This is a genomic window from Kribbella solani (genome assembly GCF_014205295.1).
Lineage (GTDB): Bacteria > Actinomycetota > Actinomycetes > Propionibacteriales > Kribbellaceae > Kribbella > Kribbella solani.
The window spans coordinates 3,325,718-3,383,388 of record NZ_JACHNF010000001.1; the positions used below are offsets into that span (position 1 = coordinate 3,325,718).

51 protein-coding genes and 2 tRNA genes (1 of these 53 cut by a window edge) are annotated in these 57,671 nt (G+C 67.6%); 16 read left to right on the forward strand and 37 right to left on the reverse strand.

The window, feature by feature from the left end; all coding sequences use genetic code 11:
- The 9 genes from HDA44_RS14915 to HDA44_RS14955 form a co-directional block, all read right to left on the reverse strand.
- Nucleotides 1-353: the 5' end (the start) of a hypothetical protein gene (locus HDA44_RS14915; protein WP_184834790.1), read on the reverse strand. Its footprint begins 370 nt before the window's first position; 353 of the gene's 723 nt are visible here — the first part of the coding sequence; it begins with the start codon at nt 351-353; its stop codon lies beyond the left edge, outside the window.
- 79 nt (nt 354-432) lie between these two features.
- On the reverse strand, nt 433-1,599 hold the full coding sequence (rodA, locus tag HDA44_RS14920) for a rod shape-determining protein RodA (RefSeq protein WP_184834792.1): 1,167 nt from the start codon (nt 1,597-1,599) through the stop codon (nt 433-435).
- A 10-nt stretch (nt 1,600-1,609) separates the two neighbouring features.
- The gene (mrdA, locus tag HDA44_RS14925) at nt 1,610-3,661 is read right to left on the reverse strand and encodes a penicillin-binding protein 2 (protein WP_184834800.1); all 2,052 of its coding nucleotides are present in this window, start codon (nt 3,659-3,661) and stop codon (nt 1,610-1,612) included.
- Nucleotides 3,658-4,188, reverse strand: a complete 531-nt coding sequence (mreD, locus tag HDA44_RS14930) for a rod shape-determining protein MreD (RefSeq protein WP_184834801.1) — start codon at nt 4,186-4,188, stop codon at nt 3,658-3,660. The genes mrdA and mreD overlap by 4 nt, the downstream gene beginning before the upstream one ends.
- Nucleotides 4,189-4,192: 4 nt before the next feature.
- Nucleotides 4,193-5,128, reverse strand: a complete 936-nt coding sequence (gene mreC, locus HDA44_RS14935) for a rod shape-determining protein MreC (protein ID WP_184834803.1) — start codon at nt 5,126-5,128, stop codon at nt 4,193-4,195.
- Between the two features lie 10 nt (nt 5,129-5,138).
- The gene (gene mreB / locus HDA44_RS14940) at nt 5,139-6,167 is read right to left on the reverse strand and encodes a rod shape-determining protein (RefSeq protein WP_272948512.1); all 1,029 of its coding nucleotides are present in this window, start codon (nt 6,165-6,167) and stop codon (nt 5,139-5,141) included.
- Nucleotides 6,168-6,310: 143 nt separating this feature from the next.
- Nucleotides 6,311-6,721 carry a nucleoside-diphosphate kinase gene (ndk, locus tag HDA44_RS14945; protein WP_184834805.1) on the reverse strand — a complete coding sequence of 137 codons (411 nt, stop codon included), beginning with the start codon at nt 6,719-6,721 and terminating at the stop codon, nt 6,311-6,313.
- A 3-nt stretch (nt 6,722-6,724) separates the two neighbouring features.
- Nucleotides 6,725-7,087, reverse strand: a complete 363-nt coding sequence (locus HDA44_RS14950) for a DUF4233 domain-containing protein (RefSeq protein ID WP_184834807.1) — start codon at nt 7,085-7,087, stop codon at nt 6,725-6,727.
- The gene (locus HDA44_RS14955) at nt 7,084-8,583 is read right to left on the reverse strand and encodes a bifunctional folylpolyglutamate synthase/dihydrofolate synthase (RefSeq protein ID WP_184834809.1); all 1,500 of its coding nucleotides are present in this window, start codon (nt 8,581-8,583) and stop codon (nt 7,084-7,086) included. The genes HDA44_RS14950 and HDA44_RS14955 overlap by 4 nt, the downstream gene beginning before the upstream one ends.
- A gap of 74 nt (nt 8,584-8,657) precedes the next feature.
- On the opposite strand from HDA44_RS14955, the gene valS reads away from it, so the two are divergent.
- The gene (gene valS, locus HDA44_RS14960; protein WP_184834811.1) at nt 8,658-11,222 is read left to right on the forward strand and encodes a valine--tRNA ligase; all 2,565 of its coding nucleotides are present in this window, start codon (nt 8,658-8,660) and stop codon (nt 11,220-11,222) included.
- Between the two features lie 161 nt (nt 11,223-11,383).
- Nucleotides 11,384-12,175 (forward strand): hypothetical protein, encoded by a 792-nt coding sequence (locus tag HDA44_RS14965; protein WP_238352453.1) that lies wholly within the window; start codon nt 11,384-11,386, stop codon nt 12,173-12,175.
- A gap of 44 nt (nt 12,176-12,219) precedes the next feature.
- On the opposite strand, the gene HDA44_RS38545 is transcribed toward HDA44_RS14965, so the two are convergent.
- From HDA44_RS38545 to HDA44_RS14990, 5 genes are all read right to left on the reverse strand, one after another.
- Nucleotides 12,220-13,146, reverse strand: coding sequence for an AEC family transporter (locus HDA44_RS38545; protein ID WP_184834812.1), 927 nt, complete (start codon nt 13,144-13,146; stop codon nt 12,220-12,222).
- Nucleotides 13,147-13,268: 122 nt separating this feature from the next.
- Complete coding sequence (locus HDA44_RS14975; RefSeq protein WP_184834814.1) at nt 13,269-13,823, reverse strand: COG4315 family predicted lipoprotein; 555 nt, start codon at nt 13,821-13,823, stop codon at nt 13,269-13,271.
- 47 nt (nt 13,824-13,870) lie between these two features.
- On the reverse strand, nt 13,871-15,124 hold the full coding sequence (locus tag HDA44_RS14980) for a hypothetical protein (protein WP_184834816.1): 1,254 nt from the start codon (nt 15,122-15,124) through the stop codon (nt 13,871-13,873).
- A 2-nt stretch (nt 15,125-15,126) separates the two neighbouring features.
- Nucleotides 15,127-16,668 carry an alkaline phosphatase D family protein gene (locus tag HDA44_RS14985; RefSeq protein ID WP_184834818.1) on the reverse strand — a complete coding sequence of 514 codons (1,542 nt, stop codon included), beginning with the start codon at nt 16,666-16,668 and terminating at the stop codon, nt 15,127-15,129.
- 116 nt (nt 16,669-16,784) lie between these two features.
- Nucleotides 16,785-17,156 (reverse strand): DUF1304 family protein, encoded by a 372-nt coding sequence (locus HDA44_RS14990; RefSeq protein WP_184834820.1) that lies wholly within the window; start codon nt 17,154-17,156, stop codon nt 16,785-16,787.
- A gap of 148 nt (nt 17,157-17,304) precedes the next feature.
- On the opposite strand from HDA44_RS14990, the gene HDA44_RS14995 reads away from it, so the two are divergent.
- Nucleotides 17,305-18,354 (forward strand): helix-turn-helix transcriptional regulator, encoded by a 1,050-nt coding sequence (locus tag HDA44_RS14995; protein ID WP_184834822.1) that lies wholly within the window; start codon nt 17,305-17,307, stop codon nt 18,352-18,354.
- Nucleotides 18,355-18,410: 56 nt separating this feature from the next.
- On the opposite strand, the gene HDA44_RS15000 is transcribed toward HDA44_RS14995, so the two are convergent.
- A complete protein-coding gene (locus HDA44_RS15000) occupies nt 18,411-19,310 on the reverse strand; it encodes an AraC family transcriptional regulator (RefSeq protein ID WP_184834824.1) in 900 nt (299 codons plus the stop codon).
- 124 nt (nt 19,311-19,434) lie between these two features.
- Between HDA44_RS15000 and HDA44_RS15005 the strand changes: the two genes are divergently transcribed.
- On the forward strand, nt 19,435-20,286 hold the full coding sequence (locus tag HDA44_RS15005) for an NAD(P)H-binding protein (RefSeq protein WP_184834825.1): 852 nt from the start codon (nt 19,435-19,437) through the stop codon (nt 20,284-20,286).
- Nucleotides 20,287-20,371: 85 nt separating this feature from the next.
- Here the strand turns inward: HDA44_RS15005 and HDA44_RS15010 are convergent, their stop codons facing one another.
- From HDA44_RS15010 to HDA44_RS15020, 4 genes are read right to left on the reverse strand one after another with little or no spacing between them, the layout of a single operon-like run.
- Entirely contained in the window at nt 20,372-21,187 is an 816-nt protein-coding gene (locus HDA44_RS15010; protein WP_337906012.1) for a fumarylacetoacetate hydrolase family protein, read from the reverse strand.
- A complete protein-coding gene (locus HDA44_RS37235) occupies nt 21,184-22,701 on the reverse strand; it encodes a hypothetical protein (RefSeq protein ID WP_238352454.1) in 1,518 nt (505 codons plus the stop codon). Before HDA44_RS37235 ends, HDA44_RS15010 begins: the two co-directional genes overlap by 4 nt.
- 42 nt (nt 22,702-22,743) lie before the next feature.
- Nucleotides 22,744-23,556 carry a carbohydrate ABC transporter permease gene (locus HDA44_RS15015; RefSeq protein WP_184834829.1) on the reverse strand — a complete coding sequence of 271 codons (813 nt, stop codon included), beginning with the start codon at nt 23,554-23,556 and terminating at the stop codon, nt 22,744-22,746.
- A complete protein-coding gene (locus tag HDA44_RS15020) occupies nt 23,556-24,437 on the reverse strand; it encodes a carbohydrate ABC transporter permease (RefSeq protein WP_184834831.1) in 882 nt (293 codons plus the stop codon). The genes HDA44_RS15015 and HDA44_RS15020 overlap by 1 nt, the downstream gene beginning before the upstream one ends.
- Nucleotides 24,438-24,615: 178 nt before the next feature.
- On the opposite strand from HDA44_RS15020, the gene HDA44_RS15025 reads away from it, so the two are divergent.
- Genes HDA44_RS15025 through HDA44_RS15055 form a run of 7 tightly spaced genes read left to right on the forward strand, consistent with a single transcriptional unit; the run spans nt 24,616 to nt 33,409 of the window.
- Nucleotides 24,616-25,905 (forward strand): ABC transporter substrate-binding protein, encoded by a 1,290-nt coding sequence (locus HDA44_RS15025; protein ID WP_184834833.1) that lies wholly within the window; start codon nt 24,616-24,618, stop codon nt 25,903-25,905.
- Nucleotides 25,906-25,937: 32 nt separating this feature from the next.
- Entirely contained in the window at nt 25,938-26,993 is a 1,056-nt protein-coding gene (locus HDA44_RS15030; protein WP_202887378.1) for a Gfo/Idh/MocA family oxidoreductase, read from the forward strand.
- A complete protein-coding gene (locus HDA44_RS15035) occupies nt 26,990-29,188 on the forward strand; it encodes a heparinase II/III family protein (RefSeq protein WP_184834835.1) in 2,199 nt (732 codons plus the stop codon). Before HDA44_RS15030 ends, HDA44_RS15035 begins: the two co-directional genes overlap by 4 nt.
- Nucleotides 29,181-29,939: an amidohydrolase family protein gene (locus HDA44_RS15040; protein WP_184834836.1), complete on the forward strand. Its 759-nt coding sequence runs from the start codon at nt 29,181-29,183 to the stop codon at nt 29,937-29,939. The genes HDA44_RS15035 and HDA44_RS15040 overlap by 8 nt, the downstream gene beginning before the upstream one ends.
- On the forward strand, nt 29,936-30,736 hold the full coding sequence (locus HDA44_RS15045; RefSeq protein ID WP_184834838.1) for an amidohydrolase family protein: 801 nt from the start codon (nt 29,936-29,938) through the stop codon (nt 30,734-30,736). The genes HDA44_RS15040 and HDA44_RS15045 overlap by 4 nt, the downstream gene beginning before the upstream one ends.
- Complete coding sequence (locus tag HDA44_RS15050) at nt 30,729-32,099, forward strand: hypothetical protein (protein ID WP_184834840.1); 1,371 nt, start codon at nt 30,729-30,731, stop codon at nt 32,097-32,099. The genes HDA44_RS15045 and HDA44_RS15050 overlap by 8 nt, the downstream gene beginning before the upstream one ends.
- 14 nt (nt 32,100-32,113) lie before the next feature.
- Nucleotides 32,114-33,409: an aminotransferase class III-fold pyridoxal phosphate-dependent enzyme gene (locus HDA44_RS15055; protein ID WP_184834842.1), complete on the forward strand. Its 1,296-nt coding sequence runs from the start codon at nt 32,114-32,116 to the stop codon at nt 33,407-33,409.
- Here the strand turns inward: HDA44_RS15055 and HDA44_RS15060 are convergent.
- From HDA44_RS15060 to HDA44_RS15085, 6 genes are all read right to left on the reverse strand, one after another.
- Nucleotides 33,372-35,015, reverse strand: coding sequence for an alpha/beta hydrolase (locus HDA44_RS15060; RefSeq protein WP_184834844.1), 1,644 nt, complete (start codon nt 35,013-35,015; stop codon nt 33,372-33,374). The genes HDA44_RS15055 and HDA44_RS15060 overlap by 38 nt on opposite strands.
- Before the next feature lie 103 nt (nt 35,016-35,118).
- Entirely contained in the window at nt 35,119-36,414 is a 1,296-nt protein-coding gene (gene clpX, locus HDA44_RS15065; RefSeq protein WP_184834846.1) for an ATP-dependent Clp protease ATP-binding subunit ClpX, read from the reverse strand.
- Nucleotides 36,415-36,572: 158 nt separating this feature from the next.
- The gene (locus tag HDA44_RS15070) at nt 36,573-37,184 is read right to left on the reverse strand and encodes an ATP-dependent Clp protease proteolytic subunit (protein ID WP_184834848.1); all 612 of its coding nucleotides are present in this window, start codon (nt 37,182-37,184) and stop codon (nt 36,573-36,575) included.
- Nucleotides 37,185-37,213: 29 nt separating this feature from the next.
- Nucleotides 37,214-37,837 carry a ClpP family protease gene (locus HDA44_RS15075; RefSeq protein WP_184834850.1) on the reverse strand — a complete coding sequence of 208 codons (624 nt, stop codon included), beginning with the start codon at nt 37,835-37,837 and terminating at the stop codon, nt 37,214-37,216.
- 380 nt (nt 37,838-38,217) lie between these two features.
- Nucleotides 38,218-39,615 carry a trigger factor gene (gene tig, locus HDA44_RS15080; RefSeq protein WP_184834852.1) on the reverse strand — a complete coding sequence of 466 codons (1,398 nt, stop codon included), beginning with the start codon at nt 39,613-39,615 and terminating at the stop codon, nt 38,218-38,220.
- Between the two features lie 77 nt (nt 39,616-39,692).
- A tRNA-Pro gene (locus tag HDA44_RS15085) sits at nt 39,693-39,765 on the reverse strand.
- Between the two features lie 109 nt (nt 39,766-39,874).
- Here HDA44_RS15085 and HDA44_RS15090 point away from each other — a divergent pair.
- Nucleotides 39,875-39,948 (forward strand) — tRNA-Gly (locus HDA44_RS15090).
- Between the two features lie 86 nt (nt 39,949-40,034).
- Here the strand turns inward: HDA44_RS15090 and HDA44_RS15095 are convergent.
- The 5 genes from HDA44_RS15095 to HDA44_RS15115 form a co-directional block, all read right to left on the reverse strand.
- Nucleotides 40,035-40,418, reverse strand: coding sequence for a VOC family protein (locus HDA44_RS15095; RefSeq protein ID WP_184834854.1), 384 nt, complete (start codon nt 40,416-40,418; stop codon nt 40,035-40,037).
- A 124-nt stretch (nt 40,419-40,542) separates the two neighbouring features.
- The gene (locus HDA44_RS15100) at nt 40,543-42,069 is read right to left on the reverse strand and encodes a nitric oxide synthase oxygenase (protein WP_238352456.1); all 1,527 of its coding nucleotides are present in this window, start codon (nt 42,067-42,069) and stop codon (nt 40,543-40,545) included.
- A 27-nt stretch (nt 42,070-42,096) separates the two neighbouring features.
- Entirely contained in the window at nt 42,097-42,747 is a 651-nt protein-coding gene (locus HDA44_RS15105) for a DivIVA domain-containing protein (protein ID WP_184834856.1), read from the reverse strand.
- Complete coding sequence (locus HDA44_RS15110; RefSeq protein WP_184834858.1) at nt 42,744-43,919, reverse strand: globin domain-containing protein; 1,176 nt, start codon at nt 43,917-43,919, stop codon at nt 42,744-42,746. The genes HDA44_RS15105 and HDA44_RS15110 overlap by 4 nt, the downstream gene beginning before the upstream one ends.
- Before the next feature lie 231 nt (nt 43,920-44,150).
- A complete protein-coding gene (locus HDA44_RS15115; protein WP_184834860.1) occupies nt 44,151-45,902 on the reverse strand; it encodes a hypothetical protein in 1,752 nt (583 codons plus the stop codon).
- A 264-nt stretch (nt 45,903-46,166) separates the two neighbouring features.
- Here HDA44_RS15115 and HDA44_RS15120 point away from each other — a divergent pair, with 264 nt between their 5' ends.
- The 4 genes from HDA44_RS15120 (at nt 46,167) to HDA44_RS15135 (ending at nt 52,532) form a co-directional block, all read left to right on the forward strand.
- Nucleotides 46,167-47,444, forward strand: a complete 1,278-nt coding sequence (locus tag HDA44_RS15120) for an MFS transporter (RefSeq protein ID WP_184834862.1) — start codon at nt 46,167-46,169, stop codon at nt 47,442-47,444.
- A 320-nt stretch (nt 47,445-47,764) separates the two neighbouring features.
- Nucleotides 47,765-49,429, forward strand: coding sequence for an ABC transporter ATP-binding protein (locus tag HDA44_RS15125; protein WP_238353054.1), 1,665 nt, complete (start codon nt 47,765-47,767; stop codon nt 49,427-49,429).
- Nucleotides 49,426-51,300 (forward strand): ABC transporter ATP-binding protein, encoded by a 1,875-nt coding sequence (locus tag HDA44_RS15130; protein ID WP_184834866.1) that lies wholly within the window; start codon nt 49,426-49,428, stop codon nt 51,298-51,300. The genes HDA44_RS15125 and HDA44_RS15130 overlap by 4 nt, the downstream gene beginning before the upstream one ends.
- Nucleotides 51,301-51,380: 80 nt before the next feature.
- Nucleotides 51,381-52,532, forward strand: a complete 1,152-nt coding sequence (locus HDA44_RS15135; RefSeq protein ID WP_184834868.1) for an AAA family ATPase — start codon at nt 51,381-51,383, stop codon at nt 52,530-52,532.
- Here HDA44_RS15135 and HDA44_RS15140 read toward each other — a convergent pair.
- From HDA44_RS15140 to HDA44_RS15170, 7 genes are all read right to left on the reverse strand, one after another.
- Nucleotides 52,529-53,365, reverse strand: a complete 837-nt coding sequence (locus tag HDA44_RS15140) for a hypothetical protein (RefSeq protein ID WP_184834870.1) — start codon at nt 53,363-53,365, stop codon at nt 52,529-52,531. The genes HDA44_RS15135 and HDA44_RS15140 overlap by 4 nt on opposite strands.
- Nucleotides 53,365-54,087: a CDP-alcohol phosphatidyltransferase family protein gene (locus HDA44_RS15145; protein ID WP_184834872.1), complete on the reverse strand. Its 723-nt coding sequence runs from the start codon at nt 54,085-54,087 to the stop codon at nt 53,365-53,367. The genes HDA44_RS15140 and HDA44_RS15145 overlap by 1 nt, the downstream gene beginning before the upstream one ends.
- 195 nt (nt 54,088-54,282) lie before the next feature.
- Nucleotides 54,283-54,723: a nitroreductase family deazaflavin-dependent oxidoreductase gene (locus HDA44_RS15150; RefSeq protein ID WP_184834874.1), complete on the reverse strand. Its 441-nt coding sequence runs from the start codon at nt 54,721-54,723 to the stop codon at nt 54,283-54,285.
- 42 nt (nt 54,724-54,765) lie between these two features.
- The gene (locus HDA44_RS15155) at nt 54,766-55,200 is read right to left on the reverse strand and encodes an SRPBCC domain-containing protein (RefSeq protein WP_184834876.1); all 435 of its coding nucleotides are present in this window, start codon (nt 55,198-55,200) and stop codon (nt 54,766-54,768) included.
- Nucleotides 55,201-55,224: 24 nt separating this feature from the next.
- Nucleotides 55,225-55,686 (reverse strand): hypothetical protein, encoded by a 462-nt coding sequence (locus HDA44_RS15160; RefSeq protein ID WP_319039314.1) that lies wholly within the window; start codon nt 55,684-55,686, stop codon nt 55,225-55,227.
- Nucleotides 55,687-55,697: 11 nt separating this feature from the next.
- Nucleotides 55,698-56,453 (reverse strand): class F sortase, encoded by a 756-nt coding sequence (locus HDA44_RS15165; RefSeq protein WP_337906016.1) that lies wholly within the window; start codon nt 56,451-56,453, stop codon nt 55,698-55,700.
- 157 nt (nt 56,454-56,610) lie between these two features.
- The gene (locus HDA44_RS15170; protein WP_184834878.1) at nt 56,611-57,633 is read right to left on the reverse strand and encodes a hypothetical protein; all 1,023 of its coding nucleotides are present in this window, start codon (nt 57,631-57,633) and stop codon (nt 56,611-56,613) included.
- Between the last annotated feature and the right edge of the window lie 38 nt (nt 57,634-57,671).

Below are 57,671 nucleotides of genomic sequence, written 5' to 3' on the forward strand. Positions count from 1 at the left end.
CCGGTGAACGTACGAGCGGCAGTGGCCTTCGAGCCGGGCGCCTTGGTGGCGTTCAGGTACTTCACCAACTTCGCGCAGCGGTCATTCGACGACGAGAACGGCTTCGTACCGTCGACCGGCTCGTCCTTGTCCACGGAGAACCCACTCGGCAGATCGGCCAGCTCGAGCAGCGCCTTCGTCAGCTGCGCCTCGGTCCGGGTCACCGGCACACCCGGATCGTCAGGCGTACTCGGGGCCGGGGTGGGAGTCGACGACGTACTCGGCGTGCCGGTGCTCTTCTTGTCCTCACTGCCACAACCGGCGAGCGACAACCCGAGAACAGCAGCAAGCGCGAAGGAAACGATCCTGATCATGCGGACCTTCCGGAAGAGGCTCAAGGCGGCGAGCAGGGTGCAGCGTACCCGACCGGTCAGGTCGTCATCCGGGGCTGGGTCAGTAGCTGTGCGAGCGGAGGTGGATGTTCTCCAACAGGCCGACCGCGAGCAGGCAGGCGAACATCGACGAACCGCCGTACGACACGAACGGCAGCGGCAGGCCGGTGACCGGCATGATGCCGAGCGTCATCCCGATGTTCTCGAACGCCTGGAACGCGAACCAGCAGACGATCCCGGTCGCGACCAGCCGGCCGAACGCGTCCCGCGCGGTCACCGCGATCCGCAGCCCGCGGAACAGGATCACCGCGAACAGCGCGATGATCGCGCCGGCGCCGATCAGCCCGAGCTCCTCCCCCGCGACCGTGAACACGAAGTCGGTGTGCTGTTCGGGGACGAACGCGTTCTGCGTCTGGCCACCGTGGAACAGCCCCTGCCCGAACACGCCGCCGTTGCCGATCGCGATCCGGGCCTGGTTCACGTTGTACCCGATGCCCTGCGGGTCCGTGGACGGATGCAGGAAGGCGGTGAAGCGTTCGAGCTGGTACGTCTTCAGGACGTGCAGCTCGATCGCGATCGCCGCGACCAGCACGCCCGCGGTGAGCAGGCCGAGCATCCACCGTTTCGGTACTCCGGAGACCGCGATGATCCCGAACACGATCGAGCCGAGCACCATCACCGTACCGAGGTCCGGCTGCAGCATCACCAGGATCACCGGGATCGCGGCGACCCCGATCGCCTGCGCGACGTCGACGGTCCGGGCGTTCTCGTTCCGGTCGGTCTCGCCCTTCTCGGCGATCAGCAGCGCCATCCCGACGATCACCGCCAGCTTGGCGAACTCACTCGGCTGGATCGACATGCCGGGCAGCTGAATCCAGGACCGGGACCCGTTGATGGTCGAACCGACCCCGGGGACCAGAACCAGGATCAGGCCGACGATCGAGCCCGCGTACAGCACCGGCGCCAGGATCCGGACCCGGCGATGGTCGGTGATCGCGGCGCCGACCGCGAGGACCAGCCCGATCGCGAAGTTCAGCGCGTGCCGGGCCAGGAACGCGTACTGGTTGCCGCCGGTGAGCGTGGTCCGGTTGTGGGTCGAGGACCAGATCAGCATCGCGCCGAGGAACGACAGCGCCACCACGCACAGCACGAGGACCCAGTCCACGTGCCAGACCGTCGACCGGCGGTCCATCCGCGGCCTGGTCCGGATCGGGGTCAGCAACGCCATGCCCGGCTCCTCACTGCCCCGGCTGCTTACCGGGCGGTGGCGTGGGCTTGATGTTGTACAGCGTCTCGTAGATCTTGCGGACCGCGTCACCGCCGGCGCCCGAACCCGTACCTGCCTGGCTGATCATCATCACGACCGCGTACCGGTCGCTGTACGACGCGAGCCACGACGTGGTCTGCTTCCCGTACACCTCGGCCGTACCGGTCTTGGCGCGGATCGGGATCTGGGCCAGCGGGAAGCCCTGGAACTTCCACGCCGCCGTACCGGTCAGGGTGGTCTGCTTCAGGGCACTGTCGATGTAGCGCAGGGTGTTGGCCGGGACCGGCAGCTTCGCCTTCGCGGTCGGCTTGATCTGGTGCGACTTGCCGTTCGCGCCGATCCACGACTGGACCACGCGCGGCTCGTACAAGGTGCCGCCGTTCGACAGCGCCGAGTACACCGCCGCGAGCTGCAGCGGCGTGACGATGGTGTCGCCCTGGCCGATCGCGAAGTTCACCGCGTCACCGGCGCGGTACTTGTACCCGTCGACGCAGAACTCGCGGGAGAACTGCTTCAGGAACGCCGACGTCCCCGCGGGTGGGTTGCTCGCCAGCTTGCAGTAGTAGTCCTTCTGCGAGTCGTAGTAGGTCTTCTTCCACTTCCGGTCCGCGATCCGGCCGCTCGCCTCACCGGGCAGATCGACACCGGTCGGCGTGCCCAGACCGAACTTCTGCGCCATCTCGACCAGCGGATCGCGGGTACTGATGTCGCTGGAGTTGCCGCCCTCCTTGAGCCAGAGCGCGTACGCGATCCGGTAGAAGAACGTGTCGCAGGACAGCGCCAGCGCCTGGTCGAAGCCGATCATCCCGTACGACGCGGACTCGTAGTTCTTGAACCGGCGGTTGCCGACCTCGAAGTACGACGAGCAGTCCAGCCGGGTCTTCGGGCTGTACCCGGCGCCCATCGCGGCCGCGGTGGTGATCGGCTTGAACGTCGACCCCGGCGCGAGTTGGGCCTGCAGCGCGCGGGAGACCAGCGGCGTACCGGACTTGGCCGAGTAGAGCGCGTCCAGCTCGCGCTGGCTGATCCCGCCGACCCAGACCCCCGGGTCGTACGTCGGGTAGCTGGCCATCGCGACCACTCGGCCGGTCTTGGTGTCCATCACCACCGCGGCGCCGGAGTCGGCGACGTACTTGCGGTGGGTCACCGGGTCGGTCTGTTTCCGCGCGGTCATGATCGCGTTCTTCAGCTGGGCCTCGACCGACGCCTGGATGCGGGCGTCGATCGTGCTCACCAACGTCGCGCCCGGAACCGGCGCGGTCTGCTTCTGGATACCGGTCGTGTACCCGACCGCGTCGACGATCACGTCCTTCTGACCCGGTGTCCCGCGCAGGAGCTTGTCGTACGACCGCTCGATGCCGGCCCGGCCGACCAGATCGGACCGGTGCGGCACCGAGTCCTGCCCGGCCTTGTCCATCTCGTCGAGCTCTTCGGTGGTGATCGGCGACAGGTACCCGAGGATGTGCGCCGCGTTCACCTTGTAGGGCTCCGGATACGCCCGCAGGGTCTGCGAGTCGGCGGAGATGCCCGGGAAGTCCTCGCGGCGCTCCATCACCTCGATCGCGACCTGCTCGCTGACGTCCTTCGCGACCGGGATCGGCTGGTACGGCGTACCGTTCCAGCAGGCCGGTGGTTTGGACGCGCCCGGCTCACCGCAGAGCATCGTCCGCGCCTTCAGGTCGGCCGGCTTCTGCCCCAGCACCTTCGCCAGCCGAGCAAGTACGACGTTCTGCTGGGTTTGCGGGAGTTTCGCCAGCACCGAACGGTCCACGGTGATCAGCAGCGAGACCCGGTTGCCGACCAGCGTGCGGCCCTGCGAGTCCACGATCGTGCCGCGTGGCGCGGGAATCAGCACCTGCCGGATGTGCTGCGCGGTCGCCGCCTGGCTGTAGTCGGCACTCGACATCACCTGCATGTACCAGAGCCGGGCGAACAGCGTGCAGAGCAGCGAGAAGACCAGAACCCCGATCACCATCAACCGCAACCGCGCCTTGAGCGGCGCCTCGAAGCCGTCCCAGTTCACGGCGCGACCCGTCGCTCACGCGCGGGTTGGACGCGGCCCATGATCCACATCACCAGCGGGATCACCACGATCGCACCGACCACGTCGTACCCGGCGGAAATGCCCAGGCGGACGCCGAACTGACCCCAGTCGACCGACGGATCGTGCAAGAGCGATCCGGTCGCGCTGTACAGGAAAAAGGAGATCGCCGTCCCGAGCACGACCGTCAGCGCGACGCCGAGCGGACCGACCGGGCCGCTCGAGTTCTGCCGGCGGATCAGGCCGGCGACGTATCCGGCGATCGCCAGCGACAACGCCCAGCGACCGGCGGTGTGATCGGCCGGCGGGACGATGTCGAGCAGCAGACCGCCCGCGAACCCGGCGATCGCGCCCCACTCCGGCCCGCGCGACAGTGCCAGCGCGATCACCACGATCAGCGTCAGGTCGCACGTCACCCCGGCGACGGCGATGTTCGACAGTACGGACGTCTGCACGGTCACGGCGACCATCAGGAAAAGGGCCGCCAGCCCGATGCGTAGTGCGATCACGTGGTCAGTTCCCCTTTCCCAGTTGAGTACGCGGTGGCCGGGCCGGTGGTCCGGTCACCACGCCGACGGTGTCGATCCGGGTCGGATCGACAAACGGCTTGATGGTCGCGGTGGAGCCTAGGGCGCCTTCGTTCGGCGTCACCGAGGTGACGACGCCGATCGGGACACCCGGTACGTACGGCGCGTTGCCGGTGGAACCCCAGGTGACGATCCGGTCGCCGACCTTCGGCCGCGCCTTCGGGTCGACCAGCTTGTAGTCGAGGGTGCCGGCCACGTCCCCACGCCCGGAGACGAAGCCCAGCGCCATCGTCGCGTTCAGCCGGCCGCCCACGGTCGAGTTGCGGTCGCCGATCAGCAGCACGGTCGCGGTCCCCTGGGTGGTCCGCACCACCCGGCCGACCAGCCCGGTCCCGTTCAGCACCGTCATGTCCGGCCGCACGCCATCGGCCGTACCGGCGTCGATCGTGACCGTGTGGTTGAAGGTCTGCGCCCCGCCGACCCCGATCACCCGGGCCGGCGTCATCGTGAACGCCGGCGCCACCTTGAGCAGCCGGTCCAGCTCCTGCGCCCGGCTGCGGGCGTAGTCGGAGGTGTTCAGCTGCCTGGTCAGATCTTCGTTGGCACTTTTCAGTTTTTCATTCTCTGCCTTCAACCTATCCACTTCGGCGAATCGGTCGCGGAGGTTGTCCACAGGCTGCCGGGCCTCGCTCGCGGTCGACTCCAGCGGGCCGAACACACCGGCCGCGGCCGAGCGCAACGGCTCCACCGGCGAACCGGTCGAGCGGCGGGCGTCCAGCACGATCAGGGTGAAACAGGCAAGGATCACCAGCACCAGTACGGTCCGGCGACGGCGGATCTCCCGGGGCAGGCCGGCCGAGCGCAGCGGCGTACCCGCCGACCGGATCGCGCTCCGGGCCGGGGTACCGAGGTCTTTGAGCATCGGTGGAGCCTCAGCGCCGGTTGTCGGTGACCAGGATGCGGTTCAGGGTCTCGATGTTGTCGACGCACTTGCCGGCCCCGAGCACGACCGCGTCCAGCGGGTTCTCCGCGACGTGGATCGGGATCCCGGTCTCGTGCCGCAGCCGCTCGTCCATCCCCTTCAGCAGCGCGCCACCACCGGTCAGCACGATGCCCCGGTCGACGATGTCACCCGCGAGCTCCGGCGGGGTCTTGTCCAGCGTCGCCTTGACCGCGTCCACGATCGCCGTGATTGGCTCCTCGATCGCCTGCCGCATGTCCGCCGACGACACCTTCACCGTCCGCGGCAGCCCGGAGACCATGTCCCGGCCGCGGATCTCGCTGTCCGGCCCGTCGGTGGTCGGGAACGCCGACCCGATCGTCATCTTGATCTGCTCCGAGGTGGCCTCGCCGAGCAGCAGCGAGAACTCCTTCTTGCAGTAGTTCACGATCGCCTTGTCGATGGCGTCGCCGGCCACCCGGATCGACTGGCTGGTGACGATGCCGCCGAACGAGATCACCGCCACCTCGGTGGTTCCACCGCCGATGTCGACGACCATGTTGCCGGTGGCGTCCCGGACCTCGAGGTTCGAGCCGAGCGCGGCCGCCATCGGTTCCTCGATGATGTACACCTTGCGCGCGCCGGCCATGTACCCGGCGTCCCGGACCGCGCGCTGCTCGACCGCGGTGATTCCCGACGGTACGCAGACCACGATCCGCGGCTTGGCGAAGTACCGCCGCCGGTGCACGCGCTGGATGAAGTACCGCAGCATCTGCTCGGCGGCGTCGAAGTCGGCGATCACGCCGTCCTTCAGCGGCCGGATCGCGGTGATGTTCCCCGGCGTCCGGCCGATCATCTTCTTCGCCTCGTGCCCGAACGCCACTGCCTCGCGCGGCTCGTCCGTACGGGTCGCGACCACCGACGGCTCGTTCAGCACGACGCCCCGGCCACGGACGTACACCAGGGTGTTCGCCGTCCCGAGATCGACCGCCATGTCGCGGCCGAGCATGCTGTTCGCCACCGCGGCACCTCCCACTCGGTCCCCGACCAGGCTAAGCGCGACCCACCCTCAGCCCGTGGACCGACACGACCCGTCCGCCCAGCACGTATCGTATCCGCCTCTTCACCTGCAGTCCGCACTGCCCTGCGCGGATCCGCCGTGGATCAGGGGAGGTCGGGGAACCAGAGCTTGATCTCCCGGGAGGCCGATTCCTCGGAGTCGGAGCCGTGCACGAGGTTTTCGCGGTTGGAGAGGGAGAGGTCGCCGCGGATGGTGCCGGGGGCGGCCTTGCGGCCGTCGGTGGCGCCGTTCAGGGCGCGGATGACCTCGATCGCCTCGTCGCCCTCGAGCACCATCGCGACCAGCGGACCGCTGGTGACGAAGTCGCGCAGCGGCGGGTAGAAACCCTTGTCGACGTGCTCGGCGTAGTGCTGATCGGCCAGGTCGGCGTCGATCGTGCGCAGGTCCATGGCGACGATCCGGAGGCCCTTGGCCTCGAACCGGCCCAGCACCTCACCGACCAGGCCGCGGCGGACCGTGTCGGGCTTCAGCAGGACCAGAGTGCGCTGCGACATCTGTCAACTCTCTCTAGAAGTAGTCGGGGCGGATGAGCCTAGCTGCTCGTTGGCCTTCTTGGCCGCTTCGATCCGGCGGCCGAGGACGATCGCGGCCACCCAGAAGGCGGCGAAGGCGATACCGAGGACGAACATCACCGGTACGACGAAGCCGAGGCCGACCGCGCCGACCTGGACGATCGAGCCGAGCACGTACCCGGCCTGGAACCGCAGCAGGCCGGCCGAGATCAGCGCCAGCAGGAAGAGCCCGAGGCAGACCGGTACGGCGACCGCGGGGCGGATGTTCGCGACCGAGATCATCACCGGCGTGACCAGCGCGAGCACGATCGACTCGAACGCGAGCACGATCGAAGCAAGCGACCTCACCGCGACTCGCCCTTCAGCTCATTGTCCGGCAGCTCATCGTCCGGCAGCTCTCCGCCCACGCCGTCGCCCAGCACCTGTCCGGGCAGGTCGTCGGCAGCCAGGTGGTCAGCGGTCAGGTGGTCGCCGGGGAGCCGGTCGGCCGGTTCGTTCTTCGGCTTGCGGACGAGGAGGGCGCGGGCCTCGCCGGCGGTGATCACCGAGCCGGTGATCAGCACCCCGCCGGAGCCGAGCGCGACCGCGTTCTCCTCCGCCAGCCGGATCGCGTCGTCGATAGCGTCGATCAGCTGCGGCCGGACCAGCACCCGGTCCTCGCCGAACACCTCGGCGGCCAGTTCACCCAGCTCCTCGGCCGGCATCGAGCGCTCGACGAAACTGTTCCGCGTACACACCACGGTTTCCATGATCGGCTCGTACGCCTCCAGGACCCCGTACACGTCCTTGTCCTTCATGCAGCCGAGGACGCCGATCAGCGGCTGGAACTGGAAGACCTCCGAGACCGTGGCCGCGGTCGCCTCCGCGCCGTGCGGGTTGTGCGCGGCGTCGACGACGATGGTCGGGCTCTGCCGGACGACCTCCATCCGGCCCGGGCTGGTGACCTGCTCGAACCCGGTCTGCAGCAGCTCGGTGGTGACCCGGCCCTCAGTCTCCGGGCTGGCGCCGAACAGTGCCTCGACGGCGGCAACCGCGGTGGCCGCGTTGTGCGCCTGGTACTCACCGTGCAGCGGCACGAACAGCTCGTCGTACTCGCCGCCGAGGCCCTTGATCGAGATCAGCTGCCCGCCGACCGCGAGCGTACGACTGACCACGCCGAACTCGATGCCCTCGCGCGCGACCTGGGCGCCCACCTCGACGGACCGGCGCAGCAGTACCTCGAAGACGTCGACGCTCTGCTGGGACATCACCGCCGTACCACCGGGCTTGATGATGCCGGACTTCTCGCCCGCGATCGTGACCGGATCGGCGCCGAGCAGATGCGCGTGGTCGACCGCGACCGGGGTGATCACCGACACGGTCCCGTCGGCCACGTTGGTGGCGTCCCAGCTCCCGCCGAGGCCGACTTCGATCACCGCGACGTCCACCGGCGCGTCGGCGAACACCGCGAACGCCATCGCGGTGATCACCTCGAAGAACGTCAGCGGGTGGTCCTGCTCGGCGTCCACGACCTCCAGGTACGGCGCGAGCTCCTCGTACGCCTCGACGAACCGTTCTTCGCTGATCGGTTCGCCGTCGAGCGTGATCCGCTCCCGGACCGACTCCAGATGCGGGCTGGTGAACCGGCCGGTCCGCAGGCCGGCCGCGCGCAACAGGCTGTCGATCATCCGGGCGGTCGACGTCTTGCCGTTCGTGCCGGTCAGGTGGACCACCGGGTACGCCCGCTGCGGGTCGCCGAGCAGTTCCACCAGCCGCCGGACGCGTTCCAGGGACGGTTCGATCTTGTGCTCCGGCCAGCGCTGCTGAAGCCGTGCCGATACCTCGGCATAGGAGAGGTCGCTCATCAGGAGGCCCAGTCTAGGAGGGGCCTGTGGATAACCGGTCGGAGCACCCCTTGACAACCACTAACATTGTGCGCATGAGCCAGACGTCCCGTGTTCCAGACAAGCCCAGCCTCGACGGTCTCGAGGAGAAGTGGGCTGCCGTATGGAAGGAGCAGCAGACCTACGCCTTCGACCGCACCGCGGAGCGGGCCGACGTGTTCTCCATCGACACGCCGCCACCGACGGTCTCCGGTTCGCTGCACGTCGGGCACATCTTCAGCTACACCCACACCGACCTGGTCGCCCGCTTCCAGCGGATGCGCGGCAAGAAGGTCTTCTACCCGATCGGCTGGGACGACAACGGCCTGCCGACCGAGCGCCGGGTGCAGAACTACTACGGCGTCAAGTGCGACCCCTCACTGCCGTACGACCCGGACTTCACGCCCCCGGCGAAGCCGGACCCGAAGAAGCAGGTCCCGATCTCCCGGCAGAACTTCGTCGACCTGTGTGGTGAGCTGACGCACATCGACGAGCAGGCGTTCGAGGCAATGTGGCGCCAGGTCGGGCTGAGCGTCGACTGGTCGTACCTCTACACCACGATCTCCGAAGACTCGCGGCGTACGTCGCAGCGCGCCTTCCTGCGCAACTTCGCCCGCGGCGAGGCGTACCTGTCCGAGGCGCCGACGATGTGGGACGTCACTTTCCAGACCGCGGTCGCGCAGGCCGAGCTGGAACCGCGGCCGTACCCGGGCGCGTACCACCGGATCTCCTTCCACGGCGCCGACGGCCCGATCTACATCGAGACCACCCGGCCGGAGCTGATCCCGGCATGCGTCGCGCTGATCGCGCACCCGGACGACGACCGCTACAAACCCCTGCTCGGTACGACGGTGAAGTCGCCGCTCTTCGGTGTCGAGGTGCCGGTGCTCGCGCACCCGGCCGCCGAGATGGACAAGGGCGCCGGGATCGCGATGTGCTGCACCTTCGGTGACCAGACCGACATCCAGTGGTGGCGTGAGCTGCAGCTCCCGGTCCGGACCGTGATCGGCCGCGACGGCCGGCTGCTCCGCGACACCCCGGCCTGGCTCGAGGGTTCCGAGCTGTACGCCGAGCTGGCCGGCAAGACCGTGTTCAGCGCCCGCGAGCTGATCGTCGGCAAGCTGCGCGAGAGCGGCGACCTGGACGGCGAGCCGAAGAAGACCGACCGGATGGCGAACTTCTTCGAGAAGGGCGACAAGCCGCTCGAGATCGTCTCCACCCGGCAGTGGTACATCACCAACGGTGGTCGCGACGCCGCGCTCAAGCAGGAGTTCATCGAGCGCGGCAACGAGCTGGCCTGGGTCCCGGAGCACATGAAGCACCGCTACCTGAACTGGGTCGAGGGCCTGAACGGTGACTGGCTGATCTCCCGCCAGCGCTTCTTCGGCGTCCCGTTCCCGGTCTGGTACCCGATCGACGCCGACGGCGAGGTCGACTACGACCACCCGCTGATGCCGGCCGAGGCCGAGCTGCCGATCGACCCGACCTCGCAGGCCCCGCAGGGGTACGACGAGTCCCGGCGCGGCAAGCCGGGTGGGTTCGAGGCCGATCCCGACGTGATGGACACCTGGGCGACGTCCTCGCTGTCACCGCACATCGTCTGTGGCTGGGAGCGCGACGACGACCTGTTCCGGCGGACGTTCCCGATGGACCTGAACACCCACGCGCACGAAATCATCCGTACCTGGCTGTTCTCCCGCGTCGTCCGCGCGCACTTCGAGAACGGCACCCTGCCGTGGGCGCGGTCGATGATCTCCGGTTTCGTCGTCGACCCGGACCGGAAGAAGATGTCCAAGTCCAAGGGCAACGCGGTAGTGCCGTCGGAGATCCTCGACAAGTTCGGGTCCGACGCGGTCCGCTGGCGCGCGGCGATGGCCCGGCCGGGGCTGGACTCGCCGTTCGACGAGTCGCAGATGAAGGTCGGCCGGCGGCTCGCGATCAAGGTCCTGAACGCGTCGAAGTTCGTGCTCGGCTTCGGCGCGACCGAGGAGAACCCGGCGGCGGTCGTCGAGGCCGACCCGGCCGCGGTCACCGAAGCGGTCGACCTGGCGATGCTGCAGCGGCTGCGGACGGTCGTCACCGACGCCACCGCGGCCTTCGAGCGGTATGACTACACCGGCGCGCTGGAGATCGCGGAGCGGTTCTTCTGGACCTTCTGCGACGACTACGTCGAGCTCGTCAAGGAGCGGGCGTACGGCGGTCAGGGCGAGACCGGCGCGGCGTCGGCCAAGGCGGCGCTCGCGGTCGCGTTGTCGGTGCAGCTGCGGCTGCTCGCGCCGTACCTGCCGTTCGCGACCGAGGAGGTCTGGTCGTGGTGGCAGGAGGGTTCGATCCACCTGACGTCCTGGCCGATGGTCGAGGCGGACCTCGCGGTCGCCGAGCAGGAGCCCGCGGTGCTGGACGCCGTGTCGGAGGTCCTGGCCGGCATCCGCGGCGCGAAGTCCGAGGCCCAGGTGTCGATGAAGACCGAGGTCAGCAAGGTCGAGGTCTCCGGACCCGCCGCCCGGCTGACCCTGGCCGAACGCGCCGAGCCTGACCTGCGCGCCGCCGGCCGGATCACCGGCGAGATCATCTGGCACGCCGACGACTCCGACACGGTCAAGGTCGTCGCCACGCTCTGAGGTTCCTGGTTGTTGCCGGTGCCCGTCTCTCCCGCTGGGGAGGCGGGCACCGGTGCGTACCGGGGGTTCGACTACCCTGCGACACCAGCTTGCCCAGATGTGGAAGCATCGGGATCACCGATGAGCCGCACCCCGCGACCGTACGTCCGAGGAGCCACCCGATGACCGACCCCACCACCCCCACGGACCCCAAGCCCGAAACCACCGCTGAGACCACCGCTGACACCACGGAGATCCCGGCTGTCCCGGCGGAGACCCCGAAGGCGGAAACCACCAAGGTCGCGGATCCCAAGGTCGCGGGCGATCCCAAGGCGGCGGATCCCGAGGTGGCGGGCGATCCCAAGGCGGCGGATCCCGAGGTGGCGGGCGATCCCAAGGCGGCGGGGTCCGAGGTGGCGGGCGATGTCAAGGTGGACGGGAAGAAGAAGCGCCGGGGGTTGCGTGGGGCCTGGGTGACGGTCGGTGGGGCGGTGGTTCTGCTGCTGGCGCTGTCGGTGGTCGGGTACGTGTGGGGGCTCGGGCCACTCAGCACCTTGAACGCCAAACGCGGAATCAACCCACCGGCGAAGCTCGACGGCCTGGACCGGATCACCGACAAGGAGATCCGCGACCAGCTCCAGCTCGATCAGACCAAGGAAGCGCTCAGCCGGATCAACAACGGCAAACAAGCAACGGTCGAGGCGTACGGAACCATCGACGGCAACCGGATGTTCGTCATCATCGCCCTGCGCGGCAAGGTCGACATCGACAAGACCGTCGCGGATTCCGGCGCCACCCCGGACAAGATCAAGAAGGTCGGCAAGTCCACCTGCGTCGAGTCCACCGGCAACCTCCCGACCCAGTGCTATCGGGGCTCCAACACCCTCACCGTCATCGCCCAGTCCGCCAACGAAGGTGTAACCGTCGACCAGGTAGAACCCGTAGCCGAAGAAGCCTTCAAAGCCATGCGCTGACCCAAACCAACCCCACCCAAGAACCAGCTGAGGGCAGGCCTGGGTCAGGCGAGTAGGCCGGCTATGAGGGTCATGGTGGGGATGGAGAGGAGGGTGCTGAGGAGGACCGCGCTGCGGGCGAGGGTTTGGCTGGCTCGGTATTGGACTGCGTAGACGTAGACGTTCTGGGCCGTGGGGAGGGCCGCCAGGAGGGTGGGGGCCAGTAGGGCGGGGCCGTGGAGGTCCAGGAGCCAGCGGGCGGTGGCGTACGCGATCAGTGGTTGGGCGAGGGTTTTCAGGGTTACCGCGAGTACTACGTCTCGGCGGAGAGTGATCGAGTTCTTGGTGCCTGCGCTGAGGCTCAGGCCGTAGGCGATCAGGGCGACCGGGACAGCGGCGGCGGCGACCAGGTCGATGGGGCGCATCAGTAGGTCCGGCGGGTGGATGCCCAGGAGTGACACCAGTAGACCGAGTAGGGACGCGACGGTCAGCGGGTTGCGTAGTGGGCGGGTTATGACCGTACGAAGCGAGACGCGGCGGCCGCTGCCCTGGCGATCACCGTCCAGTACGGCGAACGCGATCGGTGCCATCACCAGCACCTGGAACAGCACGATCGGTGCCACCAAAGCGCCGTCGCCCAGTACGTACGCCGCGACTGGTACGCCCAGGTTGCCGGCGTTCACGTACGACGACGCGAGTACGCCGATCGTCGCCTCGGAGCGGGTGCGCCGCCAGATCAGGACAGCGACCAGCAGGAACAGCACCTGCACCGCGAACAGACTGACCAGGTTGGTGACCAGCACGACCGAGAAGATCGCCCGCAGGTCCGCCCGGGCGACCGTGGTGAACATCAGCGCCGGTGTCGCCACGTAGAACGCCAACCGGGACAGCACGAGCTCGTCCTGGGAGCGCAGTACGCCGAGGAGGCCGACGACGTACCCGAGCACGGCCACTGCGACTAGTGCGCCGAAAGCACCGACGACGGCGGACACCTCAGCTACTCAGCGGCTCGGACACGCTCCGATGGTACGGGTAAACGCTGTCCCAGGCGCCGGAGTGCTCATTCACCGGATGGTGACGTGCGGCACCTCAGCCCAACCGCGGGCGGCAGCTGTCAGTAGCCGTTGCCGCCGCCGGTGCTGCTCGGTGCGGACGACGGGCTGGACGACGGGTTGGATGACGGGCCTGACGAAGGCGCGGCGGCTGCGGTGGCGGTCGCGGCGTGCCAAGTGAAGGACATGCCGCCGAACGAGTCCTTGGCGTTGTTTCCCTTGCTCTGGCTTGGGCCGTTGTCCAGCTTGAAGGTGTACAGCGGCTTGCCCTGGTAGGTGAGTTGTTCCTGACCGGTGTCGGACCGTTTCATCAGCCCCAAACCGCTGACCGCCTTGGTCTCGGCGGAGGTACCGGTCGCCGGCACCCAGACACTGACGCAGTCGCCCGTGCACTTGATCATGCCGCCGGTCTCCTGCTGCGCGAAGTACAGCGTGTTCCCGGACGGATCGACCAGGGCTTGGCCGACGCCGCTCACATCATGCACGGAGACCATGCCACCGGCCGCCGGCGGCGAAGTAGTTCCATTGCTACTAGTTGCAGGGGAACTACTCCCGCACGCCGTCAGCGCGCCCAGCGCGGTTACCGTTGCTCCAAGCAACAAGACTGTGGTTTTCATCTGAGATCACCTCTCAGCCACAGATACGCACGATCACCCGAAAGGGTTCACCAGCTGTTGTTGGAGATCCCGGTACCGAGCATGACCTGGTCGTACGTGTTGCCGTCGTTGTCGTCGGTGTACGCCACCGCGACCTCGGCGTACGCGGAAACGGCGACTGTCATTTGCTCCTGCCGTCCCGTCGTCACCGAGCTGAGCTTCTGCGCGGACAGCCGACCGGTATCCGTACCGGCCGCACCGAAGCCACGCACCCACACGTCCGGATCGGCGCCCTGCACGGTCCAGCCGACGACTGTCTGTGCCTGATCGTCAATACCGACGGACGGCGCACTTCCGCCAGGGGCAACCTCCGTGTCCGCGTACCGCGCAGCACCCGTGGAAGTGAAGCTACGCGTCCAGACACCGGCAGTACCGGTGTGGTCCGACTCCCACGCAACAGCAAAGTCACCGTTGAAGTCAGCCGCCACCGCAGCGTGCTGTTGCTGACCAGCAGCCGTCGCGTTGGCCGACCGCCGGGACAGCGTGGCCGCGCCGTTGGTACGACCAAGCCGGACCAGTCCGACCTGGTAGAACCCGTTGCCGTCACTGTCGTCGTCCCACACCACAACCGCGTCACCGGAAGCAGACACCGCAACGTCCGGGTTGTGGTTCTGTCCAGTGGTCGCCGAAGCCGTGACTTCCCAGGCACGAGTCGTCGGACCGGTGTACCCAGCCGCTTTGACTGTCGGCTGCGCACCGGTCTGGATGTCCTCCCAGACCACAGTGAACGCGACCGCGGCACCGGACGGCGCACCGTCGGGGTCCACAGCAACCCGCGGGTTGATCTGCTGCCCGGTAGCGCTGCTGTTCGCATTGCCCGACGCAGTGACCGTGCCGGCCGTACTTACCACCCGATAGGGGATGTTGTAGTACCCGTTGCCGTCCGGATCGTCCTGCCAAACCACTACCGCGTTGCCCTTGTCATCCAGCCCGACGTCCGGAAGCAGATGCCTCCAGTTGGTGACACCGGTTCCACCACCGGCGGACAGCTTCGTCTCGTACACAGCAGCGCCGTTGTGGAACAGCCGTAGGTAGATCTCACTGTGTACGTTGTCCGTCGCGTTGTCGGTATCGCGGTCGTCCTCCCAGACCACAGCGACGTACCCGTTGCGGTTGGTGGCGATCGCCGGCGTGTCCTGGTCACCAGTGGACACGCTGTTCGCAGTGACCCACGTCGGCGTCGCGACATGCGCGTCGGCAGTGGTAGCAGTGAAGGCCAGCGCAGTGGCTGCCAGCGCGGTGATAGCCAAGGTCTTCTTCATCATCACACCGCCTGCAGCCCGGGGTGGCCCTCTTGGACGACGAACGACTTCACCGTCGCGGCAGCGGCACCGTGCTCGGATACCTTTGCCACGTTACGGAAATCGGCCCGCAGCTCGGTCGGACTCAGCGTCGCGCGTACGTAGCCGCGCCGGTTGTTGTAGAACTGCAGCCACGGGTTCGTACCGACATCAGGCACCGTAGTAGCGCCGTCGCCGTCACCACTGGACGTGACCGAGCTGGTCACCAGTTCGGTGCCGATCGTCGCTGAGTTGGCGTTGTTGTAGTCGGCCTTCAGATCGCTTGCCCAAGCACGGTGCACGTCACCGGTGAGTACGACCGGGTTCCGTACGCTCCTGTCCACCCAGCCCTGCTGGATGCGCGCCCGCGATGCGCGATACCCGTCCCAGGAGTCCATGCTCGCGCCGGTGGCGCTGAACCGCCGGGCGAAGAACACCTGCTGGCCGATGATGTCCCACGTACCCAGGTGCTGGCCCAGACCGTCCAGCAGCCAGCTCTCCTGCGCGTTGCCGGGCAGACTGCGGTTCGCCAGGTCGGCGTCCGAGCACTGCTTCCACCCGTCACCACAGGCCTGATCACTGCGGTACTGGCGCGTGTCGAGCATGTGGAACGTCGCCAGACTCCCCCAGCGCAACCGCCGGTACAGCTGGATGCTGTTGCCGCTGTTCACCTGCGCCGGACGCAGCGGCATGTTCTCGTAGTACGCCTGGTACGCCGCTGATCGCCTCGCGGTCCACTGCGCCGCGGTCAGCGCCGGTGTGTTGTTCTCGCGGATCGTCCCGGCGTAGTTGTTCTCCACCTCGTGGTCGTCCGGTACGACGATCCACGGTGCGACCGCATGCGCCGCCTGGAGATCCGGGGCGGTCTTGTACTGCGAGTACCTGCGACGGTAGTCCGCCAATGAAACGATCTCGTTGCCGAGGTGCAGTCGCGTACGGCCGGTGGTCGCACCGTACTCGTAGATGTAGTCCCCGAGATGCAGAATGACGCCCGGGTTCTCCTCGGCCATCCGGCGGTAGACGGTGAAGTACCCCTCCTCGTAGTGCGAACAGGAGGTGAACGCCATCAGCAGGTCACGACCGGCAGCGCCGACCGCCGGCGTAGTACGCGTCCGGCCGACCGGTGACAGGTGCCCTTGCGCACGGAAACGGTAGAAGTAGTCGGAGTCCGGACTGAGTCCCCCGGCGACGACATGTACGGAGTGCGAAGCGGCGTACTTCGCGGTGACCGTACCGGACGCGACCAGCGTGCTGAACGTGTCAGTGGTCGACACCTGCCAGTCCACGGCGACATCAGCATTCGCCATGCCACCTTGGCCATCTGCATTCAATGGAGTTGGAGCCAGGCGGGTCCAGAGCACGACGCTGTTCGCGTCTGGTTCACCAGATGCGATGCCTAGCTGGAACGGATACGGGACGGCGGCGGTTGCGGTGATCACCGAGGACTGGGCGGCAGCCGGTAGGGCGCCGGCCCCGGCCACGGCGAGTCCGCCGAGAACAAGGGTCCTGCGACTGATTGGGCTCATGAGCCTCACCTTCACGGGTACTCAGGGCGGCAGGCTCCCGATCAGTCGAACTCTTCGGGAACCTTGAGAGTGTGTTGGTGGTTCGTGCCCATGATTACGCAGTTTCGGTAACTTTCCTACAGGACGAGAATGAGCAAAACCGCGGCAGGAACGCCTTCGAGCAGGCTGTTCAGCCAGAGTCGCCGCTCCGTTACGAGTAGGACGATCGCCAGGAAAACGTGCTGAGCGGCAGTGAACGCGACCAGCGCTTCGCCTTGCGGAACATGGCCGGCGCGCGCCAGTACGACGCCGAGCGCCAGCGCGACGGCAGTGGTCAGGTTGTAGAAACCGAGGTTCACGATCCACAGCCGTACCGCGCCGAAGTCTCCGCGTTCGAGCAGGAACAGCGGATACAGCCGGGGATTGCGGTAGCAGAACGACTCCATCAGCCAGACACCCGCCAGCAGGACGGCGATCACCACCGCAAGCACCTGCGCGGCGCCGTTCACGGCATGACCCCACGTTCCGTGTTCATGCTCGCGACGCTAGCCACGCGCGTACGCGGCCGGAATCCCGTACCGCGAGGCTCCGTCACCCGCCCGGATTCCCCAGATTCGTGGGATGGGCGGCGGGCGGACGACGGCGCATACTGAGCGCATGTGGGAGGGCCGGGCGCTGGCCGCGCGCCGGGACATCGCGGCGCTGGCGACGTCGGGGCTGGGCGTCGCCGACCTGCACGCGGCCGCGATCGAGGTGGTCGAGCGAGTGGTCGGCAGCGAGCTGACCTGCTGGGCCGGGATCGACCCGGGCACGTTGGTGATCAGCTCGATGACCAGCGGCCGGTCGCGGATTCCGCCCGAGTACGAGCCACGGCTGGCCGAGACCGAGTACGCCGGGTCGGTGCCCAATTCGTTCGCCGAGCTGGCCCGGACCGCGTACCCGGTCGCGCGGCTCTCCGACCTGCCGCACCGCGAGGTGGTCGGGCACCGGCGGCTGAACGAGGTGTGGCGGCCGCTCGGCATCGAGCATGAGGTGCGGACCACTTTCAGCGTCGACGGAGACTGCTGGGGAGCGGCCGGATTCGTCCGTGGCGGTTCGGATTTCAGCGATCGGGAGGTGGAGTTCCTCGGGACGGTCGCGCCGGTGATCGGGGCCGCGACCCGGGTCGCGGTGCGGACGGACGCGCACGGGTACCGCGGCGGGGGTGGTCCGGCGATCGTCGTCACCGGACCGACGGGTGTACCGCGTGCCGTCACCGCGGCCGCCCGGATCTGGCAGGACGAGCTGAACGAGATCGCGCCCGGCCGGTTCGGCGTCCTGCTGCGCGCGGTCGTCACCGGCACCCGGGCGGCGCGGGCCGGGACGTTCCAGGCGCGGGTTCAGACCGCGACCGGCGGCTGGGCGGTCCTGCAGGGCAGCCGCCTAATCGGCGACGGCGAGGACGAAGTGGTCGTGACGATCGAGCCGGCGTCCGGCCGGCAGCTGGTCGGGATGCTGCTGGCCGCGTACGGGCTGACTGCCCGTGAACGCGAGATCTGCCTCGAAGTGATGACCGGCCACTCCACCGCCGCGATCGCGGACCGGCTGTCGATCTCGCCGCACACCGTCCAGGACCACCTGAAGGCAGCGTTCACCAAGGTTGGCGTCCGCAGCCGCGGCGAGCTGGTCGCAACCCTGCGACCGGACGACCCGACAGCCAAGCCGTAACCGCCAGGTCATCAGCGCTCAGCCCGCAACCGCCACACTACGGCCGGCGCCGGCCGTCACGTCATCGCTAGTTGCTTCCGATAGGTTCCCGGCGGTACGCCGAAGTCGCGTTTGAACGCCTTTGCGAAGGCGAACTCCGACGTGTACCCGATCTGCTTCGCGACCGTGGCCAGCGGCCGGTCGTGGTCGCGCAGCAGCCGCGCCGCCGTCGTCATCCGCCAGCGGGACAAGTACGTCAGCGGTGGTTCCCCGACCGCCTCCGTGAACCGGCGCGCGAACGCCGCCCGCGACAGCCCGACACCGGCTGCCAGCTCGGCGACCGTCCAGGCCGCGCCGGGCTGTTCGTGAATCAGCTCGAGCCCTTGGACGACGGCCGGATCGGTCAGCGCCCGCGCCCAGCCGCTCTCGGTCGGGCACTTGCTGTCTTCGAACCATGCCCGCAGGATCAGCACCAGCAACGCGTCGACCAGCGCCGGCACCACGGCCGCGGACCCCGGCCGCCGCGCGTCGAGCTCCTCACCCAAGATGCTGATTGCCGTATGCAACGACCTGTGCCGCCCCGGGTTCGCCGGCACGACAACCACGTCGGGCAACCTGCTCAACACCGGATGCGGCCGCTCACGGTCCAGCCGGTAGGTCCCGCACAGCAGCAGCGCGCGAGCACCCGGTCCGTCCAGCGGTTCCTCCACGGCCGGATCGAAGTCGACCAACGGTGAATCGGGGTGGTCGGCAAGCGCGTGGTCCAGGCCGCGCGGCAGCAGTACCGCGTCGCCCGGTCCGAGCGGGATCGGATCGCCGTCCGGCGGCAGCAACCACGCCGTACCCTGCAGGACCAGGTGGAAGGTGGCGCCGGACGAGCGCACGAACCGCAGCCCCCACGGCCCCCGGACGTCGGACCGCCCGGACGTCGCCGGGCCGGTCTTCATCGCGGTGACGACATCGGCCAGTACGTCCATGGGATTCATGATACGCGCGCCGATCAAGACGATCAGACATAAATGTGCGCTTGGTGGACATACGGCCGCTCGATCCGGCCGCCTAACGTCGGTGACACACGTTGACATCGCCGAAGGAGTACGGATGAGTATCGTCGTCACCGCCGCCACCGGCCAGCTGGGCAGTCTCGTCATCGACGAACTGCTCCAGCGGGTGCCCGCCGACCAGGTCGTCGCGGTCGCGCGGAACGCCGCCAAGGCCGCGCCGATCGCCGAACGCGGCGTCGAGGTGCGGATCGCCGACTACAACGACCGGGAGGCGCTGGCCAAGGCGTTCGGCGCCGGCGACACGGTGCTGCTGATCTCGGGTCTCGATCCGAACCGGCTGGACCAGCACAAGACCGTGATCGCCCTCGCGAAGGAGGCCGGCGTCGCGCGGATCGCGTACACGAGCGTTCTCGGCGGGCCGGAGGCCGACTTCGAGCTGGCGGCCGACCACCGCGCCACCGAGCAGGCCATTCTCGACTCGGGGCTGCCGTACACGTTCCTCCGCAACGGCTGGTACAGCGAGGTCTACACCGACCAGATCCCGGTCCAGTTGGCGCACGGCGTGATCGGCAGCGCGGGTGACGGCCGGATCGCGTCGGCCGCGCGCCGGGACTACGCGGCCGCGGCGGCCGTCGTACTGACCGGCGACGGGCACGAGAAGCGGGCGTACGAGCTGAACGGCGACGTGTCGTTCACGCTGACCGAGTACGCCGCCGAGCTCGCCAAGCAGTCCGGGCAGACCGTTGCCTACAACAACGTCTCCCCCGCGGAACACCTGCAGGTGCTTACCGCCGCGGGCATCCCGGCGCAGTTCGCGCCGATCCTGGTCGGTGTCGACAACGCGATCGAACGCGGCCTGCTGTCCGGCCGCGGCTCCGACCTCACCACCCTGATCGCCCGCCCCACCACCCCAGTCGCCGACACCATCGCGGCCGCCTTGAAGCGCTAACGACAGGAGGTGTCCGCGAAATCCGTCGATTTCGCGGACACCTCAGGCGTGCGCGGTCGTCTACGTAGACGACTACGTCCTGTCGTTAGCGCACCTTGCAAACCTGCTCCCCCAGCCCGTCGCCCCAGGCTCGCATCACGTCTCCCGCCCGCAGGTACCGCGGTGGCTTCTGCCCCGCGCCGACGCCTGCGGGCGTACCCGTGCTGATCACGTCACCGGGGTAGAGCGTCATGAACTGCGAGATGTAGTGCACCAGGTTCGCGACGCCGAAGATCATCTCGGCCGTCGAACTGTCCTGCAGCACCGCGCCGTTCACATCCAGGCCGAGCTTGATCGCCTGCGGGTCCGGCACCTCGTCCGCGGTCAGAATCCACGGCCCGAGCGGGCAGAACGTCGCCGCGTTCTTGCCCTTGTCCCACTGACCGCCGCGCTCGAGCTGGAAGTGCCGCTCGGACACGTCGTTCACCAGGACGTACCCGGCGACATGCTCCATCGCCTCGGCCTCGTCGGCGAGGTACGCGGCGGTGCGGCCGATCACCACGCCGAGCTCGACCTCCCAGTCGGTCTTCTCACCACCTCGCGGAATCACCACGTCGTCGTACGCGCCGACCACGGTGTCCGGCGCCTTCATGAACAGAATCGGCTCGGCCGGCGCCTGCTGCCCGCCCTCGGCGGCATGGTCGGCGTAGTTCAGCCCGACGCAGACGATCTTCCCCGGGCTCAGCGGCGGCGCGACACGTACGCTTTCGAAGTCCACCGCCGGCTCCGCCGCTGAGGCACGGGCGCCCCATCGCGCCGGGTCGAACGGCTCGGCCGCGCCCGGCAACACCGCCACCCGTCCGTCGTCGGTCAGGACCGCGTCCCGTAGCCCGTCGTCGGTGTGGATTCGGAGCAGTCTCACTTGTTCCTCCAACCAGAGTTCTTCGCCCAGTTCAGGTACGCGATGCCCAATGCATGCGATCCCTGCACCGGTACGAGTTGCACGGCGTCGTACACGCGCAACGACTGTTGGTACACCAGCACGTCCTGCTCGGCGTACGCGCCCCATCGCGCGCACTGCACCGCGTTGGCCGGTACCGCATCGCCGGTGCCGTCCACCCGGTACCAGACCTCGGTCGCGGATCGGATCAGCTTCTGCGTGAACGTCTTCGTGAACAGCTGCACGTCCGGTCCGGCGGTGATCCCCGCGTCGTACGCCGCATGCACGAACTCCGTACTGATCGCCGCGTGACTCAGGTCCTCGATCTGCTTCGAGGCCGGGTACGACGGCGTGTACTCGGAGATCCCGGCGGTCTTGGCGTACCCGTTGTACAGCTCGCTGTACGGCGGCCAGTACGTCCACACGTAGGCGCCGTCGACGACTCGGAGTGCAGGTTGGTACGCCTTCAGCAGCTGCACCACCCGATCCCGGTAGTGCGGATTCCCGGTCGCGCGGAACAGTTCGACCAGTACTTGACCGATGCCCTGACTCTGGTTGTACGGCTGGATCGTGCCGTCGAACGGGATCGGCGCGCCCTTCGGCCAGACGTAATCGCCGGTGCCGTCCGAGCGCGAGACCCACTCCGGGTCGTGGAACCTGACCGCCTCGGTCGCCGCGGCGAGCATGTCCCGCGCGAACTGCCGCCGCTTGCCGCGCCGGAGCTTCGACGACTGCAGCACCATCCGCGCGTACCGTGCGAGCGGGAAGGCCAGCATGCCGGTGTGCACGGCGAACACGTAGAACTGCGGCTGGAAGGTGATCGTCGCGGCAGTCGGTGCGGGCGCGGCAGCAGGCGACGACCTGAGATCGACAGCGGTCCAGCGCAATGATGCATTGTAGGCGTTGTTGACTGCGGCAACTACATAGGCGGGCGACGCCGGATCGAGGGATACCCCTCGCAGCGTCACCACGGTCGTCGTGGCCGGGTTCCGGAGCGCGAGGTCGAAGGTACCGTTCGCAACGTTCGACACCTCGGCGGTGGATTCCGCGGACCTCGACCCGGCCCAGCGTAGTTGTACGGCAGCCCGGCCGGAGCCGTCGGGCAGTACGCCATGGCCCGCGGTGTAGTTGCCGGCAGTGCGCCAGACTTTGCCGGATCGGCCGGCGTAGTCCTGTACGTGACGTGCCTGGTCGGTGGTTGCCAGCAAGTGCCGGGCGCGATCCTCGAACGTACGCAGGTATCGCTCATCCTGGTGGGCCTCGTACATCCGGAGCAGCGCGAGCAGGAAGTACGACTCGCCCCACGCGTACAGGCCGGCCTCGTTGTTCTGTGGGTTGGATGCGAGATAGCCGGATTGGGCTGCGTCGAACGCTTCGGGTGAGTCGTACACGAGTGGTGCGGCGGAGGCGGACAGAGCCGGGAGGCCGGTCCAAGCGGCGACGCCGCCCGCCGTGGTTCCCAGGATGAGCGTACGGCGGCTGAGCTGTGGGTGCATGGGTTCCTCACAAGGTGGACGGGATTCTCGACAGCGCTGGCGTCAGCCTTTGACGGCACCGCCCATGCTGTTGAGGATGCGTTTTTGCAGCAGCAGGAAGACCAGAACGACCGGGACCAGCGAGATCACCGTTCCGGCGGCGAGCCCGCGGACGTCGGTCCCGGAGACACCGCTCAGGTACGCGATGCCGAGCGCGATCGGGAACTTGGACTGGCTGGTCAGCACCACCAAGGGCCAGATGAAGCTGTTCCAGACCGAGACGAACCCGAGGATCGCCAGCACCGCGAGCGTCGGCGCGACGATCGGTATGCAGATCCGCCAGAAGATCGCGAACTCGTTCGCACCGTCCACGCGGGCCGCCTCGACGACCTCGTCGGGGATCTGCGAGAACGCCTGGCGGAGCAGGAAGATGCCGAGCGAGGACAGGATCGCGGGCAGGATCACCGAGGCGAAGGTGTCGGTCAGGCCGAGCTGGCTCATCACCAGGAACCGCGGGATCAGCATCAGTTCGCCGGGCAGGAACATGATCGACAGGAACAGCATGAAGAACACCCCGCGACCGCAAAACGCGATCCGCGCCAATGGGTACGCGGTCAGGGCGGACACGATCAGGTACACCGGGATCGTGATGCCGACGTAGATCAGCGAGTTCAGTACGAACCGCGCGTACGGGATCGTCGTCCACGCTTCGCGGAACCAGGTCGCTACCGGTGGCCGCGGGATCAGGTCCGGCGGGAACCCGAACACGTCCTGACCGGCCGGTTTGGTGGCCGAGCTGAGCAGGATCAGGAACGGGCCGATGAACAGCGCGGCGACCGCGATCAGCAGGACGTACAGCGCGATCCGGCGGCGCATCAGACGTCCCTCCGCCGGGTCACCAGCAGGTTGAAGCCGGCCAGCACGATCATGATCGCCCACAGCAGCAGGCCGACGGCGCTCGCATAACCCATGTCGTAGTCCTCGAAGGCTTTCGACCAGATGTAGTAGCCGAGGGTGAGAGTGGAGTCGAGCGGACCGCCGCGGGTCAGCACGTAGACGGACTCGAACGCGCGCATCGCCTCGAGCATGCTGAGCACGAGCGTGACCGCGAACGTCGGCCGCAGCGCGGGGACGACCACGTGCCGCAGCCGCTGCCAGGCGTTCGCGCCGTCGATCGTGGCCGCCTCGACCTGCTCGGACGGCACCGCCTGCAGACCGGCCAGGTAAATCATCATGAACAGTCCGGCGCTCTTCCACGCCTCCAGCAGGACGACGGTCGGCAGCGCCCAGTGCCGGTCGAGCAGGAAGTCGATCGGTCCGGCGCCGAACAGGCCGAGCATCCAGTTGACCACGCCTTCGCGGTTGAAGACGTACCGCCAGGCGACCGCCACCGCGACCATCGACGTGATCACCGGCAGGTAGTAGAGCATCCGGAAGGCCTGGATCGCGCGCAGTTTGAGGTTCACCAGCATCGCCAGGAACAACGGCAGGACGACCGTGAGCGGCAGGAACATCACGACGAACAGCAGGGAGTTCCGCAGCGCGATCCAGACTCGCGGGTCGTGCCCGAGCTCGATGAAGTTGTCCAGGCCGGAGAAGCGGACCGGGTGCACGATGTCGTAGTCGGAGAACGCGAGCTGGATCGCGATCACCGCCGGCCAGGCGAACATCGCCGCATAGCACAGCAGGCCGGGCAGCATGAAGGCGTACGGCGTGTACCAGTGCTGACCGACGACACGGCCCTTCAGACCCGGCATGGCTGCTCCTTGTGTCTGAAACCTAGCTTTCAGACCGGAACCGTAGCGCACGGATCGGACGGCTGGAAGCGCCAACTCCAGAATAATCTGCCGTGATCCGTTGACTCCGCCAGGCACATGCCCAACACTCTGGTGTCTGTAAAGTGTGTTTAGGACATCTCTTTCTGAGGAGCCATCAATGGCCCGACTCCGACTCGCACTCGTTGCCACTCTCGTCTTCGCGCTGGCCGGCTGCGTGTCCGGCAGTCCGGCCGGCGGCGACGAACCGAAACAGTCCGGCGACGCGTACTCCGGTGACGTCGAGTGGTGGACGATCAACCTGCAGAAGAACTACGGCTCGGACATCCAGAAGTGGATCGACGCGTACCAGCAGGAGCACCCCAAGGTACGCATCAAGTGGGTGGACGTGCCGGGGCAGGACATCACCACCAAGCTGCTGGCCGCGATCGCCAGCGGCAAGGTTCCGGACGTCGTCAACTTCACCTCGGCGACCAGCGGGTTGTTCGGCGGGTCGATGGCGGACCTGAACTCGCTGTTCAGCAAGGAGGACGTGGCCGCGTACCTGCCGAACCTCGCCGAACCGATGGTTGTCGACGGCAAGCGAATCGCGATTCCCTGGTACAACGGCGGTACGTCGCTCGCGTTCTACAACAAGGACCTGCTGGCCAAGGCCGGGTTCGACCCGGCGAAGCCGCCGAAGACGTACGACGAGGCGCTCGCGCTGGCGACGAAGTACCACGACGCGACCGGCAAGTCGGCGACGAACTTCATGGCGTACTCGAGTGTCGTGCAGGCCAATGGCATCCCGCTGCTCTCCGACGACAAGAAGAAGGCAGCGTTCAACACGCCGGACACGCTGGCGATGCTGGAGAAGTTCAAGACGCTGTTCAGTTCGGGCGTGATCGCGCCGGGCAGTCTCGGTGAGAACCAGCGCGATCTGCCGCAGTCGCTGGAGAACAAGCTGATCGCGTTCAACCCGGTGGCCGTGTCCAGCTCGCTGCTGAACGTACAGAAGAATTCCCCGGCGGTGTACTCGTCGATCGTGGTCGGTCCGCCGGTGACAGGTGCCGGCGGCAAGTACTACATGCCCGGTCAGCAGGTGATGGGGATTCCGGCCAAGTCGGGCAACCAGGCCGCCGCGGCCGCGTGGCTCAAGTACGTCGCCGCGCCCGAGCAGCAGCTCGCGCTGTGCAAGCTCGTGCCGATCTACCCGTCCTCGGTGAAGGCACTCGAGGATCCGTTCTTCACCGAGATCAGCGGCAGCACGCCGGCCGATCAGGCCCGCAAGATCCTGGTCGACACGTTCAAGCAGAGCGTCGACGCGTCACTGGGCTCCGGGAACGACGAGCAGTTGCGGCAGTTGTTCGACGACCAGGTGCGGGCGTTCATGTCCGGCACGAAGCCGGCCAAGCAGGCGTTGGACGACGCCGAGAAGGCCTGGAACGACACGCTGGCCAAGGCCAAATAGGGCACCTCGATCATCAGAGAAGGGCAACTCACGTGACGGACAAGCTGCGGATCGGGATCGTCGGCGCGGGCATCATGGGACGGGGCAACGCGTTGTCGCTGTCCGGCCGCGCCGACGTCGAGATCACGGCCGTGACCAGCCGATCGGAATCGTCGGCGGCACAGCTGGCCGATGAGATCTCAGGACGTGGCGCCGCGCGACCCGCCGTACACGCGGATCTCGAGGCGTTGCTGGCCGACGCCGCGGTCGATGCGGTCGTACTCACCACGCCGGACGACGTACACGGCGAGATGATGGTGCTCGCGGCCGAGGCCGGGAAACACATCCTGGTGGAGAAGCCGATGACGACGTCGGTCGCCGAGGCAGACGCCGCGGTGCGGGCGATCCGCGAGCACGGCGTGGTCGCGATGTGCCTGTTCAATCACCGCTGGGTTCCGGCGTACGCGCAGGCGTACGAGCTGCTTGCTGAGCTGGGCGCGGGCGCGGTCGCGTACGCGCGTAAGGACGACACGATCTTCGTACCGACCGAGATGCTGTCCTGGGCGGACCGGACGACGTGTGCGTGGTTCTTGTCCAGTCATGACATCGACCTGGTCTCGTGGCTGCTGCGCGACCAGGTCCGCCGGGTGTACGCGACCGCGCGCTGGGGCAAGCTGCGGTCGCTCGGGATCGACACGCCGGACGGGATTCAGATCCAGGCGGAGTACTCGCGTGGCGCGGTCGCGACCTTCGAATCGGCCTGGATCTATCCGAACACGTTCCCGACGGTGGTGGACTCGTACGTCTCGGTCATCGCCGACGACGGCGTGGTGCAGCTCGACCGGCAGAAGGAGAGTGTCGTGCTGGCCAAGCCGGACGGCTACAGCTACCCGCGGAACATGCTCCAGCGGGTCATGCACGGCGTACCGGCCGGGGCATACGCGGATGCGATCGCGCACTGGGTGGACTGCTGCCGTACCGGTCGCCAGCCGCTGATCACGATCGAGAGCAGCCGCAACGTGACGGCCGTCCTGGAGGCCGCGCACCAGTCGATCGAGACCCGTCAGCCGGTCGACGTCACGATGCTCGCTGATCCCGGGGCGGCATGAGTACGGGACCGGAGAAGCCACGGCACATCGACGGACGGATCAACCGGATCGGTACGGACGACCTGCTCAAGGCGTTCGGTTCACCTGCCTCGGATCTGGCCGGTCTGCGCGCTTTCGTTGGTGCCCAGTTGCAGCGGCCGGCCTGGCCGTTGCCGGAGTGGTCCGACGCGATCCGATCGACGCCGGCCGCGGACGCCGTACTCGCTGCGGCTGCTCCGCTGCTGGACGGTGTGGACGTCACTGGACGCGGATGTGGGCGGTCGCAGCTGTACGGCTTCCACTATCTGCGCTGGTTGTCAGCCGGTGCGGAGGCTTGGCTGCTGACTGGTGACGACCGGTACCTGCAGGCGTTCGAACGGCATCTGGATGACTGGGTTGACCAGCGTGACTCGGTAACTGGCGAATGGCCGGGTCTGGACGTCATCTGGTACTCACTCGGCACCTGGGCGCGCTGTCGTCATCTGTTGCCGATGCTTGAGGTGTTGACCCCATCTGCGCTGTCCGACAAGGTATGGGGCCGTCTGCTCGCCACACTCGTCGGTGGAGCGCGCTGGGCGTACGACGAGCATGACGTCTTCCGCCACGGGAACTGGCAACTCGTGTGCGCGACAGAGCTGCTACATCTCAGCGCAGTGCTGCCGTCGCTGGTGGAGTCGGCTGCCTGGGCAGAGCGTGCCAGAGAGCGGATCGAAGAGCACTTGGTGCTGGACATCTATCCGGACGGTGGGCACTACGAACGCTCCCCCGGGTACCACGGGATGGTGTTGAGCGCGCTGCAGACCGCTGCGCGGATCGACCAGGAGGTGGCGGCGCATCCTCGGTTCGCTGCCATGCACACCTGGCTGGTTGAGCTGGCGTCGTCTGGTGGCTGGCTGCCGCATCTGCAGGACAGTGGGATCGTCTGGCCGGCTACGGCGTTGCTGCGCGGCAGCTACTTGCTGGACTCACCTGCGCTGGCACAGGTTGCCGCACAGTGGTTGACGCCGGTTGAACTCGCTACAGAGGCAGCGTCGTTCCCTGCCTGGGAGGACGCCGAGCGGCAGGACAGGTGGGTACGGGCGCTGGGTCAGTCTGTGGTGGAGGCGTTGCCGCGGACGACCGTGCTGCCGGAGTCGGGCTACACGATCCTGCGGAGTGATGAGCTGCGCGCGGTGATCAACCACGGTCCGCACATCGAGCACGAGCTGGAGTCGCACTCGCACCGGTCGGTGCTGGACCTCGTACTCGACGGGTGGCAGCAGCCGTTGCTGTGGGAGGCGGGTGGTCCGCCGAGCTATGACGACCCCGGGTACCTCACGTGGTTCCAGTCTGGTCGGGGGCACAACACAGTGCTGGTGGACGAGCTGGAGCTGGCTACGGATCGTGGTGTGGAGGTAGACGCGCTGGTCGATACGCCGCAGGTCGCTGTGTTCTCAGCCCGGCATCACGGGTACGGCGTACCGCAGGCTCGCACGGTCGCGATGGTGCGGGAGGAGCCGGCGTACGTTGTGGTGGAGGATCGGGGTGCTGGGGAGCACAAGTTCACTGCTCAGTGGCATGCGTTGCATCCGTGGCGGCAGGTTGCTCCGTTGGCGTACGACGCTGGTGCGGCTGATGGGCCGGGGCTGTTGCTGATCGAAGCTGGCGGTTCGGCGACTGCTGTTGAGACCAGTGAGGGTGTGGCGCGCCGACCGGTGCTGGAGCGGCGTGATGCCGAGTACGGACCGCTGCACACGCTGTCGCTGGCGCGGTCGACCGGTGAGTTCACTACTGTGCTGGTGCCACATGTGGGGAGTGCGCCTACCGTTGCAGTCACCCGCGCGGAGGGCGCGCTGGTGGTGACGCAAGGCACGACGGTTGACCGGATCGGTGCGTCCCACTGGATGCGCGAGCAAGACGGTCAGTTGTCGTGGGCAACAGGTTGGCGCACACTCGAACTGCCAGGCCTGCTCAGAACCTCAGAACCCGTAGACGTCACCGCCCGTGCTGCCGGTGCTGCCGGTGCTGCCGGTGCTGCCGGTGCTGCAGACAGCGTGTTGCGCCTGGAGATCACCTGCTCGGCGCGGTGCGCGGTGTGGGTTCGGCCGGGTCGCTCCATCCGCCTGAACGGCATCGCCGTGGACATCGTGCATGGTGCGGCGGCCGGCGCTGGCTGGGGGCAGCTGACGCTGCCGTACGCCGGGTGCTGGGTAGTTGAAGGGGCACGGCATGAGTGAGGTGACGAGCGGGTGGTTCGATGCCCGGATTGTGACCGGCGCCCATCCAGCCGGGCTGTTGCCACCCACTGACGCTGACTCGATCGCCACGCATCTGGAGCGCTACGCCCTGTCCGGTGCGCTGGTGAGTTCAATGGCGTCATGGCTACACGATCCGATCGCCGGTAACGCAGAGGCCTCAGCAGTCGCGCGCACGCTCGCCCACCGCGGCGTACGCGCCTGCTGGACCGCTGTCCCGGCAACTCCCGGCGAACTCGACTCACTGACCACCCTGGTCGACCGCGCCATCGACAACGGCGTAGCGGCCTTCCGTATCCACCCGCTGTCGCACGGCTACTCCCCTGGCTTGCTCACCGACCTCTATGCCGCGCTGCAACCACACCACCTGCCGCTGTGCATCGACTCCGCCGAGCTCGGCTGGTCCGACCTGAGCAGCATCGCGGCCGCCTACCCGGAGCTGCCGATCGTCGTGTCCAACCTCGGCTACCGCAAACTGCGCGAACTCTGGGCCGCGCTCACCGCGCACGCGAACCTGCACGTCGACCTGGTCGACTTCGCCTCGCACCAGGGCATCGAGTGGCTCGCGGCGAACGGCCTGGCAGATCGGCTGCTGTTCGCGACCGGTCTCGGCGTCCGCGACCCCGGTGAGAGCATCGCCCGGCTGGCGTGGTCGGGCGTCGACGACCCGACGGTCCGCCTGGTCGGTTCACTCAACGCGGGTCGTCTTTTCAGCGCAGGAGGTGCCGTGTGATCGCCCGCCGACCAGAGCATCGCGTGATCGACGTACACGCCCACCTCGGCCCGTACTCGCTCTTCCACATCCCCGATCCGGACGCGGCCACCATGGTCTCGGTGATGGACCGGACCGGTACTGAGGTCACCGTCGTCGCCGCCAACCGTGCTATCCAGCAGGACGCGCGCCTGGGCAACTCACAAACCCTCGCCGCAGTCGACGAGTACCCGGACCGGATCGCCGCGTACGCGGTCATCAACCCGTGGCAGTCACCGGAACGCGAGCTCGACCGCCTTGCCGACGACACCCGCTTCGTCGGCATCAAGGTGCATCCGAGCCTGCACAAGTACCCAGTGACCGGTGCAAGGTACGCGGCGGTGTGGGAGTTCGCCGAATCAACAGGCTGTCCCGTACTCAGCCACTCCGAACACCAGTCCCCGTACGACGCGCCGGCGCTCTTCGAGACGGTCGCGGAGCGGTTCCCCGGCGCACCGGTCATCCTCGGGCACGCCGGCATCACACCGGCCGGGGTGGACGAGTCGATAGCGGCAGCCACCCGGCACGGCTCGCTGTGGCTGGAGGTCTGTGGTTCGCAGATGACCGGACCGCTGATCTGCTCGATGGTGGAACAGGTCGGCAGTGGCCGGGTGCTGTTCGGTTCGGACTTCCCGTTCATCGACCAGCGGATGTCGCTGGGCCGGGTGGTGTACGCGCCGCTGACGGAGAGTCAACGTCAAGATGTTCTCAGCGGGAACGCCCGCAAGCTGTTCCGGTGGCGGCCACTACCAGGAGAACGAGGGGTTGGCGATGACTGACGAGACACATCGAGTTGAGGCACAGCCGACGGAACCGGTGCCGGCTGAGCGAGTGCCGTCGGTGACGGTCGGACTGTTCGGTCCGCGCCGGTTGGTGAAGACGATGGCCGAAGTCGCCCAGGAGGTCGCGGAGCGGTCCGCGCACGGCGTCCGGTTCCTGTCCGGCGCCTACGACGACCAGTCCGAGGCCGAAGAGCGCTACCTGCGGCTGCGGGACCGGATCGACTCCGCGGTGTTCCCCGGTCCGTGGGTGTTCGACCTGGCGACCACTGGCCATTGGCTGACGGTCCCGTCCACGCACCTGCCTCTCACGGGCGCTGCGCTGTACGCCGCTCTGCTGCGCGCCTCACTGACCATCGAGAACGTCGACCTGACCAGAGTCAGCATCGACTCGCTGTCACAAGCCGATGTCGCCGAGGCGTACGCGGAGATCGGTCTGGACACTTCACACGTCTACGACCTGCCGTACGAAGGTCCTGAGTCAGTAGCGAAGTTCGCGGCGTTCCACCGGCAGAAGCGCGCCACCGTGGCACTCACCACGATCCTGTCCGTCGAACGCGAGCTGCGTACGGAGGGCGTGCCCGTGCTACGCATCGCCCCGACCCGATCGAGCGTACGAGATGCGTTGGAGACCGCGGTCTTGCTGGGCCAAGGCACCAGGATGGGAGCGCACCAGCTCGCCATGATCGCGGTCCAGGTCATTCCGACTGGTGGCTCCCGTGCCGAGTCCGGTGACTACTGGCAACAGGAGCTGGCGCTGTCGACGCACCAGAAGCTGCTGTCGGAAGCACGCCAGGTCGGAGCGTCGGTAACGCGTCGGTCCGACACGCTGTTCCTCGTTACGACTACACACGGCGCTCTGGTCCGGCTGACTGAGCAGTTCACCACCGCGCCCTTCCTAGGCGCGCTGACGGCGCAGCTTGGCGTACCGGTTGCAGTGGGCGCCGGCACTGGCCAGACTGCCCGCGCGGCCGAGGCCAACGCGCTGATGGCGGTTGAAGAGTCTGTAGCCACAGCTGGGAAGGTCGCGGTGTACCTGGACGGCGGCAGTGACCGCCTGGACCTGGAGCCCGGTCCGGCAACAGCCAACGCCGCACCAGTGGACAGTACGCCGCAGATCGACCAGCGGGCGCTGGAGATCGTCACGTCGATCGCATCCGCTATGAGTGCCACTCCGGGCCGGCAGGTGGTCGTAGACGTCGAGAGCGTGGCGGCGATCATGCAGGTCACCCAGCGGACCGGCCGCCGCATGCTGAAGGAGCTGGTAGAGGCAGGGCTGGCCTGGCCGTTGCCACCGGCCCGCTCCACCGGCGGCGGCCGCCCACGCCAGCAGTTCCGGCTACTCACCGAAAAGCTCGACTGACCTTGGAGGAGTCTGTGCAGACACACGACCAAGCCGACCGCCTGTACGCCCGCGCACGGCAGGTGATCGCCGGTGGAGTCTCCAGTGATGCACGGCGCGCGGACCGCCCGCTCTTCGTGGACCACGCACTCGGCGCGGAGCTGTGGGACGTGGACGGCAACCGCTACCTCGACTACGTCCTCGGTCAAGGCCCCAACCTGCTCGGCCACGCCGCACCGCTCGTCGCGGACGCGGTGTCTGCCCAAGTACGCCGCGGTGTCGCGTACGCCGCGCAGCATGAGCTGGAGGCACAGGTGGCTGAGCGCCTGTGCGCGATGGTCCCGGCGGCCGAGCTGGTTCGCTTCAACAGCGTCGGGTCGGAAGCAGTACACGGCGCACTCCGTCTGGCCCGCGGGCACACCGGACGGCCGAAGGTGGTGAAGTTCGAGGGCAACTACCACGGCTGGCTCGACCCAGTGCTGTACAGCGTCCACCCGGACCTGACACTCGCCGGAGACGCACAGCACCCCACCGCGGTCGGCGGCACGGCAGGCCAGCCACGGCATGACGCGGATGACCTGATTGTCCTTCCGTACAACGACCTTCCGGCTGTTGCCGACCTGCTGGAGCAGTGCGGTGACGAGGTCGCTGCCGTCATCCTCGAACCGCTGCTCTGCAACACCGGCTGCATCACACCGAAGCCCGGCTACCTCGAAGGACTACGCGAGCTCACCAGCCAGTACGGTGCGTTGCTGATCTTCGACGAGATCATCTCCGGCTTCCGCGTCGCTCCGGGTGGCGCGGGCGAGCTGTTCGGCGTCGTACCCGATCTGGCCGCGTTCGGTAAGGCGATGGCCGGCGGGATGCAGGTGTCCGCACTGGCCGGTTCGGCCGAGGTGATGGGGACCATTGCCGACGGCAAGGTTGCGCACGCCGGGACCTTCAACTCGCACCCGGTGGCGATGGCGGCTGCCGATGCGGTGCTGCGCCGACTGGACAAGCACCGCGACGACATCTACCCGCCGCTGATCGCCACTGGGCAACGGCTGATGGCAGGACTACGTACCGCGGCCGCGCGGCACGGCGTACCGCTGCTGGTCGACGGTCCCGGTCCGGTGTTCCAGACCTACATCACCGACCAGCAGGCGGTCACCGACTACCGCTCGTTTGCCGGCTGCGACCGGGCCGCGATGGCTCGGTTCCACGCCGGGTTGTTCGCTGCTGGGATCAGCATCGTCCCGCGTGGGCTGTGGTTCCTGTCCACCGAGCACACCGCTGACCAGGTCGACGAGACTATCGCGGTAGCAGATTCAGTGCTTTCTTCCCTGTAGGCAGTGGGTCGAAGGGCTTGCGGTCCTGGTTGCAGGTCGAGCCGTCAGCCGGCGCCTTCAGGTCAACCAGGTACTCGGTGGTGATCCGGTCGGCGCAGGCGCTCTTCAGGAGCGTCGTGTGACCCCAGCCCTCGACCGTGACCATCCGCGCGTCCGGCCACAGGTCGGCGTACGGACGGGTCGCCTCGTACGGCGTCGCCGGGTCATGCCGAGTGCCGAAGACCAGGACCGGCTGCTTCACCTTGTTCGGCCACGGTCCGAGGAACGCGTCGGTGTCCTTGAGACCGAAGAACTCGCACTGCACACCGACCCAGGCCCGGTAGCTGCCGAAGTGCGGGGCACGACGGTCAGCGGCGGCGGCGTACGCCGGGTACGCGAGCGGGCGACCGGACTGCTTCGCCTCGATGCACGGCTGGAGCACCGTGCCGAACGACGTGGTGTATTCCTCCTTACGGCGATTCCACTCGATCAACGTCCGCGGCGCCTTGGCGGCAGACTTGGCCTTCGCCTGGTTCGGGTTCGCCAGCTGTGCCCACATCTCGGCGAGACCTGCGAAGCCGGCCGGGTCGTACAGGTTGGAGAAGGTGATCGCCACCGCGAGCGCGTACGTCACCTTCACCGTCGAACCGTCCGGCATCGGGACGTCCACCGGGTGCGTCTTCAACCGGGCGAACGTGCTCTCGACAACGGTCTTCGGGTCACCGAGCTGGTTCAGCGCACAGTTCGCGCCCGCTTTCTTGCACTCGGCAAGGAACTGCTCGTACGTGTCCGAAGCACCTTCGCCCTGCTTCAGGCGTACGCCGACCGGGTTCTTGTCACCGTTCGATCCGGAGTACCACTCGGGGCTCAACGTGCCGTCGAGGACGAGCGCGCGGACGTTGTTCGGGAACAGTTTCGCGTACGTCGCGCCCAGGTATGTCCCGTACGAGTACCCGGCGTACGTCAGCTTGGCGTCACCGACCGCCTGCCGGAGCAGATCCATGTCCCGCGCCACGTTCGCGGTCGAGAAGTGCGCGAGCCGATCGGGCGACGTCGTCTGGCAATGCGCCGCCAGCTTCGCCGCGTCCACGATGAACTGGCGTTCTTCCTTCGCCCCGACCGGGAACGGCGGCATCCCCGCGGTCGCCTTCGCCTCCTCGGCCGCCGTCGGGTAACAGGTGACCGGGTCCGAATGGCCGACCCCACGCGGATCAAAGCCGAGGATGTCGAACTTCGCCCGCAGTTCGGGCGTGTACGCCACCTGCGCGGCCTGCTGCACGAAGTCGACGCCGGAACCGCCCGGGCCGCCGGGGTTCGTGAACAGGGTGCCGACCTTGTGCGCCGGGTCGGCGGCCGGCAGCCGGGTCAGCGCGATCGTGGTGGTCGCGCCACGCGGGTTGTCGTAGTCGGTCGGGACCTCGACGGACGCGCACTGGAACGGCTTCAGCTTCGGATCGGTACCACAACTGCCCCACGCGATCACCGGAACGTTCGGCTGCCTGGTCTGCGCGGGACCCTTGGCCTGCGCGGGACCCTTGGCCTGCGCGACGGCGGCCGTTATCGGGGCCAGCAGCACCAGCGCCACACCGGCCGCAGACAGTCTTCGAAGAACTCTTCTGGGCGTCATGGCACCGACCGTAGGCGGCCGGCCACTCCGAGCGCGTCCACCACGAGAAGGAGGCCGGGTCTCCGCCGTTCAGCGGACCCCGGCCTCCGTCACGAGACTTCCGTCAGGCGCTCTTCTCCCGGCGGTCCCGCTTGCGCTCGATCTGCTCGCGCGGAATCAGCGTCGGGTTCACGTTCTCCAGCACCACGTCGCCGGTGACGACCACCTTGGCGACATCGTCACGGCTCGGCACCTCGTACATGACGTTCAGGAGGACTTCCTCCATGATCGCCCGCAGGCCACGGGCGCCGGTGCCGCGCAGCAGCGCCTGGTCCGCGATCGCCTCGACCGCGTCGTCGGTGAACTCCAGCTCGACGTTGTCGATCTCGAACAGCCGCCGGTACTGCTTGACCAGCGCGTTCTTCGGCTCGGACAGGATCTTGATCAGCGCGTCGCGGTCCAGCGGCGACACCGTCGTGATCACCGGCAACCGGCCGATGAACTCCGGGATCAGACCGAACTTGAGCAGGTCCTCCGGCATCACGTCGGCGTACCCGCCGAGCTCCTTCGGCTTCTCCGGCTCGCGCGAGGTGTTGAAGCCGAGCGTCTTCTTGCCGACCCGCTGCTCGACCATGTGGTCGAGCCCGGCGAACGCACCACCGACGATGAACAGCACGTTGGTGGTGTCGATCTGGATGAACTCCTGGTGCGGGTGCTTACGGCCACCCTGCGGCGGCACGCTCGCGGTGGTGCCTTCCAGGATCTTCAGCAGCGCCTGCTGGACACCTTCACCGGAGACATCGCGGGTGATCGACGGGTTCTCGCTCTTGCGGGCGATCTTGTCGACCTCGTCGATGTAGATGATCCCGGTCTCGGCCTTCTTCACGTCGTAGTCCGCGGCCTGGATCAGCTTCAGCAGGATGTTCTCCACATCCTCGCCGACATACCCGGCCTCGGTCAGCGCGGTCGCGTCCGCGATCGCGAACGGGACGTTCAGCATCCGGGCGAGGGTCTGCGCCAGGTACGTCTTGCCGCAGCCGGTCGGGCCGATCAGCAGGATGTTCGACTTGGCCAGCTCCACCGCCTCGTCCTTGGCGTGCCGCCCCGCGCTGGACGAACCCTGACCGTCCCGGACCCGCTTGTAGTGGTTGTACACCGCCACCGCGAGCGCCTTCTTGGCCACGTCCTGACCGACGACGTACGCGTTGAGGAAGTCGTAGATCTCCCGCGGCTTCGGCAGCTCGGTGAGTCCGACCTCGGAGCCCTCGTTCAGCTCCTCCTCGATGATCTCGTTACAGAGATCGATGCATTCGTCGCAGATGTAAACGCCGGGACCGGCGATGAGCTTCTTGACCTGCTTCTGACTCTTGCCGCAGAACGAGCACTTGAGCAGGTCGCCGCCGTCACCAATGCGTGCCACCGGGACAGATCCCTTCTATGCGCAGTCGGACCGATTTCGACGGTACCCCGTCCGGGGCCCAAAAACCGCGCTCGCCACCAGCTTGTGACTACGCCGGTGGCGAACGCGTCAGGCCCTTGACAGCCCGCCGAAGCGGCTGGGCCGGTTTTCGAACTCGTTCAGACGCCGGCCGGAACCGGGGTCTTCAGAGTCTGCAGGACATCGTCGATCAGGCCGTACTCGATCGCCTGCTCCGCCGTGAGGAACTTGTCCCGCTCGATGTCCCGGGACACCTCCTCGTGCGACTTGCCGCTGGCGTCGGCGAGCATCTTCTCCAGCAGCGCGCGCAGCCGGAGGATCTCGTTCGCCTGGATCTCGATGTCACTCGACTGGCCGTAGGTGCCCTCGGTGGCCGGCTGGTGGATGATGATCCGGCTGTTCGGCAGCGCCAGCCGCTTGCCCGGCGTACCGGCCGCGAGCAGCACCGCGGCGGCCGAGGCGGCCTGACCGAGGCACACCGTCTGGACGTCCGGCTTGATGTACCGGACGGTGTCGTAGATCGCGGTCAGCGCTGTGAACGAGCCGCCCGGGGAGTTGATGTAGATGCTGATGTCGCGGTCGGAGTCCATCGACTGCAGGCAGAGCAGCTGCGCCATCACCGCGTTCGCGATCTCGTCGGTGATCGGCGTACCGAGGAAGATGATCCGGTCCTCGAACAGCTTGGTGTAGGGGTCGATCCGGCGCATGCCGTACGACGTGCGCTCCTCCCACTGCGGGATGAAGTAGTTCATGGTGCGTCCTTAACTGACGGAGTGGGAGATCAGGAGTTCGGGCTGCCGGAGGTCAGCTGGGCGGCGCTGGCCACGACGTGGTCGATGAAGCCGTAGTCCTTGGCCGCGTCGGCGGTGAACCAGCGGTCCCGGTCGGCGTCGTTCTCGACCTGCTCCAGCGGCTGGCCGGTGTGCTCGGCGATCAGCTTGAACAGCTGCGCCTTGATGTGCAGCGACTGCTCGGCCTGAATCTTGATGTCCGAAGCCGTTCCACCCATACCGCCGGACGGCTGGTGCATCATGATCCGCGCGTGCGGCAGCGCGTAGCGCTTGTTCTTCGCGCCGGCGCAGAGCAGGAACTGACCCATCGAGGCGGCCAGGCCCATCCCGACGGTGGCGACGTCGTTGGAGATCCACTGCATCGTGTCGTAGATCGCCATGCCGGAGTCCACCGAGCCACCCGGCGAGTTGATGTACAGCCAGATGTCCTGGTTGGGGTCCTCGGCGTTGAGGAGCAGCATCTGCGCGCAGATCGCGTTCGCGTTGTCGTCGCGAACCTCGGACCCCAGGAAGATGATCCGGTTCTGCAGCAGGCGCTGGTAGATGTGGTCGTCGAGTCCGCCGGATCCGTTGCCGCCCGCGGCTTTGGGGCTGGCTGCAAATGTCTCGTTCACGAACCCGACATTACTGGTCGGCGGCGACAGACCTAAGGCTGGGCCGGAGGTGTTCGCTCACGGCGCATCGCGGGTGATTCACCAGCCGCAGAGAACCACGGACCCGGGCTCCTCGGCCGCCGCGGCGGCCGTCCCTCCGGCCGCTGCCTCGGGCGCTGTTCCGGGTGCTCCCGGTTTCGGTGCTTGGCGGCGCCCAGGATGCTCCTGGTCCACCAGCACCTCTGGCTCCTGCAACAGCGCGGCCACACCGGTCCCTTCGGTTGGAAATCGATTCACCGTCCACCGTAGGCGGTCCAGCCGACAGTTTCTTCTCAACCGGTTCGCGAAATGCGTACGGCCCGGAATCCCGCGATGGGGTCCCGGGCCGTACGGCGGACTGCTCAGGCCTTCGCGGGCTCCGCGACCGGGGCCTCGGTGTTCTCGGCGTCGGCGTCGGCGGCCTCCGGGTCGGCGTAGGTGCCGTCCGGCTGCAGCGTCTTCAGCTCGACCGTGTTGCCGGAGCCGTCGGTGACCTTGGCGTTCTCGACCAGGTACGCGAGCGCCTTGCCGCGGACGACCTCGGAGACCAGGCTCGGGACCAGGTTGTTCTCCACCGCGTGCTGGGCGAACTGGTCCGGCGAGACACCGGAACGCTGCGCGTGCCGGACGATGTGCTCGGTGAGCTCCTGGTCGTTCACGCTCAGCTCCTGCTGCTCGGCCACCAGGTCGAGCACGAACTGCGCCTTGATGGCGTCCTCGGAGCGCTTCTTCAGGTCCTCGTCGAACTCTTCCTGGGACTGCTCCTCACCCTCGAGGAACTGCTCCATGGTCATCCCGGAGTACCCGAGCTGCTGCTCCAGGTTCTCCTTGCGGGCGGCCAGCTCGTCGGTCAGCAGACCGTCCGGCACCGGCACGTCGACCAGGGTGAGGATCTTCTCCAGGACCGCGTCCCGCGCCTCGCCAGCCTGCTCGAGCCGCTTGCCGCGCTCCAGCCGGGTCTGCACGTCCGCCTTCAGCTCGTCGGCGGTGTCGAACTCCGACGCGGTCTGCGCGAACTCGTCGTCGAACTCCGGGAGCTCCTGCTCCTTGACCGCGGTCACGGTCACCTCGACGTCGACGTCCTCGCCCTTCAGCGAACCGCCGACCAGCTGGGTGACGAAGGTCTTCTTCTCGCCGGCGCTCAGGCCGATGACCGCCTCGTCCAGGCCGTCGAGCAGCTGACCGCTGCCGACCTGGTACGACAGGCCGGTCGCCTGTGCCTCCTCGACCTTCTCGCCGTCCTTGCTGGCGGACAGGTCAAGGGTGATGAAGTCCTTGTCGGCGGTCGCGCGCTCGACCGGGTTCAGCGAGCCGAACCGCTGCCGCAGCGACTCGATCTGCTCGTCCACCTCGGAGTCGGAGATGGCGATGTCCTCGACCGACGCCTCCAGGCCCTCCAGGTCCGGCAGGGTGATCTCCGGACGGACCTCGACCTCGGCGGAGAACTGCAGACTCTCCTTGTCGTTGAAGTCGGTCACGTCGACCTCGGGCCGGCCGATCGCCTTCACCTGGTTGTCGCTGACCGCCTGCGAGTAAAGCTTCGGGAGCGCGTCGTTGATCGCCTCCTCGAGCACCGGGCCACGGCCCACCCGCTGGTCGATCACCTGCGGCGGGATCTTGCCCTTGCGGAAGCCCGGCACGACGATCTGCTGACCGATGCTCTTGTACGCCGCGTCGAGGCTCGGCTTGAGCTCCTCGAACGGCACCTCGACGATGAGCTTGACCTTGGTCGGGCTCAAGGACTCGACGGTGCTCTTCACGGTGGCGGTTCTCCTTGATTCGGTGACATGGTGCGACGCCGGACAGCCGACGCCACAGCCGGTACTGCACGGGGTTGTCGGGGCGACAGGACTCGAACCTGCGGTCTCCTGCTCCCAAAGCAGGCGCGCTAGCCACTACGCTACGCCCCGCAGTGACCGTGGAAGTCTAGTCGACCCGAACCAGTGCTCACGCCACCGGGGGCCGGTTACCCCTCGTTTTGGGTCCGACCCGCTTCCTGTGGAATCATGTCCGGGCACCGCGGGTGTAGCTCAATGGTAGAGCCCCAGTCTTCCAAACTGGCTACGCGAGTTCGATTCTCGTCACCCGCTCCACGCTCGAAGGCCCCTCATCGCGACTGCCGCGGAGAGGGGCCTTTCGCGTACTCGAATGGCGTTCGACGTGATGCAGGTCACTTGAATCAGGACGGAGTCGCGGCCCGTTCGGCGGTGCCCCGGAGCACGCAGAACTCGTTGCCCTCCGGGTCGGCGAGTACGACCCAGCCGGTGCCGTCGGGGTAGCGGTGGTCGGCGACCAGGGTGGCACCGAGGCCGAGCAGGCGCTCCGTCTCCAGGTCGCGGTACGTCTCCGGCCGCAGGCACAGGTGTACGCGGTTCTTGATCGTCTTCGGCTCCGGCACCTGATTGAAGTACAGCATCGGGCCTTCGGCCATCAGTACCTGCGTCTCGTGGTCACCCGGCTCGCAATCCGGATCCACCGGCCGCCCGGTCACCTCGCTCCAGAACCGCGCCAGCCCATACGCGTCCGCACAGTCGATCGCCACATTCAGCACAACAGAAACCATCCCCGCATCCTCCGCCACATCACCCCCACCCACCAACACTTCCACCAGCACCGAACCCTCACCCGCGCCAGCAACCAACAGCCGGGTACTCGATCGCGCTCGAGTACCCGGCTGTTGGGGTGCCTCAGGAGAAGGCCGGGGGGTCGCCCTGGAGGGCTCTCGTCGTGGAGTCGGGGTCGGTGGTGAAGGCGGGGGTTCTGGTTTCGGTGTCGTAGTAGCGGTGGAAGACGGGCGTCTGGGAGCCGGACATCGGGGGGACGATCCAGCTCCAGTCCGCGGGACAAGTGCGGCCGGCGCGTTCCTCCTTTTCCAGATGCAGGAGGAATCTGCGGGACTCGGTGTGGTGATCGGTCACCGTGACACCGCTCAGGCCGAAGGAGTGCAGGACCGCGCGATTGAGCTCCACCAGCGCCCGGTCGCGCCAGAGGCTGGTGTCGTGTGACGTGTCCAGGCCCAGCCGTTCCGCGACCTCGGGGACGAGGTCGTACCGATCGGTGTCGGCCAGGTTGCGCGCGCCGATCTCGGTACCCATGTACCACCCGTTGAACGGCGCCGCGGGGTACGAGATCCCGCCGATCACCAGCCGGCTGTTACTGATCACCGGCACCGCGTGCCACCGTAGGTCCAGGTCCGCGAACCACGGAAGCTCGGGGTGCCGCAGCTCGACCTCGTGCACCACCTGGTGGGGCAACTGGAACAGCCGCGGCCCCTCCTCGACGGTCTCCACCACCAGCGGCAGTACGTCGAAGGCCCCGCGGCGCTCGGGCGGCCGCCAGCCCCGCTTGATCAGGTAGTCGGTGAACTCGCGGTACCGCGGATCTCCGAGCGGACGCCCGCTCGGCTGGTCGTACCCGGCGTACCGGATCAACTGCTCGTTCCAGATCCGCGGACCCGGCCGCGACGGGGTCTCCGGGGCGAACACCGTGATCATCGGCCGGATCTTCCCGCCGTTGTACGCCGCGGTCAGATGCTCGAAGCAGTGCGCCGCAACGCCGCCGGCGTCTGACACCCCGCGCAGATCGCGCACCTGCAGACTGCGCCAGTACAGCCTGCCGATGCACCGCTTGTTGTTGCGCCAAGCCACTTGCGCGCCGAACTCCAGTTCCTCCGGGGTGTGCCAGTACGTCCCGGTGGTGTCGATCTCATGCAACACCGCGGCGAGCCGCGGCCCCAGCGGCCCAGCGGTTGGGTTCTCGCTGTGGAAGAGCTCCAGGAACTCCTTCGCCGCGGCCCGAAGCATCCCGGTGTCCACGCGCGCGGCCACCCGCTCCGGGTCGGGCCGAGGCTCCGAACGACGCGGAGCCGCCATGATCCGAGGTGGACGCCGTACCACCGAACGGAGGTTCCACCGGCTCGAACCGCGCCGCCTGCTGAGCTGGAACAGCTGCTCGCCGGTACGGCCCGCTGCCAGGTGGCGCGCGCAGATTCCCACGGCCAGCAAGAGCATCGCGAGGCCAAGCGCGATCGGCACGGCAGGCGGTACGCCGCCGGGCACGTACCGGCCGAATCCGAGCAGGCCGATCGCGGCACCGGCGAGGATCAGGCCGAACACCCCCAGCGGTACGGCCGGCAGGCGCCGGGAGGCCGATCGACGGGATCTCGACGGCGTGAGATTCGGGTGGGCAGGGCAGCGCCCCTGGATGTACGACATGGTGTCGCTCCGGACCGTCCGGATCGCTCACGCCCGCCCTGGAGCGTCCGGACGGCGCTCGTTCCGTAGCCGGACCTGCCAGTCGCTCATGTCGTCGAACCACGCGTCCTTCTGATGCCGTCCGGGTTCGCCGGGCGCGGTCTCGCCGCCGAGCTGCTCGATCTCGCTGCCGAACGAGTCCACGATCGACTGCATCCGCAGCTGGGCCGACTGCGCGTAGGACCGGACCTGCTGCCCCGCGGTGTCCATCGCTTCCTCGACGATCCGGCGCTCGTGTGCGCGCGCCTGGCCGATCCGCTCACGGGCGTCCCGGCTGACATCCTGGACCATCTCCTCCGCCACCAGTTGCGCCTCGCTGAACAGCTGGACGATCTGCTCGTTCACCCGGTCGCCGGCCTGCTCGTACTCGTCCAGCTCCGCCTGCACCCGCTGCAGTTCCCCCTGCACCCGCTGTAGCTCCGCCCCCGTCCGCCGCAGCTCACCCTGGAGGCGCTCGTTCTCCGCACGGCTCGTACTGAGGTCCTGCGCCGTGTCCTCCACCTGATCGGCCAGTAGGTCGAGGTACGCGAACACCTCGGTCGGGTCGAGACCACGCAGACGGCGCCGGAACTGCTCGCCCCGGATCTGGTCGGGTGTCTGGTACTGCGGGATGCCGTGGCGGCGGCGGGTGTTGGTCACTTGATTTCTCCTGACCTGGTGAAGGCTGGGTGGGCCGTGTGGTCGTCCGCGGCCGCGTAGTAGAAGTGCTCGTACTTGATGTGCTCGGTGGGCATGCCGGCGGCGGAGAGCCGCTCCAACGTGTGCGCGACCATCTGCGGGCCGCCGCACACCATCGCCATCCGCCCGGGCAGCTCCTGCCGGGCCGCGACTGTGCCGACCTTGCCGCGTGTCCCGGGGTAGGAGGCGTCTGCCGACACAACCTCGGTGTAGTCGAACCAGGGCCTGGTCTGGGCGAGCTCTCGCAACCGCGGGCGCTCGTAGAGGTGCCAGGGCATCCGTACGCCGTGCAGCAGCTGGACGTGCGGCGCCCTGCCCGATCGGGCCCACTCATTGTCGATCTGCTCGAGTACGGCGAGCAGTGGGGCCAAGCCGGTCCCACCTGCGATCATCAGCAGGTCCCGTGGATCGTTGTGCTGCCGGGTCAGCCGGTCACCGACCGGAGCACCCAGCTTGACCTCGTCACCCTGTTTGAGGTTTCGCACCACGCTCGGACTCACCTGGCCACCGTCGATCTGCTGTACGTGCAGGTCGATCGAACCGTCCGCGCGCGGTGCGTTGGCCGGGCTGAAGTACCGCCACAGCCGCGGGCGTTGCGGGATCTCCATGGACAGTGACTGGCCGGGCAGGAAGTGGAGCGCGCGCCGTGGCCGAACGGTCAGCAGCGTGAGGTCCATGGTCCGCCGCTCGACCGAGACGACGTCGGCGTCCCACCAGTCCGGCGTGGACTCCGAGGAGTTCTCCGCGGCCTCGACCATCATCCGCGCGATCACCTGGTACGCCGCCGTCCATTCGGCGGCGAGGTCCTCGTCCCACTCGGGGCCGAGGAAGTGTTTCAGGGTGGCGCACAGCGACGCGCCGACCGCGTTGTAGTGCTCGGCGACGACGGCGTACTTGCGGTGGTCACGGCCGAGGTGCTGGATGAAGGCCGTGTCCTTCTCGATCTCGTCGGCGTGGCTGACGATCCGGCCGAGTGCGCTGACGAACTTGTCCCGCTGGTTCGACATCGAGAGCGGGAACATCGACCGCACCTCGGGATTGGACACGAAGATGTGGGAGTAGAAGTACAGCGCTACCTGTTCTCCGTGCTTCGTCACCCGATCCCAGCTGCTCTGTAGGGCATAGGCGTCCATCGGGGTTCGCTATCCGGCTCGCCGCGGCGACTCCTCGGACGAACAGCACGGCCCTCCAGCGGGCATGACGGAATGTCGGTCGCCGCCGTTTCCGGTCGACGGATCCTGCACTGACAAGGGTTCCCTCCCGGTCCACTCCCCGAGTCTTCTTGGTACTCCGTCTGTCTTCCCCCGGTCCGGCCGTGACCAAACCGCGATCGGACCGACAGGTTCCGAAATTCTTTGCCGGTCTTACGGGGCGCGCAGAAAGGCGATGCCGTCAATGGTTGCCGGCGCCGTACTGGTGGAGACGATCTTGAGCGGACCGGTGCGGAACACCGTCGCGGGAAGGTACGTGACCGCCCGACTACTGACCGTCGCGGCCAGGGAGACGGTGCCGATCTTGATGTTGGCGTGGTAGATGTCGACGCGGCCTTGGCCGGGGCCGTGGATGGCTACCAGGGCTATGCGCTGGCCGGCGGCGGTTGCTTTTGTCAGGTATGCGCCGTTCGCCTTGAGGACGGACGTAGTGCCCTGGAACGCCAGTGTGCTGGTGGCTCGGGTGACTGTGCCGGTGGCGGTGAAGGCGCGGTCGTCATCCGGTGCAACTGAACACAGCGGCGCCGACCACGCGGACAGGTTGCCCAGGTAGTCGCGGGCGCGGACCATGAAGCACTCGTCCCAGCCGAGCCGCGGTACCCAGGTGATCCCAGTGATGTTCGTACCCTGCCAGTTCGCCGGGTAGATCCACTTGCCGAAGGCCACGCCCGATGCGGCGGTCTTGTACACCACGTCGTACGACGCGATGCCGGTGTCGTCCTTGTACGCCCACCGGACCGTCGCGGACCCGCCCAACTGCACCCGATCTCCGATCCGCCAGGTCTGGAGCGACGGCGCAGTACCGTCCACCTCACTGCAGTACGAGGCGCTCCACGCGCTCACATTGCCGGCGTAGTCACGTGCACGTACCTGCCAGCAGGTGTCCGTACCGATCGGTGCCGTCAGACTTGCACCGGTCGTCTTCAGCCCCTGCCAGCCTGGTACCTGATTCCAGGCGCTGTACGGCGAGGTGCGGTTCGGACGCTGCTGAATGCGCAAGTCGTAGCTGTCCACACCAGTGGCAGGTGAGTTCGGGTCCTGCGGGTCGTCGTACACCCACTCGAACGAAAGGCTGTTGTTGTCCCGGATGCGGTCACCTGCCGTCGCACTGGTCAGTACGGGCGCCACGGTGTCGGGGTGCTCCTGCGGATCAGCGGTCAACCAGTTCAGGGTGATGACACGTGGCTTGGCGGCAGCGTCGGAGTACACGATCTTGGCCAAGCCAGAACCATCTGCACGGAAGCTGGGCCCAGTAGTGCGGATCGGTCCGTACCGCCGCTGTCCCAGAGCCGGGTCATTGAGGTCAGTGACCAACAGGTCGGCGCCAGACGACTGCACCGTGAACCCGTTGCCCAGCTGAGCATCAGCCGCGACAGAGAGGTTGCGAGGCGGCTGCGGGCCAACAACGTCCACCACCTGGTTACAACCGCTCAGCACGGCCCAGCGACCGTTCACCGCACCCGGACCAACAGTGCAGGCACTAGCAACCAGCACCGTCTTCACGTCACCAGTTGTGAGGCTCTTGCCGTCCAGGTGCCCCGGCTCGGTCACCTTCCACACCGTGTCGCCGGCAAGCGCGAACGGCGGCGCGTAGTCGGCCAGCTTCGTCTTGGTCGCGACGTCGTACACCTCCGCGGTCGCGGCGCTAGGCGTACGGTGCGAAACGAGCTTGCCGCCCTTTCCGAGCACCACCTCATCCGCAGCGGGGAAGGTGAGCCCACCGACCTTCGCCGTGGTCCCGTCGAACGTCAGCAGGGCGCCGCCCTCGACCTGCAGCGGCTTACCACTGTTGGACCCGCCAACAGCAGTCCAGGTGCTCCCGTTGTTGGTCGTCTCGTACACGGGGTCCGAAACCACCACCCGCGCACCGGACATCCCCACATCGACCGCACTCCGGCCGGGCACAAGTACGCCCTCTCCTAGGTGCGGAGGCGGATCAGCCGCCAACGCCGAAGAACCAGACAGCGGCAGCAGCACGGCAGCGCACACCACTGCAGCCACTCGAACCCGAAAACCGACCACGTGAGATCCCCCCAGCCGTCGCACGCACCCTAGCCAGTAACCACCAGTAACGGAAGTGACCTCAGGTGTTTCGCGCGGAGTGAACAGAGTCTGCTGGGGGCGAACAGGTGTAGCCGGTCGGTTCTGTTAGGTGACAGGTTCACTTGCATGGCCTGGGTCGTGAGCGGCGAGTTCCGCAAGCTGTGGATCGGCCAACTGGTGTCTGGCGCCGGCAGTGCGATCACCACGGTCGCACTACCACTGGTCGCTGTAGTGAACCTGCAGGCCTCGGCTGTGGAGATGGGGGCACTGTCTGCCCTGACCATCGCACCGCATCTGGTGTTAGGGCTGCAGGCTGGGGTGTGGGTCGACAGGTGGTCGAGGCGCCGCGTGCTGATCTGGACTGACATCGGGCGGTTGCTGTTGCTGGGCTCTATACCGGCGGCGGCCGCGCTGGGCTGGTTGCAGCTGGGGCAGCTGTACGTGGTTGCCGTACTGACCGGTGTGCTCGCCCTGCTCTCCGACACGGCGTCCCAAACGCTGATCCCGTTTCTGGTGTCTCGTGTGGACCTGATGCGCGCCAACAGCGCCGCGCTGCTCAACGCGAACCTCGCGACGACGGCAGGACCGTCGGTCGCCGGCTTTCTGGTGCAGGTACTCAGTGCGCCGTTCGCGATCGTCGTGGATGCCGCGTCGTACCTCGTCTCCACCATCGCGGCGTACCGCCTCAAGGAGCCGGAACGCCCACCCGCGCCGGAGCGGTCCGAGGTACGGCTGTCCGCCGGACTTCAAGTGCTCTTCAGCAACCGAGTACTCACCCCACTGGTCGTGTCGGCGATGATCGCGGCGATGGCGGGTGCGATGCAGGGTCCACTCGTCGTTCTGTTCCTGGTCCGCGAACTGCACAAACCACCCGCGTTCGTCGGACTGACCATCACCACCTTCGGCGTCGCCGCCGTTGTCGGCACGCTCTTCGCCGGTACGTGGTGCCGGCGCGTCGGCATCGGCCGCTCGTACCTGTCCGGCGTGTTCCTGGCGTCGCTGAACGGCGCCGCCCTCGCCACCGGCCAGACTCCGCTGATCCTGCTCGGACAGGTGCTTGCTGGGTTGGGCATGTCGCTGTTCGGCGTACCGCAGCGCACTTTGCGGCTCGCGCTCGCGCCCGCGCAGCTGCTCGGCCAAGTGACGTCCGCGTGGCGCACGCTGGTGATCGGCGGTCAGACGGTCGGCGCTCTTGCCTCCGGCTTACTCGCCAGTGCGCTGCAGATCCGGACGACGCTGCTGATCGCGACCGCCGGAATGCTGGCCGGACTGGTCGTCGCCGGCTGCTCCCCGGTCCGTGGTCTGCACGCGCTGCCCGAGGAGACCCGCGCGCCCGAGGAGCCCCGCGCCCCCGGCGAAACCCGGTTTCCCGACGGAGAAGGGCGATCGATGGCCGAGCACTGATTGCGAAACGCGATAGGTCCGGACCCGCCTCCCGCCTGGGTTCCGGGTCGGCTATTGCGTACGGCGGTAATTCATCGGCAGGGAATGGAATTCGCACGACAACCGCTTACCTACTGAGTGATACTGGAAAGTGCGCCGTTTTCAGGTCGCCCAAACCCCTTGAACCGAAGTAGATGGGAAGTGCGCCCGTCCAGATGCCCTCAGAGCACACTGTCCAAGCGCCGTCGATCGCTGCCCCTACCACCCGTGCCCCCGAACGTAGCCGCAATCTCTGGCGACTGCGTCCCTATCTGAAACCGCACCGCTACCGGCTCTCGGTGATGTTCTCCACCGCGATGCTCGGCGTCGGTGTCAGCCTCGCCATCCCGCTCGTCACCCGGGCCATCATCGACGGGCCGGTCACCCGTCGTGAGCTGAGCCTGCTGGTCCCGCTGGCGCTGCTGGCGCTCGGGCTGAGCATCTCCGAGGTCATCCTGGTCTGGATGCGCCGCTGGGCGCAGTCCCGGACCGTCAGCGACCTGGAGGCGACCCTCCGGCACGACCTGTACGTCCGGCTCCAGTCCCTGCCGATGGAGTTCCACACCAAGTGGCAGAGCGGTCAGCTGCTCTCCCGCGTCACCACGGACCTGTCCACCATCCGCCGGTTCATGGGCTTCGGTCTGCTGTTCCTGGTGATGAACATCCTCCAGCTGATCGTCGTCACGATCCTGTTGCTCCAGCTGTACTGGCCGCTCGGTCTGGTCGTCCTGGTGGCCGCCGTACCGATCGTGATGGTGTCGCTGAAGTTCGAGAAGAAGTACCTGCGGATCTCCCGCAAGGTGCAGGACCAGCAGGGTGACCTGGCGACCCGGATCGAGGAGTCCGCGCTCGGCTTCCGGGTGATCAAGGCGTTCGGCCGCCGGCCGCACGTCCAGCGCCAGTTCGACGACGAGGCGACCACGCTGTACCACACCGAGGTCGAGAAGGTCCGGCTCGCGTCCCGGTTCTGGAGCTTCCTCGGCGTCATCCCGAACCTGACCCTGGTGATCGTGCTGCTGCTCGGCGCGCTCGCGGTCGGCCGGGAGGCGATCACGCTCGGCACCCTGGTCGCGTTCATCACGCTGATGCTGTCCCTGGTCTGGCCGGTCACCTCGCTCGGCGCGATCCTGGCGATGGCCCAGGAGGCGATGACCGCGGCGGACCGGATCAGCGAGATCCTGGACACCCACTCGGTGATCAAGTCGGGTCCGGAGGAGCTCACCGGCTCCCGCGGCCACCTGCGCTTCGAGCACGTCGGCTTCCGGTTCTCCGACGACGACACCGAGGTACTGCACGACATCAACCTGGACCTGACCCCGGGTACCACCCTCGCCCTGGTCGGTGCCACCGGTTCCGGTAAGACCACGCTGACCGCGCTGGTCCCCCGGCTGTACGACGTGACGGCGGGCCGGATCACCATCGACGGCCACGACGTCCGGGACCTGACCCTGGTGTCCCTGCGTACCGCGGTCGCCTCCGCGTTCGACGACCCGACGCTGTTCTCGATGAGCGTCCGGGAGAACCTGACGCTGGGCCGGCCGGATGCGACCGACGACGAGGTGCAGCAAGCACTGGAGGTCGCACAGGCCCAGTTCGCCAACGAGCTGCCGTGGGGGCTCGAGACCCGCGTCGGTGAGCAGGGCATGTCGCTGTCGGGTGGCCAGCGTCAGCGTCTCGCGCTGGCACGGGCAGTACTCGCCAAACCGGCCGTACTGGTGCTGGACGACACGCTGTCCGCGCTGGACGTACACACCGAAGCACTGGTCGAGGAAGCACTCCGGAACGTGCTGTCCGACACCACCGGCATCGTGGTCGCGCACCGAGCTTCCACAGTGATGCTGGCCGACCAGGTCGCGCTACTGCAGCACGGCACGATCACCCACGTAGGAACCCACCAGGAGCTGCTCGCGACAGTACCGGCCTACCGCCACTTGCTAGCAGCAGAGGAAGAGGAGGTGCCCGCATGACAACGACTCAGCAAACACCTCCTCCTGACGACGCCAAGGATCAGCCGGAGGAACAGGAGCAGACCTGGCGGGGGATGTTCGAGGAGGACCCCGACCGGGAGATCTCCCGGGCGACCAGCATCCGGCTGAAGGAGGACTCGCGGAAGCTGCTCGGTGAGTTGCTCCGGCCGTACCAGAAGCTGATCTGGCTGCTGATCGTGATCGTGGTCGTCGAGAACGGCGCCCGGCTGGCAGTGCCGTACCTGGTGCACCTGGGGATCGACAACGGCATCCCGCCGATCCTGGCCGGTGAGGGGTCGCGGGAGCTGATCACGATCGTGATCGCGGTGTTCGCGTCGGCGTTGCTGCAGGCGTGGGCGCGGCAGCTGTTCCTGATGCGGTCCGGCCGGCTCGGGCAGACCATTCTGCTCGGGCTGCGGCGGAGGGTGTTCGACCACTTCCAGCGGCTCAGCCCGGCGTTCCACGACAAGTTCACGTCCGGCCGGGTGATCTCCCGGCTCACCTCGGACGTGCAGGTGATCGACGAGATGCTGGCGAACGGTTTCGACGGTCTGGTCACCGCCGTCCTGACCCTGGTCGGTACGGCGATCCTGCTGCTCACCCTGGACGTCAAGCTCGGGCTGATCGCCCTGCTGTCGTTCCCGGCGCTGCTCATCCTGACTGCCTGGTTCCGGAAGCGGTCCGCTGTCGTGTACCGGCAGACCCGCGAGGCGGTCGTACTCGTCATCGTGCACTTCGTCGAGTCGATGACCGGCATCCGCGCGGTCCAGGCGTTCCGGCGGGAGCCGCGCAACGAGGAGATCTTCCACGGCGTCAACGACCGCTACCGGAAGGCGAACCTGAAGTCGTTCCAGCTGAACGCGATCTTCATGCCGTCGATCAAGGGCGTCGGCAACATCACCATCGTCGCGATCCTGGCGTACGGCGGCTACCAGGCGTACCACGGGCACGTCACCGTCGGCGTACTGACCGCCTTCCTGCTCTACCTGCGGCAGTTCTTCGAGCCGCTGCAGGACATCTCGCAGTTCTACAACACGTTCCTGTCCGCGTCGGCGGCCCTGGAGAAGCTGTCCGGCGTACTGAACGAGACCCCGGACGTACCGGAGCCGATCAAGCCGGTGCAGCCGGCCAAGCCCCGGGGTCACCTGGAGCTGCGGAAGGTCCGGTTCGAGTACGTGGACGGCGTACCCGTACTGCCCGGTCTGGACCTGGATGTGCCGGCTGGTCAGACCCTGGCCCTGGTCGGTACGACAGGCGCCGGCAAGACCACGATTGCCAAGCTGGTGTCCCGGTTCTACGACCCGACCAGCGGGCAGGTACTGCTGGACGGCGCGGACCTCCGTGACCTGGCTGAGGACGACCTGCGCGAGCGGGTGGTGATGGTGACGCAGGAGAACTTCCTGTTCACCGGATCGGTCGCCGACAACATCCGGTTCGGCAAGCCGGATGCCACGATGGAGGAGGTCGTCGAAGCCGCCAAGGTGATCGGCGCGCACGACTTCATCAGTGCACTGCCGCACGGGTACGACACCGCGGTCGAGAAGCGCGGCTCGCGGTTGTCGGCCGGTCAGCGCCAGCTGGTCGCGTTCGCGCGGGCGTTCCTGGCCAACCCGTCGGTGCTGATCCTGGACGAGGCGACGTCCAGCCTGGACATCCCCAGCGAACGGCTGATCCAGCGGGCGCTGAAGACGATCCTGGCGGACCGGACCGCGATCGTGATCGCGCACCGGTTGTCCACCGTCGAGACCGCCGACCGCGTCCTGGTCCTCGAGTACGGGCAGATCATCGAGGACGGTTCACCCGACCACCTCATCACCGTCGACGGTCACTACGCCGGCCTGCACCAGGCCTGGGAAGAGTCCCTGGCCTGAACCGCTCCATCCGGTGCGGGCGCGTGGAGTCATCCACGCGCCCGCACTGCATTGTCGGAGCACTGCCCTAGGTTGAGGACATGCTGACGACACTGGCAGTGGACAACTACCGGTCACTGCGCCGAATCGTCATGCCATTGCACGGGCTGAACGTGGTGACCGGAGCCAACGGGTCCGGCAAGTCCAGCCTGTACCGTGCACTCCGGCTGTTGTCGGACGCCTCCAGGAACGGCGCGGTCGCCGCACTGGCGCGGGAGGGCGGTCTGCAGTCGACGCTGTGGGCCGGGCCCGAACATGTCCGGAAGGACCGTCCGGCTCAAGGCACGCGGCGGACCGGTCCGGTGACCTTGCGGATGGGCTTCGCCGGTGACGACTACGGCTATCTGATGGATCTAGGGCTGCCGATACCGCACGGCTCGGAGTTCGACCTCGATCCGGAGATCAAGCGGGAGGCGCTGTGGGCCGGGCCGTTCCTGCGCCCGGCCGCACTGCTGGTCGAGCGCAACAACCGCGACGTACGCATCCGGTCCGGCAGTGGCGAGTGGCAGCGCTCGGGTCATCAGCTGCAGACGTTCGACAGCATGCTGAGTGAGTTCGCCGATCCGGAGCGCGCGCCGGAGCTGCTGGTCGTACGGGACAGGATGCGCGGCTGGCGGTTCTACGACCACTTCCGTACTGACACGGAGGCGCCGGCCCGGCGAGTCCAGATCGGTACGCGGACCGCCGTGCTGGCTCCGGATGGCTCCGACCTGGCCGCTGCGCTGCAGACGATCAAGGAGCTCAGCCCACGCGGCACTGTCGAAGACGCGGTTGAGCTGGGGTTTCCTGGCAGTCGCGTGGAGGTCGTCAACAGCGCGGGTCGTTTCGAGGTGGCGTTTCACCAGAGCGGTCTGTTGCGGCCGCTGTCCGGAGCCGAGCTGTCCGACGGCACCCTCCGGTACCTGCTGTGGGTCGCGGCGCTACTTACACCGCGACCACCGGACCTACTCGTACTCAACGAGCCTGAGACCAGCCTCCACCCCGACCTACTGCCTGCACTGGCCAATCTGGTGGTGACCGCGGCCAAAGAGGCGCAGGTCATCGTGGTGACGCACTCGCGACCGTTCATCGCATCGCTCGAGGCCCTGTCCCCCGAGCTGCAGACACTCGAGCTGATCAAGGACGCCGGTGCAACCACCATCGACGGCCAGCGACCGCTGGACGAGCCGCCGTGGAAGTGGCCGTCGCGCTAGGCCTTCACGCTCTCGAAGCGCACCAGGATCACAGAGCCGGCAGCGGAGAGCAGGAAGCCGAGAATCGCGGCAGGCCACCAGCCGTTGCGTACGGCGTCATCCAGTACGAACACACCGACCGCGGCCGGAGTGATGGTCTGCAGCGCGATCATCGGCGTGGTCGCCAGCGTCACCGAGCCGCGCTGCAACGCCAACGAGTACAGGATGAACGCGAGCGCCCCGCTGATCGGCAGCGTGTACGACGTCGGGCTGTGCAGCAGCTCGCTCAACGAACCGTCGCGGAGCAAGCGCGCCGAGATGGCCACCCCGGCGTACCCGAGACCGGCCAGTAGCCCGAGCAGTGCGGTCGAGACGCCATGCTGCGATCTGCTGGCGAGCGCACCGAGTACAGCGATGACGACCAGCCCGACAATGACGCCAATCGTCAGTCCGTGATGCTGCGCGCTCGCACCGGCGTCTCCGGCCGACACGGCGAGCAGGCCGAGGCCGATACACACCGCTATCACCGCGGACCACTCCAGCGCACTGAGTTGGTCCGACATCAACCGGGTGGCCAGCAATGCAGTGACAACCAGACTGACCGCGATGCCCGCTTGAGCCAGGTACAGCGGGAGCAGGCGCAGTGCGACGAAGTGCAGTCCGAAACCGGCCAGGTTCAGTACCAGTGCCGCGAGGAACGCCGGCTGCTTGAGCAGCGCGACTATGAACCCACCGAGCCGTCGCGGATCCAGCTCCGACTCGGTCGGTACCTTCCGCGAACCGACAGCCTGCAGGATCGCGGCCACACCGAACAGCGCCGCGGCACCGAGCGCCGCGCCCAGACCGAGCAGCACTACGCGACGACCCTACGGCGCCACGTGAGATACAAGCTGAGTGCGCCGTAGTACACCAGGTACGACAGTGAGACCGCGACGACAATCGGGTTCGGGTGGGGCATCTGCGCCAGCAGTACGGCGTACGAGGCCAGCCAGATCGCAGTAGTCAGCAGGTTCAGTGACCGGAACGCCTTGGTCCGCGACGGGTACACGTACTTCACCGGGACGAACACCAGCACCGAGAACAGCACCAGGAGTACGCCGGTTGCCGTCGGAGTGAGACCGAGCACCACCACGTAGAACGCGACCACGTTCCAGTAGCTGGGGAACCCGAGGAAGAAGTGGTCCTCCGTCTTCGCGTCGACCCGGCAGAACTGGTAGCTCGACGCCAGCAGGGGCAGCGCGCCCAGCACCGCACCCCAGGCACCCGACGGCAGGTACCCACCGGTCCACAGCAGTACGATCGGCGCGAACGCGTACGTCAGGTAGTCGACGATGTTGTCCAGCATCGCGCCGTCGAACCACGGGATCGTTTCCTTTACCCGTAGCCGGCGCGCCAGCATCCCGTCGGTACCGTCGATCACCAGGGCGGCCAGCCCCAGCCAGAGGGCACGGACCGCGTCGCCGTCGATGGCGGCGATCACGATCAGCAGCGCGAGCACCGTTCCGCTCGCGGTATAGGCGTGCAGTGCAAGTCCGGCCAGACGCAACCGCGTCGACCCGACGAACGGTTCCCGCACCGCGTCGTGTGTGGTCAGGACAACTCCCGGAACTCAGGCGACGCAGCAGCGCCGGGCCGGGTAGAGGTCAACCCCGCCGCCGCCAGCGTCTCACAAGCCCGGCTGCTGCCCCGTCACCGACCGTCGACTCGCCCGAGATCTTTGCGCGGACTTAGGGGGCGTCCGGCCACCCCGGCCGGGGTGGCCGCCCGTTGCCTACTTGACCGCGTCGAGCAGGAAGATCGGGATCTTCCGGGTGGTCTTCGTCTTGTAGTCCGCGTACGGCGGGTACGCGTCGACGCCGCGAACCCACCACTCGTCGTACTCCGCGCCATCGATCTCGCGGGCGATGTACTCACCGGTGACGTCGCCGTCCTGCAGCGTCACCTTCGGGTCGGCTTTCAGGTTGTGGTACCAGACCGGGTTCTGCGGCGCGCCGCCGAGGGACGCGAACGCGGCGTACACGCCGTCCTGCTCGACCCGCATCACCGGCACCTTACGGATCTTGCCGGACTTCGCGCCGCGCATCGTGATCAGCACGACCTTCATCCCCTGGATGCCCACCACGTCGGTGGTCCCGGCCGCGGTGACCTTCTCCACCTGGTCGCGAACCCAGCCGGTCGGGCTCGGCACGTACTCGTCGTTGTTCGATGTCATACCGGCCATAGTAATGGTGACGCATCACCATCGGTATTCGTCTCAGAGCGCAGGTGCCAGCGCGGTCAGCAGCGCCAGCGAGTTGTCCCAGGCGGTAGCCGCCTGGGCAGCCTGCCCGGCCTGCTGCTCCGGCGTGACGTCGAGGCGCTCGAACCCCGACTCGACCACCAGCAGACGAGTTCTGTCCGCTTCCGGGGTCAGGGTGAACTCCACCAGGTTCGAGTTCCCCGGAGCAGGCTCCACGCCCGGCTCGACCGCGTACCGGTAGGCGAACCGGCGCCCCGGCTCCACCCGCTCGACAAAACCCAGGAACTCGCCGTGCTCGTCCCACCGCAGTGCCATCCGGCCGCCCGGGCGCAGGTCGATGTCAGCACCACCGAACGCATACCACCTGGCGAGAACCTCCGGCTGCGTCACCGCCGCCCACACCAGCTCCGGCCTGGTATCGACGTACACCTCACGTTCAACACTTTCCATGCCGCCATCCTGCCGTACCCGCGGTCAGACCTCGCAGGACTGCAGCTGGGTAGCGGTCGCGATCGTCCCCTCGATCCAGCGCCGGCGGAGGAAGTGCGCCTTCAGCAGGCGGTGCATGCCGTCCAGTACGACCAGCCGGCCGCGATACGCGACCAGGTTGATCGGGAAGTCGAGGTCCGCGTCCATCACCCGCTGGTAGTGCGCCCGGAAGTTCATCGGGGTCTCCGCGACCTGATGCGGTGTCACCTTGAACCGGTCGCCGTCGAGCTGCCAGAGCGGCAGGTCGAACATCCAGACCAGGTCCGCGATCTCCACCGGCTCCACCTTCAGGTCGAGCTCCCACAGCTTCGCCAGCTGCCAGCGGTACGGCGGGAACACCTCCCGCAACGTCTCCGGCATCATCGCGACCAGTTCCTCGAACGACACGTCCGGGGCCGCGCGATCCGCACCGGCACCGAAGGTGTCACCCAGTCCGTCGATCGTCACGACGGAGCAGGCTACGCCATCGGCAGGGCGATCACGACCACGTTGCTGAGGTACACCTGTCCGTTCCAGTCCTCACAGGTCACCAGCACCAGCCGCCCGGCCACCGACTGGTCGAACACCTGCGCCGCCCGCCGCGCCAGCGTGGCCTTCCGGTACGTCGTGACGGTCGCGACCTTGTACTGCAACTGCCCTGTACCGGTGGCGACCTGTACTACCGCGCCGCGCACCAGCTTGCCGAGGGAGTCGAACGCACCGCCGCCGGTGTGGACCGCATGGCCGGTAATAACTGTTGATCCGCGAGTGGCTCCTGGGGCTGCACCACCGGACCACCAGCCGACTGTCGACGGATCGCTCGGTGGGGTCAGTACGGCGTGCACTGGCTCGATGGCGAGGACCGGGGCGTCTACACCGAGCGTGGGGATCTTCACCTCGGTCGGGCGGGCTCCGGCGGTCACTCGGCCGTGAGTTGCCGACGTGGTCGACTGGCCGGGGCGTGAGGTGGCTGCTGCAGGTGGTGCGGAGGACGAGGGCCGTGGGGTGGCGGACCGTGCAGTCGTGGACGATGCGGTTGTCGACTGGGCTGGTGTCGGCGGGGCTGCTGTGGACGGTGCGGTTGCGGATGGTGCGGTTGTTGCCGGTGAGGGCTCGGCGCCCGCGTCGGTGAACTGCAGGTAGGCGCCGGTGGCAAGTACGCACAGTCCGGCCGCCGCGACCGCGCCGCCCCAGCGCGACGGAGCGCCACGACTACGCCGCCTGCCGAGCTTCACCGGGACCACCTCACTTCCACCTCATCTACAGCACACTTCCACCTCACCCACCAGCTCCAGCATCTCCGACCTGGCAACCAGGGTGTACTCACTGATTGCCAGGCGGTAGGTGGTGGGGGCCGGAGTTTGGTGGGTGAGGTGGTCGTGGGCAAGGTGGTCAGCGGGCGTGTCGGCCGTGGCGCCGGAGACTCGCAGTGGCACCGCCGGCGAGCAGCATGCCGCCGACAACCATCAGGATGCCGCCGAGGTCACTGAACCCGTTGCCGGTGCTGCCGGCGGTCGGAGTCGGCCGGTCCGGTGGGCCGGCGAGACCGGCGTGTACAGCTGTCGGTACGCCGGAGGTCGTGGTCACCGGAGCGGTCGTGTGCCGGGTCGGCGTGGTCGTGGGTGACTTGGTAGGTGGCTTGGTCGACTGCGGCGGTGTGGACGTCGCACTGGTCGGAGGAGACGTCGGCACGGTCGGCGGCGTCGTGACCGGAGTGGTCGGTGGTGTCGTGGGAGGAGTGGTCGGCGGCGTGGTGGGAGGCGTCGGCGGCGGTGTAGTCGGCGGCGTCGTGGGAGGAGTCGTCGGCGGTGTCGTCGGCGGTGTAGTCGGTGGGGTCGTGGGTGGCGTGGTCGGCGGGGCGTTGCAGCCGGTTACCCAGAAGACCTTTGACTTGGTGTCGTTGCCCTGGGAGTGCGGGGCGCTGACGGTGACCTTCACGTGGTAGCCCTGCTGCGGGTGCGGCGGGCCGGTGAAGGACAGCGTGTACGTCTCGCGCGCGTCCAGGTTGTTGGGGCCGATCGGGCCCCCGCCGATGAACGGGTGCAGGTTTCCGGACTCGACCGTCAGGCCGGCGTCGGCGGTCGGCGCCTGCGCCGTGAACTGCACGTCCGCGTAGTACTGCCCCACGTCGTAGTTGTAGAACTCGATGACGAAGGTGCAGCCCTGGTGCGGGTTGTTGTCCGGCGGACCGCCGCCCATGTCGACGCCGTCGATCTTGATGACCCCGTTGTTGCCCGGGGCATCAGCACGTAGCGCGGCACCAGCCGGACCGGCCGCGCCGGTCCCGCCGCCTGCTCCCGGCCCGGCGTCATGCCCTGGCCGCACGGCGAGCGCCGCGGCTCCTATCAGTACGATCAACGCTCCGGCCGCCGCCAGTGCACCGGCGGCACGCGCGTTAACCCCCTTGATGACCATCCCCGTCCCCTGTCTGAGAAATCGGTCATAGCTCGGGC

Excerpts from the sequence above, each read along its gene's own strand:
- rodA (WP_184834792.1), bottom strand. The coding sequence starts at position 1,599 with ATGGCGTTGCTGACCCCGATCCGGACCAGGCCGCGGATGGACCGCCGG.
- mreC (WP_184834803.1), bottom strand. The coding sequence starts at position 5,128 with ATGCTCAAAGACCTCGGTACCCCGGCCCGGAGCGCGATCCGGTCGGCG.
- ndk (WP_184834805.1), bottom strand. The coding sequence starts at position 6,721 with ATGTCGCAGCGCACTCTGGTCCTGCTGAAGCCCGACACGGTCCGCCGC.
- HDA44_RS14955 (WP_184834809.1), bottom strand. The coding sequence starts at position 8,583 with ATGAGCGACCTCTCCTATGCCGAGGTATCGGCACGGCTTCAGCAGCGC.
- valS (WP_184834811.1), top strand. The coding sequence starts at position 8,658 with ATGAGCCAGACGTCCCGTGTTCCAGACAAGCCCAGCCTCGACGGTCTC.
- HDA44_RS14965 (WP_238352453.1), top strand. The coding sequence starts at position 11,384 with ATGACCGACCCCACCACCCCCACGGACCCCAAGCCCGAAACCACCGCT.
- HDA44_RS14975 (WP_184834814.1), bottom strand. The coding sequence starts at position 13,823 with ATGAAAACCACAGTCTTGTTGCTTGGAGCAACGGTAACCGCGCTGGGC.
- HDA44_RS14980 (WP_184834816.1), bottom strand. The coding sequence starts at position 15,124 with ATGAAGAAGACCTTGGCTATCACCGCGCTGGCAGCCACTGCGCTGGCC.
- HDA44_RS14985 (WP_184834818.1), bottom strand. The coding sequence starts at position 16,668 with ATGAGCCCAATCAGTCGCAGGACCCTTGTTCTCGGCGGACTCGCCGTG.
- HDA44_RS14995 (WP_184834822.1), top strand. The coding sequence starts at position 17,305 with ATGTGGGAGGGCCGGGCGCTGGCCGCGCGCCGGGACATCGCGGCGCTG.
- HDA44_RS15000 (WP_184834824.1), bottom strand. The coding sequence starts at position 19,310 with ATGGACGTACTGGCCGATGTCGTCACCGCGATGAAGACCGGCCCGGCG.
- HDA44_RS15005 (WP_184834825.1), top strand. The coding sequence starts at position 19,435 with ATGAGTATCGTCGTCACCGCCGCCACCGGCCAGCTGGGCAGTCTCGTC.
- HDA44_RS37235 (WP_238352454.1), bottom strand. The coding sequence starts at position 22,701 with ATGCACCCACAGCTCAGCCGCCGTACGCTCATCCTGGGAACCACGGCG.
- HDA44_RS15015 (WP_184834829.1), bottom strand. The coding sequence starts at position 23,556 with ATGCGCCGCCGGATCGCGCTGTACGTCCTGCTGATCGCGGTCGCCGCG.
- HDA44_RS15020 (WP_184834831.1), bottom strand. The coding sequence starts at position 24,437 with ATGCCGGGTCTGAAGGGCCGTGTCGTCGGTCAGCACTGGTACACGCCG.
- HDA44_RS15025 (WP_184834833.1), top strand. The coding sequence starts at position 24,616 with ATGGCCCGACTCCGACTCGCACTCGTTGCCACTCTCGTCTTCGCGCTG.
- HDA44_RS15035 (WP_184834835.1), top strand. The coding sequence starts at position 26,990 with ATGAGTACGGGACCGGAGAAGCCACGGCACATCGACGGACGGATCAAC.
- HDA44_RS15040 (WP_184834836.1), top strand. The coding sequence starts at position 29,181 with ATGAGTGAGGTGACGAGCGGGTGGTTCGATGCCCGGATTGTGACCGGC.
- HDA44_RS15050 (WP_184834840.1), top strand. The coding sequence starts at position 30,729 with ATGACTGACGAGACACATCGAGTTGAGGCACAGCCGACGGAACCGGTG.
- HDA44_RS15060 (WP_184834844.1), bottom strand. The coding sequence starts at position 35,015 with ATGACGCCCAGAAGAGTTCTTCGAAGACTGTCTGCGGCCGGTGTGGCG.
- HDA44_RS15070 (WP_184834848.1), bottom strand. The coding sequence starts at position 37,184 with ATGAACTACTTCATCCCGCAGTGGGAGGAGCGCACGTCGTACGGCATG.
- HDA44_RS15095 (WP_184834854.1), bottom strand. The coding sequence starts at position 40,418 with ATGGTTTCTGTTGTGCTGAATGTGGCGATCGACTGTGCGGACGCGTAT.
- HDA44_RS15100 (WP_238352456.1), bottom strand. The coding sequence starts at position 42,069 with ATGTCGTACATCCAGGGGCGCTGCCCTGCCCACCCGAATCTCACGCCG.
- HDA44_RS15110 (WP_184834858.1), bottom strand. The coding sequence starts at position 43,919 with ATGGACGCCTATGCCCTACAGAGCAGCTGGGATCGGGTGACGAAGCAC.
- HDA44_RS15120 (WP_184834862.1), top strand. The coding sequence starts at position 46,167 with ATGGCCTGGGTCGTGAGCGGCGAGTTCCGCAAGCTGTGGATCGGCCAA.
- HDA44_RS15125 (WP_238353054.1), top strand. The coding sequence starts at position 47,765 with ATGTTCTCCACCGCGATGCTCGGCGTCGGTGTCAGCCTCGCCATCCCG.
- HDA44_RS15130 (WP_184834866.1), top strand. The coding sequence starts at position 49,426 with ATGACAACGACTCAGCAAACACCTCCTCCTGACGACGCCAAGGATCAG.
- HDA44_RS15135 (WP_184834868.1), top strand. The coding sequence starts at position 51,381 with ATGCTGACGACACTGGCAGTGGACAACTACCGGTCACTGCGCCGAATC.
- HDA44_RS15150 (WP_184834874.1), bottom strand. The coding sequence starts at position 54,723 with ATGACATCGAACAACGACGAGTACGTGCCGAGCCCGACCGGCTGGGTT.
- HDA44_RS15155 (WP_184834876.1), bottom strand. The coding sequence starts at position 55,200 with ATGGAAAGTGTTGAACGTGAGGTGTACGTCGATACCAGGCCGGAGCTG.
- HDA44_RS15170 (WP_184834878.1), bottom strand. The coding sequence starts at position 57,633 with ATGGTCATCAAGGGGGTTAACGCGCGTGCCGCCGGTGCACTGGCGGCG.